Source organism: Kosakonia sp. (assembly GCF_032052965.1).
Lineage (GTDB): Bacteria > Pseudomonadota > Gammaproteobacteria > Enterobacterales > Enterobacteriaceae > Kosakonia.
In genome coordinates this window covers 166660-220463 of the sequence record NZ_DAMBVN010000007.1, presented here as the reverse complement: position 1 = coordinate 220463, position 53804 = coordinate 166660, and the positions used below count along the sequence as shown (strand labels likewise).

Below are 53804 nucleotides of genomic sequence, written 5' to 3'. Positions count from 1 at the left end.
AAGAAAAGTATGGATATTAATGGGACTTATCATCCACCAGTAGTTTTCAATGAAAGCAGCCCCTATTACAATCCATCAGTAATAAACGATGTTCATATCCCCATTGTTAAACCCACTGTTTTTCCAGGAGTTGAATAATGTCATTGGAAAATGATTCATTTTTGAGAGATAAGTCTCGTAAAATAGATGCGGCATTAGAGTCTGGATGTGTGAATATGTTTGAGTTAATTGGTTCTGTCAATGATATGTTCTCTTCCGCATACATTACAAAAGAGGTGGCAGAACCAGACGTTGTTAGGTTGGTTTGGTCATCGTTAATAAACGTATTCTTTTTTAGCAATGAATATAATAATAGATTTGACTCAATTGTTACAATGAGCGAAATTTCTCGCTATGCTAAAAAATTTAACATTATACTTCCATTTGATGAATTAATAAAATGGAGAAGTAAACATGATGATTCTAATTCAACGTCTGAAATTTTAGAATGCCTTGACGATATTTTGATATGAATATTAAAAATATTTTATAAATTGCAGGCGAGCGCAGCGACAGCGACCCGGACGCAGCCGTGCAGTATGTCTATACGGGAAACAGCTACGAGCCGCTGGCCCGTATCGACAGCCGCCAGCAGCACGCGGAGATGTACGGGTACCACACGGAAATCAACGGCCTGCCGGAGAAAGTGACCGACAGCCACGGCGAAATCGTGTGGCGCGGCACCTCCACCGCCTGGGGCCGCAGCCAGCACGAAAGCGTGTATGCGGAGTGGGATGTGCCGCAGAACCTGCGCTTCCAGGGCCAGTACCTGGCCGAACGACTACACTTTTTCGCAGCGCATGGTAAATTATTAATACCTGTTTATAATAAAAATACGGCATTATTGATTTAAATACATTTCAGAAAGTAATGGGTGTTTAAAAATGCCTATTATCAAAGGTTCTGATTCAGTACATCATGTGGCCTTGATTTATATGAAAATAGTATTCGGAAATATCATTCCGTAATTGAGGCTTGTATGTTAGAAATTATTAAAAAAGAGATAATGACAAATAGCTTTGTAGATGATGTCTGCATAAAAATGGATTTCAATGAGTCAGAATATAGAAAACTGATTTTAAATTTAAAAGAAGCTGCTATTGCTTTGAAAAAAGAAGTTGTCATAGATAAGGAATTAGCCTTGTATTTATATACCATTCCTCAGATGATACGAAATGCTTGTGCCAGCTTTGATGGAAAGGATATTAAACCTAAAATATCAATTATATTAGAGGATGCATGGATTGAATTAGATGCTCTGGTAGTTGATTGCTTGACTTAAGGTGTTTTACCAGGAAACTTTTTATTTATTCAGTGTTCGGCTTTACAAAGGTGTTTATGCATGAAAGTATTTTCAGTCTGAATGGTGTCTTATTTCGGTTGAGGCGTCTTATTATTCCAGTATGCAATTGTGAATTACGAATGAAATATATACGTCGTGGTGTTTATAGAATAGGTAGCTTCTTCCTTTGGTAACGCGAGTTGGTAGAGTGAACGCATAAGATGAACGAAAACGAAAAATTACAAGATGGTTTAGTTTTTGTAAGTGCCGACAACCCGGATGAATTTGTCATCGTTAATTTCGCCACATGGGTTTCTCTTATTAGAGGGATTATGATTTTTTATGGCGGAAAAAGTGAAAAAGAGGCGCAGGAAATAATAAATAATACACCACTGTTTACCCTTCCACCGCAAAATTACCTTGCAGCATGTTTGTTAGGCCATGAGGAAGAGTATTATTGGGCCATGGTGATGTCTCATGGCGATCGTTATTTTGATAAAGGATACAGTCACACAGCGCCTGAGGGTTATCTTGCCTGGGAGGATAACTATATAAAAGAGCATAACCTTGCTAACGCATCGTTAATTTTTAATGATTGATTGGCTATGTTTATTTTAAGGTTTCTACTATGCTGCTGCCTCCTCATCACGCTTCGGCAACAGCTTACGTCCGCCCGTCAAAGCAGATGCAGGGTGGCCTGGAAATGTTTATGAAATACAGAAAGAGTTCAATTAGGTGAAACCATGAATATCTCACAATTAGCAGTAGATCGTTTGCTGAACATCAACTGGTTTACCAATATTGGAAAACCAACTGCTTTAGAACATGTAACGCAAGTTGCCAATGACAAGGATTTTATTAAAGCGATAACTGGTGATGATTGGGAAGATATCACCCTTGAGGCACGGAATGAAATAACAGGCTATTTAGCAAAAAAGCACAGTAATGATTATCAAAACTGGAATACCTGTGCAAGAGACGCCCAGAAAATAGTGGGTGCTGAAATCATTCTATTAGTAAAAAAGGCAGGGATCGCTGAAAATGCCGTTCTGGATAGTATTAAATGGGATTTGGTGAGTTTTTTGATGGAAGATGTTTATAAAAATCATCTCAAGGGTAAACTCTTCTTCGAATTCCTAATCGATGTTTATGAGAATGGGCATGTCCCCTGTGGCTGGGAGGGGGAATGGCCAGTGGGCAGGTTAGTAATTTACTGACGTAATTAATGGAATGCCAAAAGGCAGAGAAATTTTGTGGTTTCCAACCCGGATGTGATACGCGGGAGTTATGCTGTTTTAGCTGTCTGTGAGGGTAACGCTATACTGAGGCCTGGCAGGCACCGTCAACCGATAGCAATGGCGATATTATTGGGGAAGAACAGACCTTACACATTAACGAGTCCATTTAAAATTAACAATACAGGATGCCTGAATGCCTATGCCAGAATCGTTATCTGTTAACACTGCTCTTCCTGCTGTTGAGTATCGCAAATCAGCTGCGGAGTTTATTGCAGGAGAGGGGGTTTTATATACTGAATTTATGGGTGAAATTGCGACAAGGCAAATCAGCGTCCTGGACGGGGTCTATCATGCTTCGGCCTCTTTAAAAGAGCGTAACGATAAAATTGGTTATCTACTTTATGATGGTCAGAAAAGTGAGTTAGACCTTTCTGCTTCACCGATTATCACCAGGCGTGAATTTGAAGAGGTCTGGTCGGTAGCATTGGGTTATTGTCAGGAGAAGCATAAAATTCAGTATGTTACTGGCAATGCCGCTGTGCCTGTTGGCGCGTCGACAATTATCGCACATATCGTGAATACTCAGGGAGAATGGGATAAAGGCTTCGTTTTATCTTTATCTGAAAATTACCCATCAGCAAGGGAAGCGTATTCAAAGTGCTACGCTGAAGAGAAAAGCCTGTCCTTAGGGGACACGCAGTTTATAAATGCTGATGCCGAAAACAGCATTTTTGTGGCGAATATGATTTGTCAGGATGGGAGCAAAAATAGCGATCGCGACCAAAAACAGTCTGTGTCTTATCCTGCGCTGGAAAAATGCCTCTCCCTATTATCGGATTTTGCGTTAGCACATCGCCTGTCTGTACAAATGCCTCTTATCGCACCGGAGCCAGAGGGTGGAGACGGGAAAGAAATTGAGCGGTTAATAGAGAAACATGTTTGCTACAAACGCATTGAGTGTCGGGTCTTCACAGGGGAATGAATCCCAGGCAGACTGCGAACAACCATGCAATATTTGTCGATATGCATCTTCACGCGTGTATCCGCTGATGTTGTCATGCATAACAATCGAAGAAGAGCATTTTCGCTATTGGTGCTGCGTTTAAGTAAAGGAGTATAGGGTTTGTCTACGAGGCGATATGACGAGCAATAAACGGTGGTTGAGTTTTGTCCTGGCGGAAGAGGGGACGTTCGACGAGCTACTTTGCAAGTTCGAGCGTGCTTTTCAACAGCCACTCATCTGTCATGATGATAAAGGGCGCTATATTGCCTGTGCGGTCTGTCAGGGCTTTGAAATAAAGGTGATTGATAAAGAGGACCGACTGAGTGAATTATTGTGCGACGAACACTATGTTCTGGATGTGATTATCTCTTCTGATGACCACTTCAATGAAGCGTTTGAGGCACGGATTAAAGCCCTGTTATCTGATCACGCACTACAGTGGACGAGACGACGTTGGGCTCCACATCCTTTGCCTTAATCTCCAGTTGGTCGGGATTAACGTGGTGAAAATCATCATCCACACTGCACTGTATTGTTGTTATTCTGCGCTTCAGGTTTTACCAATACCTATTTTTATCAGGCGTGCCTATGGTTGATATCAGTGAAGAAATAGAGAGAATGGCGCAGTCGCGCTTCTTCTCCAGCATGGGTGTGAACGATTGTAATGACGAAAATATTATTCTCATTACGGATGTCAAAAAAGTCTTTGTTGAACCGTCTGATAGTGATTTTCAGGGTTTATACAAACGCACTGACTGGCTACCTACCTCACCTGCGCAGGACGATCCCTTCTATAAAAAGCAAGCCAACCCGCAAGAACTGATGGTGTTGCGTAAGGCCATTAACCAGTGTGCGATGGCTGCAACGCGAAATATGGATAAAAGCCGCTTTATGACTGGCCCGCACGACTTTAGCGCTGCCGCCAGAAATTCCCTCTGTTTTGCCTTCCGGCAATTGATCACCGAACGCTACTTTTCACTTGGGCATCGCTGGGAATTTATCACCCATATTTATTGCGCCGGGCACTGGCCTGTCGGTTATGCGCAACACAAGATCATCGCGATTTAATACAGTGGGTAAGCGCATAAGGAGCCTGAATGACGCACGATTTTTTTAAACTTCATCGTCTATATCGACTGGTGGAACATGCTGCCCCGGATAATGCTGAAGCAATATATTCATTGAAAGCGTTATTTAGCGATTCGCCTGTTCCAGATGAGTATCTGTGTTTTATCTCGCAAATGACCGAAGCGGAAATTCTCGTTAACAATGCCGTTTATTTACGGGTATGGGGCGCTGCTGGCTGCGCGGAGATGAATGAGGCGTATCTTATTCAACATTATATGCCTCGTGCTCTGGCTATTGGCGACAATGAAGAGGGTGAGGTCATTTTCTATGCGCCGGGTAAAAACGGGTTTGGCCTTTACAAAGTCGGTTTTGGCAATCTGGACATGGCGGATGCGCAGTTTATTGCGCCATCGCTGGAAGCCTTACTGATCGAGGGCGCCGGTGCGGAAAATCTGTTGCGATAAAATCGGGGGTACGATAGAGGGACGTTTTGGTGCCAACATCGTAGAGAACGGATAAGGAGCACAGCATGTGTGAAGAACATTTCCCGGTAAATAACCGGGAGGAACTGCTAACCCTGATACAGGCATTAGCAACCGATGCCCGACACTCACCTGAAGCGTGGCAAAATAAAAGCGTTGCGGATTATCTTGAGGCCATGGCGTCGTGGATTGAAGATATGGACGGTTATTACGAAAACAGGCAGTTGCCGCTTCCCCAGAATATTAGCTGGGGCGTTTTTGCCGATGTATTAATGGCTGCTAAAAGCTATGAATAACCCTCCGTTAGCGTTTTATAGCTGCGCCTTCACCTCAAAGGATGCCTGATGGAGACGACGTTTACTTTTGTCACCGGGACGGCGACGTTGGTTATTTTTGACCTGGCGTGTTTGCAACACCGGGTCGGTGACGATGCTGACTGGTGGAGCATTCCTGAGGATGAAATAGCAGAAATTAATCTGGGAAATGCGCTGTTTCTTAATCTGGGCGAGGATGGCGAATACCGCGTGATAATCAGTGATAATTTCGATGAAACCTGCGCCTCGCTGTTTCTGCGTGTTCCTTCCGGCAGGGTGTTTATTGGCGCAGGCGAAGATACCAGCGGCGGCGATCTTGAGCCAGACGGCTCCGCGGCGATGGCTGGCCTATTTCTGTCACTCCCGGTGGGCTGCTATAAGGTCCGTTACAGCAAATCACAGTCGCAGATATCTCTGTCTTTCACGCCCGACGAGAAAGCATCGAATGACATTCAGGATCTACTGAGAATATAAATACCCGGCTTGTGCCGCTGTGGAAAAATAGAAACCCTTAGGTTTGTGTAAATAACAGGCAGGAAAAACATGGCACAACTTTTAACGGCCAGTGAATTACCCGCATGGTTTAGCTATCCCCTGGATTTTTTGCGGCTCTGTGCGCAAGGGACGGTGGATTTCGACCCGTGGATTATTCTGCAGGGCGACAGGCTGAAAGCACGCTATGAGGGTGTTAAAACGCGCTATCCGGGGCGGGCTCTGCTGCCTTTCGCCCGCCGGGAAGATAACGACGATATAGCCTGTTGGGAACGGGACCAGGGCGAGCGTGTCATTATCATTCACGACTTTGCGAGCGACGGATATGAGAACGTAACGGTGTTCGACACCTTCGCCGACTGGTTGAGGGAGGTAATTGATGCTGCCGGAGATTATCAGGGGGCGCTGTTTTTTACCGATAGTCTGCCACCCGCAACGGAAAATGACATTGCGCGCCTGGCCGCACTCACGTCTGTGCCCTTGCCTGCCAGCATGATTGCGTTATATCAGACATTCAATGGCGGTCAGCCGCTGCCTTCGTATGTTCATGACGAAGCCTATATTTATCCCATCAATGCGTTTTTTACTGTCGATGAGATGTGTGATTGTTTCCACCAGTTCGATGAAGAGGGCCTGCCGGAAGGCTTTAAAAAAGGCGAGTTACTCCCTTTTGCTTACGATCCAGGTTCGGGCATCTATGCGGTATCGTTAAGAGAAAACGACCCCGGCCAGGTCTATTTTTATATTTTGCATGAGCAGGCGGAAATCTTCGGCATCTGGCCAGACTTTGCTGCATTTCTTGCCTCTTTTACCCGCTATACCAGGGATTAATTAACCCGGCCCTGAGGATTTCCTTAGTATGACTGAACACGGTGTTTACCATGATTGAGGTGCAGAGTTTTATTAAGTCTGAGCAGGGCTTTGTCGATGTTTTTGCCTATGATGGCACCATTACAGATTCGGACTATATTGATGGCGCTCTGCTGTTACGGATAAACGGTGTGGAACTGATCAATCAGTCCATGTGGGATTATGTCGATCAGCTGTGGGCCTATTTCACGTCGGGTTTGCTGGCGCTTGCGAAAGGAGACGTTTTTGAAACTTGTTTCCCGGACCAGCCTGTTACTGTGCGGTTTACACCGTTGCGGGAGCAGGTTCTGGTCAGCGTTGATTGCCACGGCGAAGTGAAGGCGGTGGTCGATAAGGCCGAATTTATTGGTGAGATGGCAACACAGGCGCATCGATTTTTTGCACGGATGGCCACGTTAAAAGGTATCGATCGGCACGCGTATGATCACGAAATTCGCCAGCTGGCTGCGCTTCCGGCCTTATATTTTAAGGCGGCAAGATATGGCGAATAAGAATGTTGGTTTGCAGCCGCTACGTGTCCCAGCGGGGTGGTTTATTGAGCTTAATAATTTTTATGAAGTTGAGCCAGTGACGGAAAATACCGATTACTTTTTCAGCGCGGTGCTGATCAGCGGTGAAAATAAACGTCTGGGCGTAAGTTTTGACTCCCGGTACGAACCCGAAGGAATGCCCGGCGGGGAATTCGTGCTGGTTTTACAAAAGCAGGATTATGACAGGAAGGGACATATCACTCATGTCAGCGTACTGGATGTGAAGCGCACAAAGCAAAAAGCGCACTTTATCCTGCAACTCGAAGAGTTTATGCAAACCGGTACGGTTTAACAGATGCACTAATAAGAAGGCGGACTCGCCTGAAAGATCGATTTTTACCCTGGCAGGCTGAACATGACGCAACATGCTGATCTCGACACAGAACTGGAAAATCGCATCACAATGCTGGTTGAAGCCGGCAATATCCATCACGAGAGGGCGAACATTGCCGAGGCACTGGCCGCTTATCAACAGGCCTGGGCGCTATTGCCCGAGCCCAGAATGAGCTGGAGCATAACGAGCTGGGTTGCGGCATGTCTGTACAGCGCCTGTTTCGATTTGCAGAACTTCACGGCAGCCAAAACGTGGGGCGAAATTGCCCTGGCAGCGAACAATTCTGCGATAGATACCGCGCCGTTAATTGACCTGGGAATGGTCTGCTATGAACTGAAGGCCTACGACGAGGCGTTGAACTATTTTGCGCAAGCCTGGCAATATGGCCAGCGCCGCGCATTTCAGGGGCGGCCACAAAAGTATCTCGATTATTTTTTGCAGAATCGTACCGACTCTTCCTCCGGCTGACTGTTCTGCCGGGCCGCTACGGTATGTCTCCTTATTAAACGGAGTAAATCTTCTCTTCCGGCAGCAGTCGGAGGGCTTCGTCAATTTTACCGGCATTCATCAGCGTGTGGATTTCAGTAGCACGCGCGGTGACGTCGGTGATATTGACGATCCATTTCTGGCAATAATCCGCCACGGCCTCGTTGCGTAAGCCAATCTGAATCGTGCGCCAGGGCAGTTTATTCATGTGAATATCCCGCTCCGGATCCCACTGAATAACAACATCGGACGCAGCGATTTTACTTTTCCATTCGGTCTGATCTTCGCAAACGGCATTGTGGTGACTGCTTAAAATGCCCTGGCTAAGGATCTGCTTAAATCCATCATGGCTGAGATCGATAGCCAGTACCCGTTGCTGGTTGGGATCTTTCTTGCCCCAGCCACAGCGGTACATCATCCACAGAAAAGAGGGCTTAATCCACGTCATACGGGTCATGCTAAAGGGCGGTGAAACAAAGGTGCCGTGTGACAACGCGCTGTCGGCAATGGTGTCGGAATAGGCCTGATAAAGGCGGATAAAGTCGTTAGTATAAAACGCTCTTATTTCCCGTTCCGCGACGGGTGTATTTTCATTTATTTGTATCATCTTTTACTCATCCTAAGTGAATAGCGGAATTTTACCGCGCAATTGGCGTGGTAACGCGCCGCGATGAGAATGTACTGTAAGAGATAACGGGATACTATGGAAAACAGTGTTGCGCATGTAAATGCGTTGATTCTCGATATTGTTGAGAATGTCCGCCTGGCGAATACACCAGGGGAGGGCACCGTGGACGAACTGTATCGGGTATTGGATGCATTCGCTGCCGTGTATAAAGATAACGCGCTGATCCCAAAATCCGTTGCCTGGGCGCTGTTTTTCCTGCGTGATAATCTGGAGGGCGCCCTGAAATATGCTTCAGGTGAAGATGCCCGCATACTCGCCGGGATGAGCTCAGCGGTTAACCGCTATATAGAACGGATCTTTCTGGAGTGAAGACAAATATAGCCGCGCCTGTGGAGATTATATGAAAGCAGAAAACGAACAAATCCAGCTCACCGGTGAAGAGGCGTTAGCGATTTTGAGTGAGGTTGAGTACATCCTGATTTCTCTGCGCGATATTGCCCGCCACTATTATCATGGCGAAACAACACAGGATACAGCGGAGAATACGCTGGCGTATTGCCGGGAAACTACCGGTTTTATCGACCGTAACCGGGTAACGCACCGTCTGGCGAAGGTGCGCGCTATATTATCTGCAAAGTTTAATGATGAACTGGGCGATGACGATATGGGCGATCTGGAGCGTGAAATGGACAAAATTCGCTACTGGGAAAAACCCGGCGATTGATTCGCCACATCCCTTAAACCAGGGGCGGGAAATAACCGGAAAACAGGGTGAGGTATGTACTCAGGCATTGCACTGTACGGCACGGAACAGGTTTCACCCGCTACGGCGCTGGCGCTGGGCATTATGCTTTTCAAACACGCTGCGCTGGACGTCACATCCTGTGGCTGGAACCAGGACCTGCAGCAGGGCGATCACCCAGGCGATCACGATCTGATCGAGGCCACGCTGGACGAATTGCAGGAAAAAGTGGCGTCGCAGCAGGTCAGCGCATTCAGATTGTATAGCGAGAAGCCCGGCGCGCTGCCCTGGTATGCTTCTTTCGGTGTTTCCACCGCCGGGTTCGGCCAGTTTCACCATATCGATATGCAACTGCCTGCGCATGGGGACAGGGCGGCTCTGCTCAGAATGATGGCCTGCGAGATGCATTTCGATTACGGGATTGCGTATCACTGCGACACGATCAGCAAAGCTTACTATTATGCGGCTGGCGAAAATCTGGTGTCTGTTTTCGGCTGCGAAAATCCCGGGTTGTTTAAGCGGGAAACGCCGGGCAGGTTCTGCGGGGCGGAGCGCTACAGGCGCAGCATGCTTCGGATGGTTTACCCCGTTAACGTTGTTAATCGCCATCATCTTGCGCAGCCGGTAATGGGCATGCCGCTACAAACCTGGATCGCGACAACCGGCGCCGGTGACATTGAACAATTGCAGGACGATTTATGGCTCTGGACGGTCAGCGATGCGCGCATCGCTGAAGTCAATCAGACGCTGGGAGAAGCCGGATTACTGATTGCCTGGAAAGGCGAAAATGCCACAAAAAAACGGAAGCACCTGCCATGATAACTGACAAACGGGCGCTGGTTTTATCGGTGCTCGACAACCGCCCGCTGCGCGAGGGGAAAATCAGCGATGCGGCGTTTTTCCTTCTCTACCCGGCCAGCAAAGAAACGGTCGGCACCCTCATTCATGATGAGTTGCGCCATGCAGTAGAAACGGAAGATGCGCTGGCGCTGGAGTTAACCTTATACCTTGGTTTTCATTTTCACTTTTCACCGCCGGACAGCCAGGCACTTATTCCGGCGTTAACGGCATCCTGGCATCAACGGCATGCCGAAGTTGTCAGAGCGCTGTTAACACTCAAGCCTCGCAGCGAAAGCGCGGTGGCGGCCATTTATCGTTGCGCTGCAACCGATCATGACTACCTTTGCGACGATCGCGAGGACGGAATATTTAGCCTGGCGACGGACTGTATTTATGCGCTGGCGAAAATAGCTACGCCGTCTGCCATTGCAGGATTACAGGCATTAACAGAAAGTCCGTGGCAGCCGGTAGCCGCAAAAGCATGTCATGTGATGAATAAATACGGATTAACGTCTCCGGCTGCGCACAACAAGCCAGCGGAATAAGCATCAGGAGCCGATATGCTATTAACCCCCGAGGCTGTTAGTTTTCGTATTTCTACCACCGATCTACAGGCTGTTTATACCGAATCCGGCGGCGTTAACGTTCGCCTTGATGTACAGACGCTGGCTGATTACCACCATGACACTTATCGCGAGATTGAACTGCATTTCCGCCCGGTTGCTGAGCTAAGGTGCACCACGTTAAACTTTTTTGAGGCTCATCATAATGATTTTCTGATACAGCCGGACGTAGAGAACGTTATTGCCTGTTGGCAGGAAAAACATCTACACCCACAGTCGGGCTTTTATCAGGTGATGGACTCGCCTCTTCTTCAACAGAAAGGGCGTTTATACGATCCGCTGCAACGGCTAAATCTTAAGCATTATCTGCTGGTCGGCTACGACAGCTACATTGAAATTATCGCAACAGGCTACGACATGGCAGGTCTTTAACGCTCTTCATGGCTCTGTTATTTATTGGGAAGGCACTCACTGGCCTTATATGAACCGGGCCAGCTGGATGAGGCTTATCACTATGTCGACGAGATCTATCGCTATGGCAAGAGCCGGCCTTTTAAAAAACATCCTCATAAGTACCTGAAATTTTATCGTGCATGGCAGCGAAACATTGCTGGTGCCGTTGGCGGGAATTAAAGGCCGGGATGATTCAGTTCAACGTGACGGAAACCTTATAAACGAGGATGTAATGCTATTAACGCTTGCGGATATTGAACAGCAACTGGCCGAAAAATTTTCACCTTTTGATGGCGAGATGGACGAGCTCCTGCTCATAAAACGGCGCGGGCCGGTAGGCGATATACGTGCGCTTGAGCAAAGCCTTAATGTCAGGCTGAGCGGTGACTTTCTGGCGTTTCTTTCCCGCTATGATCTGGACCATTTCTCCCTTGGCAATATCGCTTTCGGCACAGGGCAGGATTACCTTGCGCAGGTCATTGCGCTCAATCAGGGCGATGCGTTTAACCGCTGGTGGCCCGGCGTCCGCCGCCCTGAGGGGATCATTGTGATTGCGCTTTCCGATCCTTATACCTTGCTGCTTAATACCCTGGATCAACGCGTTTACGCCATGACCAGCGAACCGACAGCGGCGGATGACGGCCCGGTTGCCGACAGTTTCGCGCTGTTTATCCGTGGCGTTGGATCGCTGTTTTTACAGGCAGCCAGCCCGCAAGAGGTTGCCGGCGCGGTCGGCGCGGTTAATCTCGCTTTCTGGCAGGAAATAGCATAAGGCCACGTTTTATGCATGTGCACCGGACCTCAGGGTGTCGCGGCATAAGCGGTAACCACATTGCAGGAGAACATAATGGAGCGTGATGAACAGGTGGTGCAGGCGGTTGCCCGCGCGTTGTTTGACGACAATGCTATACGTTACCAGCAGGCGCTGACCAAACCGGTGAACAGCGACGCCGACGTCTACGGCAGGGCCAGAAATGCGCTGGCATCGCTTACTAAAGCGCAGCAGCAGGATGTGTTGCGCTTTATACAGCTGGCGATGGCCGACAGCGCTTCGGTTATCTTCGGCATGCTGGATGGCAGTCATTTTCCGCAGGGGATTGATGGCGATTTTGCCGTGCATTATCAGGATGACGAGATCCAGGGGAGCCTTCAGGACATCTGGATTGAGCAGGCAGAACAGCGTGGGATCTATCGCTAAGCGCTGGCCGTCTCCCTATTCGCGCATCAACGGAGCAAGCAACAAGATGATAAATCCTGCCTTAAGCGAACTGGATAACCGCTTATCCGCCAACGGATTTTTTGATTTTCTGGCATCGCTGGACGCCGACGCCGCCCTGGATTTGCGCGATGAAGCCGCATTTGATGAGGCCTGGATGCAGGCATATCGCGAACTTCAGGCCCAGGCATTCCCGGCGCAGGTGCTGACGTTTATCGATACATTACGCGAAAAAGCATTCAAACATGCTTTTCGCATCAACAGCAATGCAGAGATCGCGGCGCGTATTGCTGACGATGTCGATCTGATTGCGAAAAGTCTGGCTGCCGGAAAGGCGGGCGGCTGGGCTGTCACGCAACTGTGGTCTGCGTATCTTCACGGCCGGTTTCCGGCAACGCAGGAGGAAGGATGATTGATCTGAATGCGGACATCATCAGTAATCACTCGCTAGGCAATATCTGCCTTGGCCAGTCGATTGATGTCTATCTGGAAGAGTTGCTTGAGCGCTTCACGGTGGAAACGAAAATCTACCCGCCCGCGCACCCGCAGGCAGAGACAATGCACGGTTATTTTATTAATAACGGTACGATGGCCATCTTCACCAATTCTCTGGATATCATCGTGTCGGTGGGCTGTAATCAGGCCTACGGCGGCAAATACCGGCAGACGATCTACCCGGGCATCACCATGGAGACGCTTTCCGTGCTTGTGAAAGAGGTACGCATTCTTCACGGCGCACTGATTGTCGATAACGATTATGGACTGTCGTTTCCTCTGCCTTCGCCGCATGACGAACTCGCCGATCACCTCTACCAGATACCGCCTGAGCTGACGCTGAACGAAATCTACGTTTACGATCACTCGCCGCTGGCACCCAATGTGAAGAAGAAACGAAAATGAGTGAGCTGCTGCCACCTCCGCTGCAACACCTTGAACGCGTGCTGGGCATGACATTGCCGCCGCGCTATCGCCGCTATTTATTACAAACGATCCGGGAAAACGCATGTTGGGAAATCACCACCCTGAACGGCGACGCTCTGGTGTTGTTCAATTACCATGATCTGCTGGAGCGCAACCAGACCTATGCTATCCAACAGGTGGAGCCGGAATACCTGTTGATAGGTCAGGATGGTGACAGGGGTTATTTCATTCACGCGCGTGCGGGCCAGGAAACCCTCTACACACAGGACCTGGGCGCGCTGGGCAGCCTGCAAATGGAGCCCTTCGCGCAAGATATCGACCAGCTCTGCGCCTGAGATCGGCGCAGCGGTATCAATCGCGGCGTGGACAGGCCCCGCATGTGCGGGGCGCTGTTTGTCAGGGTGAGCAGGAACCGTCAATGGTTTGCTGCGCCTGGTTAATCATGTCATAACCCTGATCTTCCAGTTGCTGCCAGGTCGGGCGGACTTTACAGGCCTGCGCAACGCGAACCGTAATTTCTCCCAGCAGTTTGGCGCCTTTGCCGGAGGAACAAATCCCCGCATCTGACGACTGCGCCTGTGCGCCTATTCTCTCTGCCGCTTGAGTGCCTTTGCGCTCGGCGGTATCACAATCGCCACTCAAGTCGATAGCCATCGCTTCGGCGGAGAGCGCCGGGCGGGCACCACCAGAACCGCCACCGCTGCTGCCTGCAGAAGAAGCACCGGCGCCGGACGACGCAGAGGGCGAATAACTGCTCTCACTGCTGCTGTTAGCGGCCAGCGCGGCCTGGTTGAGCGAGTTACCGACGGCCTGAGACACACTGCCGCCAGAGGCGTGCGCAATGATGGCGCTGCTGGCGACACCCGTCACCGCATTGACCAGCGTATCGACCTGCGATGGCTGCTGCGCCTCTTGCTGTGCGGCCTGTGCTCGCTCTGCGTCTGCCTGCGCCTGAGCTTGCGCCTGCTGTGCGGCATACTGCTGGTTGCTGATTTCAGTATTATGGCGCGAGCCGGCCAGTGCGCCGGTGGTTTCCGCCAGTTGCGTAAATCCTTTTTTCTTCAGCACGGCCGCCACTTCGCTAAGCTTGCCGCTTTGCGGCATTAAACGATTGGCCTCATTAACGCTGCCCCATGCGCTGTTCAGTGCTGTCCATTGGCTGTTCAGACGGCTGGCGATTTTGGCGTTTTTATTATCGCGTGCCAGATTCATTGCAGCGGTATACATGTCGCCGTTGGCCAGTGGCGTGAGGTTTAACGCGGTGACGAATTTCTCCAGCAGCGCTTTCGATCTGTCCCCGGTTTCGCTTCGGGTTTTATAGGCATCGGCATACAGATAATTTGCATAAGCAACGCCTAATTCACGTGCATAACGGGTGATCTGTGTTTCAAAGCTGGAAATTGTGCTAAGCGCTTGAGCCGGATTGCTTTTTGCCTGTTGCTTCGCCAGCCCGTCATAATATTGATATTGCATCAGCAGATGGGGGAAATAGCGTTTTGGATTACTATTAGCGAAATCCTGATCGGTGAATTTAATTAAATTCTCATAGTCTTTATTCGCATACCACTGTTTAAATAAATTAGTATCATAATCCATGACTTGCGAAGTCACTTTATAATCGGTGTTACTGGAATAACAGAGTTGCATCATGGTTTGTCTGTTATTCAGGTAGGTGTCGTAATTTTTATTATTAATAGCGTTTTGCGCAGCGGAAAACGCGTTGTTACAAGCGGTATTGTCATAGGAAGCACAGCCTGTCATCAGCAGGGCGCAGCCTATCACCGCCATCGGTGCCTTAAGTGCTATCATGAGGTTAATCTCGGTGGTTAATTATTTATTTTTAATATTTCGCTAATTATTGCTGTGATCAGGAATAGGTGAATTGCGGTTGCAGGTGGGCCTTCTTAAAAATAGAGATTTGCTGATCATACCTGTAATCTACACATTTGTTATATTGTTGAAATATTTTGTTACGAATATTGTAACGAAGAGTTATATTTACCTAATGAAACTATAAACTTAGCGAGGCAAAAGTTCTTTCCGGCGTCAGAAAAAACAAAAATGCACGACACTCTCCGCAATGGGAGACTGACGGCGCGGTGACTCCCCCATATACTGAGAAAAACAAGACGTTAAATGAGCTTTCATTTCGACTAACAGGGTTACGGATGGAAACGGCTGAATTTTTCGCGCAACTCGCGCAGCAACTGCTGCTCTCTGCGCCACTCTTTTTATTGATTGCACTGGGGTACGGTTTAGGTCGCTTTGCTGGCTGGCCTGAATCGGTCAACGAGGGGTTAAATCGCTTCTGCTTTAATGTGGCGATACCCTGCATGCTTTTTAAAGTAATGAGCAAGTTTTACCAAAGCCCGGCAGTGGACATGAGGCTACTGATTGCGTATTTCGGTACCTGCCTGGTGATTTACATCATTGGGCGCATTGTTGCAAAACGTCTGTTTCGCCTGGACGCAATTTCCGGGTCGGTTTTCGGTCTGGCGGGTATTTTCTCTAACAACGTCATGCTCGGTATTCCGGTTGCGATTATTCTGCTTGGCCCGGCGAGCCTCGCTTCTGTCGCGCTGGTGCTGGTGTTTAACAGCCTGATTTTGTGGACGCTGGTCACCGTGTCGGTTGAATGGGCGCAAAACGGCAGTTTCTCGGTGCGCGGCATCGGCAAAACGCTGGTAAATGTGCTGCGCAACCCGATAATCATCGGTATTTTCAGTGGGTTTATCTGGAGTTTTGCGCTGCACAGCCCGCTGCCGCAGATCCTTGATAGCCCGGTTAGCATGGTGGCGCAGGTTGCTGCCCCGCTAACGCTCATCACGTTGGGTATGAGCTTGTCGCGCTACCAAATTCGCAAAGGGCTGCGCGAGAGCATGGCGATTTGTCTGTTTAAGCTGCTGCTAATGCCGGGGATGATTTGGGGGCTTGCCTTGTTATTGCATTTACCGCGGGCAGAGAGCCAGGTCGTGGTGTTGCTGGGTTCAATGGCGGTCGGGATCAATGTCTATTTAATGGCGCAAAAGTTCCAGGTGCTGCAGGGCGCGACCGCAACCAGTATGCTGCTTTCTACCATTTTCTCTACGGTCACGACCCCGCTGTTGATGATCCTGATGAGCCACTTTTATCCTGACTGGCCGTAGGCCGGTATCAGCTTACGCCAGCGGGGAGATGCGCCAGCGCGTGATGTCGCTGGCGCATCTCTTTTTATCGATTCAGACGATATCGTCTACCACGCCACCATCGACACGCAGTGCCGCGCCAGAGGTTGCCGAGGCCTGTCTGGAACAGACATACACCACCATATTCGCGACTTCTTCCACCGAGGCAGCACGCTGGATCACCGAGCTGGGACGGTTCGCCATCACAAACTCTTTTGCCAGGGTTTCCAGCGACTTGCCCGTTTTTTCCATTTCATCTTTCATCATGTCGGCAAAGCCATCAGAAAGGGTCGGCCCCGGCAAGACACTGTTCACCGTCACACCGCTTCCGGCCACAAACTTGGCTAAACCGCGCGCCAGCGACAGTTGCGCCGTTTTGGTCACACCATAGTGGATCATCTCCGCCGGGATATTCAGCGCCGACTCCGACGAGATAAATACCACCCGTCCCCAGCCTTTTTTCACCATGGCTGGCAACAGTGCGCGTGAAAGCCGTACGCCAGACATCACATTGGTTTGCCAGTAGCTTTCCCAGGTGTCGTCGTCGGTGGCGTAAAAGTCCTGCGGGCCATAAATACCGGCGTTGTTCACCAGAATATCGGCCTCGCCAGCGGCGGCCAGCAGCGTTTCCACCCCTTTTGCCGAACTCAGATCGGCAATAGCAGTCCGCAGCGTTGAGCCCGGCACCTGTTTTAACAACGCGGTTTTCGCCTTACTGGTCGATGCCTCGCTGCGCCCGTTAAGGATCACTTCGGCACCGCTTTCCGCCAGCCCTTTGGCGATCGCAAAACCAATACCGCCCGTTGATGCTGTCACCAGCGCCACTTTCCCGCCGAGATCAATCTTCATCGTTTACTCCTTTATCTGGATTTAACAAATGATTTAAGGCTAGCACTTGGGCAGGCACGCGCATTGCCAATTGTTGCCTGATTACGCGTACGCACTGGCTTATGCAATTTGCAGCATTGCTTTTCTGGTTTAATTGCTTCCCTCGTTTTCAGTGCTCTAACAGAATGGAATTCACACAATATATTTGGCAGTTATTTTCTTTTTCAGGGGACAGACCACAATATGAATAAATACGGCGTATTCTCCATTCTCCTCGCAATAAGTGGTGTGCAACAGGTCAATGCCGCTGAACAAAGCGTTCCGGCGCAAACCACGTTTACTATTACGGCAGACGCGTCGCTAAAAGCGAAATTACCGCAGGAGGTTATCCAGCGCGGTTATATTATTGCGGGCACCAACCCAAATACGCCGCCGACAACATTTTATCAGGAAGATAATAAAACGCTGGCCGGGCGTGAAATTGATATTATGACCGCGGTTGCCGAACGCCTCGGCGTAAAAGTGCAGTGGCATGATACCGGCGGTTTCGACAATATTATTCCAGGGCTGAAATCAGGCCGCTACGATGTGGCGCTGGCGAATATTAATGCCACCAAAAAGCGCCTGGAACAGGTGGATTTCGTCAGCTATTACGATGCATCCCGCCTCGGCATTATCTCCCGTCAGGATGCGAACATTCCCGCCTTTACCGAACTGACACAGGTGTGCGGCAAAGAGATTGGTGCAGGTGCGGGCACCACGCAAATCAACCGTTTGAACGAAGGCAGTAAAGCGTGTGAAGCACAGGGTAAAGCACCGATAAAAGTCGCCGTCTTCCCGGACCGTCCGGCAGGCGTACAGGCGGTGGTCAGCGGGCGCGTACCCATGTTCTTTGGCCCCTACGAAGGGCTGACCTGGCAGGTCAGCAAAGTGAAACCGCTGACCATGAGTGGGCAAATCAGCGTTAACGACGCCCCGGTGTCTATTGCGTTCCCGAAAGGCTCCGGGCTGGAGGAGGCCGTACAGGCAGCCCTCAACTCCCTCATCAAAGATGGCTCTTACCAGAAGATCCTCGACCACTGGTCGATTGGCTTCGGCGCGGTAAAAGAGTCCAAACGTAACGAAGAGATTTTCTAATGGCGCACACCACACCTTCACCGTCGCAGGACGCTTTGCGCATTGTCGGTAAACGCTACTACGGGCGCTGGTTCAGCGCCCTGTTCGTTTTACTGCTGCTGGCAGGGCTGCTGCACTCCATTTTCAACAATCCGCGTTTTGAGTGGGGCGTGGTGGCACAAAGCTTCACCGAAGACTCCATCATCAGCGGCGTGTTGATGACCTTGCAACTGACCGCCATTTCCGTCGTGCTGGGCTTTGCCGGCGGCACCGTACTGGCGCTGATGCGCCTGTCATCAAATCCGGTGCTGGTGGCGGTAAGTTGGGGATATACGTGGTTTTTCCGCGGCGTGCCGATGCTGGTGCAGCTTTTCCTCTGGTACAACGTGGCCGCGCTTTATCCGACTCTCTCTGTGAGTTTGCCGGGGCTTGGCGAACTCTATAGTGCGCCAGCCAACGCGGTAATAAGCCCCTTTAGCGCAGCGGTAATCGCGCTGGTGATGCATCAGTCCGCCTATGCGGCGGAGATTATTCGTGCGGGTATCCAGAGCGTTGGGAATGGTCAACTGGAAGCGGCGCGGGCGCTCGGTTATTCGCGCGGGCAGATTTTCCGCCATACCGTTTTGCCACAGGCGATGCGCGCCATCCTGCCGCCCGCCGGCAATGAGGTGATTGGTCAGTTAAAAACCACCGCTGTGGTTTCCGTGATTTCTCTGCAGGATGTGCTCTACTCAGCGCAAATTATCTATCAACGCACCTATGAAGTGATCCCCCTGCTGCTGGTCGCCACGCTGTGGTACCTGCTGCTGACGTCCGTGCTGTCGGTCGGACAGTTCTACGTCGAACGTTACTTCTCCCGTGGCGTAAAGCGCGTTGAAGCCAACGTCTGGTTTGCCCGCAGACTGCCGGTGTATCTGTTTAACGCCAGGAGAGTGAGTAATGGCTGAGACAATTGAATTACGCAATATCACCAAGCGTTTCTCCGGGCAGACGGTGGTCGATAGCGTCGATCTGGATGTGGACGCCGGGTCGGTAACGGTGATCCTCGGCCCATCGGGTTCGGGGAAATCAACACTGTTGCGCTGCATTAACCACCTGGAAAAACTGGATGCCGGGACAATCCGCATCGGCGGCGAACTGGTGGGGTATGAGCAAAAAGGCCAGGCGCTGTTTGAAGTGAGCGACAGCAAAATCGCCCGACAGCGCAGCCGTATTGGCATGGTTTTCCAGCAATTTAATCTCTTCCCGCACCGGACCGTGCTGCAAAATATTATCGATGCGCCTGTCCGTGTGAAAAAGCAGCCCAGGGCGCAGGCGGTGGCGAAAGCGCGCCAGCTTCTGCAACAGGTTGGGCTTTCCGGGCGCGAAAATGACTGGCCGCAGCAGCTTTCCGGCGGTCAGCAGCAGCGCGTAGCGATTGCCCGCGCGCTGGCAATGGATCCTGAAGTCATGCTGTTTGATGAGCCGACCTCGGCACTGGACCCGGAGCTGGTGGGTGAAGTGTTACAGGTCATCAAAGCGCTGGCGCACTCCGGCATCACCATGGTGATCGTCACCCATGAAATCGGGTTTGCCCGCGAAGTGGCGGACAACATTGTGTTTATGGAAGCGGGAAAAGTGATCGCTTCCGGTCCGGCGCGCCAGGTACTGGAAAATAACGCCAACGCCCGCGTCAGCCACTTTCTTTCCACGGTGCTTTAACTATGCCGCCTGTGACGCACAGCTCCCACTGGGGGGCGTTTACTGCCTCCCCGGCGGGTGATGAACTGCACATTACCCCCTTTGCTGGCGATCCCGATCCCAGCCCGTTGCTGGACAATTTTACCGATGTGCTGCGTCACCCGGCGCGCGTGACCAGGCCGATGGTCCGCAAAGGCTGGCTGGAGCAGGGTCCTGGTCCGGACGCGAAGCGGGGAGCTGATGAGTACATTGCGATTAGCTGGGCGCAAGCGTTGGATCTGGCGGCGAGGGAGTTGCAACGGGTGGCGGATAACTTCGGCCCGCAGGCGGTGTTTGGTGGTTCATATGGTTGGTCCAGCGCCGGGCGTTTTCACCATGCTCAGAGCCAGGTGCACCGGTTTCTGAACACCACCATCGGCGGTTATGTTCGCTCGGTATGGTCCTACAGTTCTGCGGCGGCCTGCGTTGTCTTGCCGCACATAGTTGCCTCGCAGGATGAGATTTCCCGGCGCGGTGTGAGCTGGCGTGAGATTGCTGAACACAGCGAGGTCGTGCTCTCTTTTGGTGGTCTGGCGCTGAAAAATTCCCAGGTTGCCAGCGGCGGCATGAGCGAGCATACCGAACGCGGATACCTGCGTCAGGCTGCTGAACGCGGCGCGCAATTTATCTCCATCAGCCCATTGCGCCATGACTTGCCGGACGAAGCCGCCGGGGAGTGGATAGCGGTACGTCCGGGTACCGATGCGGCGTTAATGCTGGCGCTCCTGCATACCTTATGGCTTAACGGGCTGAGCGATGAAGATTTTCTGGGGCGTTACTGTACCGGCTGGCCAACGCTGGTCGCCTCCCTCAATGGTACGCAGGATGGCACGGTGCGGGATGCCGCCTGGGCAGAAGCCATTTGTGGTGTGCCCGCCGCAGACATTGTTGCGTTGGCGCAGCGCCTGCACGGTAAGCGCGTGGTGATCACGGTCGCCCATTCGTTACAACGTGCGCAGCACGGCGAACAGCCGGTATGGCTGGGCATGGTGCTGGCTGCGGCGTTGGGGCAACCCGGTCTGCCCGGCGGCGGCTATGCCTATGCGCTGGGGGCGTTGGGTCACTACGGAAAAGCGTTTAACCGCGTCTCTTTCCCCTCGCTGCCGCAGGGCAACAACGGCGTTGACGATTTTATTCCGGTAGCACGTATCGCTGATATGCTGCTCAACCCTGGCGCCCCCTTTGATTTTAACGGCCAGCGGCGCCGTTACCCGTCCATTAAGCTGGCGTGGTGGGCGGGGGGTAACCCCTTCCATCATCACCAGGACCTGGCGCGTCTGCGTAATGCGTTTTGTCAGTTGGATACGCTGATCGTCCATGAACACAGCCTGACGGCGACCGCGCGCCATGCGGATCTGATCTTACCCGCCACCATGACGCTGGAGCGCGAAGACGTAGGCGGCGCGCCAACCGACAGACATTTGTTCGCCATGCATCCAGTGGCTGAGCCCTGGGGTGAAGCGCGGGATGATTTCGCCATTTTCCGGGAGATTGCTGCCCGGCTGGGGCGTGAAGAGGCGTTTACCGAAGGGCGCACGGTGCGTGAGTGGTTACACCATCTGTACGGGCAGATGCAGGAAAAATTAGCGCAGGAAGGGGTGAATACACCCGATTTCGACCGCTTCTGGCAGGAGGGCGTGTTAACGTTGCCGCAGGTGGACGATGGTGGGGGCATGATGCGCCGTTTTCGTGCCGATCCCGACGTGTATCCATTACCGACGCCGGATGGCAAAATCCAGATCTATTCAGCGACCATCGCCAGTTTCAACTATCCCGATTGCCCCGGTCACCCGGCGTGGCTGACACCGGACGAACAACCCGACGCGCAACATCCGCTGTGGCTGATTGCCAATCAACCCGCCACCCGCCTGCACAGCCAGCTCGACTACGGGCGACACAGCGCACGGCATAAACAGCAGGGTAAAGAGGTATGCATGATGCACCCGACCGATGCCGCTGCACGCGGTATTACCGAAGGGGCGATTATTATGCTGTATAACCTGCGTGGCGCTGTGCTGGCGGCGGCGACCTTGTCGGAGAATATTATGCCTGGTGTGGTGCAACTGCCGACGGGTGCCTGGTACGACCCGGTGGACCCGCTTGCAGCGCGCCCGCTGTGTCGTCATGGTAACCCTAACGTTCTGACGCGCGACATCGGTACCTCTTCGCTGGGGCAAGGGTGCAGCGGGCAGATCACTGTCGTTCAGGTGTCTCTGTTTACCGGCGATGTTGGAGACGTGCAGGCTTTTGCGCCCCTAAACCAGCAATAGCGCCTGTAGGGTACGCAGCGCCTGGACGCTCTCCAGACGGGTCAAGGTAAGCCAGCCATCGCGGGTGACGTCATCCGCTTGCGGCAGGCAGCGGCGCAGTTTCTCCGCTAAATCCACGCCTTTCGCCAGCAGCATCTGGCGTGTGGCTTCGGTTTCCAGTATCACTCCGTCGCGAGTGGTTAAGCGAAGGCGATGAAAACGCGCCGCCGGGTTGAGTGCGTCCGGTGGTGCGTTGTGATCCGGCGTACGCACGACGCGGGCCGCCAGCGCGGCGGTAGCCGGTTTCACATCGCCGGGCGCGAAACTGCTCAGCGGCAGATCATTGTCCAGTAAGCATTCGGCAATCACATACTCAAGGCTAAAGCGGGCTTCAACCCCACTGGCGGGAGTATGAATAAATGCCGCCACATCGCCGCCGGGCGGAAACGCCACCTCAATTCGCTCCACATCGTGGTGTAACTGCGCAGTGGAAAACCCTGTCGCAAGCCATTTCTCACGTAGCGTCAGTGCAGCCAGCGCTGCACCGTGCGTGCCGCTACAGGTCGGCCAGGGTTTAAACTCCAGCCCCGGCGTAACAATGCGCCACGGTGCGCCCCAGCGTTCAGTAAGCAATGCCGGGCGGGCAGTCGAGGGGCTATAAGCGGTGAGAAAACGCTCCAGCGCGCCGATTGTTTGCGCAATGACGGCATGCTGCGTCAGTTGTACGGCAGTGACCGCCGCCCGGGCCGCCAGCCCGGCATGCAGCGGTTTGATATCCGAACCAAACTGCACGCGTAATCCGGCAGACTGAGTGGCGGCAATGGCGAGGATATTCGCGGTTTGCTCAGGATCCGCCTTCACCAGACGGGCGCAGGCCGCTGCCGCTGCCAGCACGCCGAGGGTGCTGGTGTTGTGAAAGCCCTGCATATAATGCCCACTGCCGACTGCCAGACCCAGGCGGCCCGCCATTTCTACCCCCAGCACAAAGGCATCGAGAAACTGCGCCGGTTCGATACTGGCGCACTCTGCCGACAGCGCCAGCAACGCCGGGAGGATAACGGTTCCGACATGCCCACGAAAGTCCGGGTGAAAATCATCGAAATCCAGCGCATGCCCGCTGTAGCCAAGACGCAACGCGCGGGATTGCGCGTCCTGCCCCGGCCAGATCTGGCGCAATGACGCTAAGGTGGCGTCAGGTAATACGCCGTTAACCACCGGCAAGGCAACGGCGAAAAAGTCGAGCACACCGCACCGTGCCTGTTCACGGGCGGTGTCATTCGGCTGTGCGTCGACAATCAACCGGGCAATGGCCAGGGTGATATCACTCATGCCGCTGCCTTTTTCAGCGCCTGTACTGCCAGCGTCGCCAGCCATTGCGCGGTGGGAAACAGGGCGGCGTCATCCACGCGGAACTGGGGATGGTGCAGGGCATACGGGCCACCGGAGCCAATCATGATAAAAGCGCCGGGCAAACGTTGCTGGTAAAACGCGAAGTCTTCGCCAATCGGATTCGCGGCGATACGGCGGACGTCAAAACCCGTTTCGTGACCGGTTTCCAGCGCCAGTGCAACCCACTCTTCGCTGTTCACCACCGACGGGGGGCCGGGTTGCCAGTCAAGGGTAATTTGCGCGTTAAACGCGGCGGCCATCCCGGCCAGCACATCACGCATGCGCTGCTCAATCTGTTCGCGCACCGTCTGGCTAAAGGTACGCACGGTGCCTTCCAGCCAGGCGCTATCCGGGATGACGTTCCACGTGCTGCCGCTGTGCACCTGCGTCAGGGAGAGCACGGCATTTTCATCGGACGGAACATTACGGCTAATCAGGGTTTGCAGCGTAGAGATCAGTTGCCCGGCGATCACCACTGGATCATTGCCTTCATGCGGGCGCGCAGCATGGCTGCCGGTGCCGGTAATATCAATACGGAAACGGTCAACGCCTGCAGTCAGCGCGCCGGCTTTACTGCCCATGACGCCCACCGGTAGTGCCGGATCGTTATGGATACCAAAAATCGCCGTTGCTCCCTCCAGCGCGCCCGCGGCAATCACCGCCGGTGCGCCTTGCCCGGTCTCTTCTGCAGGCTGAAAGAGAATGCGCACCCGCCCGGGCAGGCTGCTCTCCTGCTGTTTGAGTAAAATCGCCGCGCCCAGCGCTGAGGCACTGTGGAAATCATGGCCGCAGGCATGCATTACGCCGGGGTGCGCTGAGCTGAACGGCACGCCGGATTTTTCCTCAATCGGCAGTGCGTCGATATCCGCGCGCAGGACGATCAACGGGCCAGGGTGTTGCCCGCCCAGTTCAACGACCAGCCCGGTCGGCAGATCTAACGGCAGAATACGGATCTGGTAGGTTTCCAACGCAGCACGAAGACGGGTGGTGGTGGCGAACTCCTGGTTAGAGAGTTCAGGAAAACGATGCAATTCGTGGCGAAAATCGGTCAGCCAGGCCGGTAATTCAGCAATGTCGGTCATAGCGTTACTCATCAGGGTGAACGACGCGCCAGCCACGCGGTGTGGTCAGCGTCATCAAGGATTTTTTTCATAAACAGGGTGATATGGCCTTTGCCCAGATCCGCCTCATGCGCAGGCACAAAGCCATACTGCTGATAAAAGGGGATCAGCCACGGATGGCTGATGGCGGTGCCGAGCGACACCGCAGGTGCGCGCAATACACCGCGCAGAATATGGGTCTCCACCCAGTCGTAGATTTGCCGCCCGCGCTGCTCCCCACGATGGCGCGGATGCGCGGCAAACCAGCCGATATGCGGCAGGCCAAACGGCCCCGGCAGCGGCCCCCAGGGGTAGCGCAGCGTAATGGAGGCGGCTAACGCATCATCGACAAACAGCCCCCAGACACCGTGCTGTTGCAGGTGTTGCGTTACCTGCGCGACGGTGGTGGTGGCCGCATCAAAATGAATGCCCATCTCACGCACCTGTGCGTAGGCTTCCAGCATCAGCGTTAGATAGATGTCGCGGTCAGCGGTCGTTAGCTGGCGATAGTGCTCGCTCATACCCTCTCCAGCAACTGTGAGTCGTCTGCGGCGCGCAAGACATCACTGACTTTTTCCAGCGCGCTGCCTAAGTAGCGCGCTGGATCCAGCCAGCCATCGAGATCGGCATCGCTGATAGCCCCGGCGATTTCCGGTTGTTCTGCCAGCACGCTTTTAAAATCGCGCCCGCTCTCAAACGCCGTCATCGCACAGGTGTACACGAGGTGGTGTGCTGTCTGTTTACCGAGGGTTTTCCCGGCTTCAAACATGACTCGCTCCGACAGCAGCAGCCCGGCCTGGATATCCAGATTGGCGCGCATTTTGTCGCTATTCACCGTTAGGCCGTTAAGGATCCCCTGTGCGTTTTGCAGTTGTGCAGAGAGATAAAGACAAATTTCCGGTAGCGCCAGCCACTCTGCGCGCCAGCTCATGGCATCGCGTTCGTGTTCGACATGCATGGACTCAAAAATCAGACCGGCGCTGTGGCGCACGGGCGCAGTCAGGCTTGCCAGTCCTTCAATAGCAGCAGGGTTGCGCTTGTGCGGCATGGTGGTAGAACCGATTTTCCCGGCGCTGAAAGGCTCTTCCACTTCGCCGATTTCGGTACGCATCAGGTTATAGAGTTCATTGCCGATTTTGCCCAACGAGCCGCTGATCAGTACCGCCAGCGAGGCGAATTCGCTTAAGCGATCGCGGGCAGATTGCCAGCCAATAGTCGGGCAGGCGAGCCCGAGTAGCGCCAGCGTGCGACGCTCTACCTCAGGACCCAGATCGCCCAGTGCCGCATTGGTGCCGATAGCGCCGTTGATGTTGCCTGTCAGCAGGCGCGGGCTGATTTCGTTGATGCGTGTTAAATGGCGTAAAAACTCATCCAGCCAGACGGCGACCTTAAACCCAAAGGTCGTGGGCAACGCCTGCATGCCGTGAGTGCGACCAACCATTAGCGTGTGCTGGTGACGTTCGGCAAGCTGGCGCAGGGCGCGGGCTACGCCAACGGTATCGCGGCGGATAATGTCCAGTGCATCGCGCAGTTGCAAAATGGTGGCAGTATCGACGATATCCTGTGTGGTGGCACCATAGTGCAGGTATTCCCCCGCCGGGCCGCACTGCTGTTGCAGCGCCGTCAGCGTGGGCATAAAGGAGTGCTTCATCTGTGCGGCAAGTTGGGCGATATCGCTCAGTTGCAGCGCCTGCGGCTGTGCACGGTCGGCAATCTCCTGCGCTGCTTTTGGTGGAATGACGCCCAGTTCACCTTGCGCACGTGCCAGCGCCACTTCCACGGCGGCCTGCTGGCGCAGGCGATTTTCTTCCGACCAGATGGCGCGCATTTCCGGCGTGGCGAAGTTATTGCCGATGATCAAAAAATCGATGGGATGCGATGACATATTATGTGCCTGTCGTAAATTTAAAAAATGCCGATAATTTTATTTTCTGTTCAGCATCTTCATTCATGAATATACCGGCGGCAAGGCATTTGTCGCCTTATCTAATATTCTTCTATCGATATGAAAATACAGGAAATGAGAAAGATTGTTTTTTGTTTTTATTTTTGTAGCATGAGCCGATAATGCGATTTAATTACATGGAAAACTCAATGCTTGCGATAAAAACGCCGCAAACCTGGTTTCACCTGTCAGGTATTCGCCATGACGCAGGGAAATATATTTCACCGCTGTCACAGCATATTTTAATTATTACCAGTGCGCGGGCCTGGGCACGAGTGAACCCGGCGCTGGAAGGCAGTTTGCGCGCCAGCGGCGTGAAATGGCAGACCGAAATCATGACTGGCTACTGTACCGACGAGCGGGTGGCACATTACGCCCGGCGCGCGCGAAAACTGGGGGTGCAGTGGATTGTCGGCGTGGGTGGTGGTCGCGTACTGGATACCGCGAAAGCCGTAGCGGATGCGCTTGAAGGCGGCGAGTCTGTCACCATCCCGACGGTTGCCTCTACCTGCGCGGCCTGGTCGCCGCTGTCGGTCTTTTATACTGAAGAAGGCGGGCAGATCCGCAGTCAACCGTTGAAAACATTGCCGCGACTGGTGCTGGTGGACAGTGAAATTATTGCACAGAGCGATGTGCGTTATTTAAAAGCGGGTATTGTGGATGCACTGGCGAAATGGTACGAGTTCCGTCCCTATTTAGAACATTCGCCGGATAATCTGGCGTTGCAGTTAAAAGTGCAGACCGCCCGACTGGCTGTGGATATTTACGAAAAACACGGTGTGCAGGCGGTACAGGATAATAAAGCGCAGGTTGTCAGTGAAGCGTTAATCAATGTTATTGATGCCAATATTGCCATTGCCGGGTTGGCCAACAGCATTCGCGGCGAGATCCCCACGCCTGGCGTCGCTCACGCTATTCATAACCGTCTAACCTACGAACCGGCGTTGCGCGACTGGTTGCATGGTGAGCGAGTGGGTTACAGCTTGCTGGTGCAGTCGTTCCTCGAAGGCGACGGTGAAACACCGGACGCCGCATTGCTGAGCTTATTGCGTCAGTACGAGATGCCACTGACGCTGGCGCCGCTGAAAGAGATCCGCCTGGCGGTGATCCAGGCGGTGGCGCGCAGTATTCATTTTCCTCGCGCGGCGGCAGAGCATTTACCGTTTTCGCTGGAACCCGCACGGATTGAACGAGCGCTACGCCTGACGGAGCAATTTTTTACACCCCGCTATGCGGTATAGCATTACTCTTCTGCCGCCAGGCATTGTAAATGGCCGTGGCGCACGCCGCGCTGGGCGATAACGTCGTCGGCAAAATGTTGAACGTCACCCATTTTGCCTTTCAGCACCGCAATCTCTAAACAGTCGTCGTGGCTGATGTGCACATGCAAGGTGGCGACAGATAAATCGTGATGATGATGCTGCGTGGCGACTATGCGGCTCGCCAGATCGCGTTTCTCATGTTCATACACATACGAAAGCACGGCGTAGCCCTGCTTTTCATTGTCCTGCGCGGACTCCTGCGCCAGCGTGCTGCGCAGAATATCCCGCAGCGCTTCCGAGCGGTTGTTGTAGCCCCGTCGCTGGCTCAGGTTATCCAGCGTTTCGAGCAGGTCATCATCCAGCGTGATGGTCACACGTTGCATGGTTGTCTCCTTTGTAATGAGCGCGGCAGAGCGGGCAATACCGCCTGTTGCAGGGTTTGCCCCGCCTGTGAGTGAAAATGCAGCGGCGTAGCGACAGTGACAGTTTCCACCATTGCGCCGTTGTCCATGACGATAACCCGCTGGCAAAAACGTTCTACCAGGCGTAAGTCGTGAGTAATGAACAGGCAGGCGACACCGGACTGCTGTTGCAGGCGTTTCAGCAGGGCGATCATGCCGGCCTGCAACACCAGGTCGAGGCTGGACACTGCCTCGTCAAGGATCAGTAGCGTGGGTTCTACCGCCAGCGCCCGCGCAAGGCACACGCGTTGCAACTGGCCGCCGCTCAGTTGCGGCGGGCGCTTGTCCAACAAGGCATGATCCAGTTCGACTTCATCCATTAAGCGCGTGATGCGTAGCTGTTGCTCCGTTTTTGACAGCGTCAGCAGGTGGCGTAGCGGCTCACGCAAGATATCCCGCACGGTATGCCGTGGGTTCACGGCGCTTATTGGGTCCTGAAAAACCATTTGTATGTCGCGGCGAAAGGCGTTGCGGGCGCGGGCATTGAGCCGGGAAAGCGGCGTTCCCCGCCAGATCACTTCACCCTCATCGGGGGACTCCAGCCCCACCAGCAGCCGCGCCAGCGTACTTTTGCCGCAGCCGCTACGCCCCAGTAAGGCCACGGTTTCGCCGCTCCCGAGCTGTAGCGAGATATTATTCAGTACTCGCTGGTGGCGGTAAGTATGGGAAAGACCCCGCACGTCAAGCAGGTTCATTGTGTTAACTCCATGCCATACAACGCCAGATGCGCGGCCACTAACTGGCGCGTGACGGGGTGCTGCGGCGCGCGAAACAGCGCCTCTGCCGTGCCGATTTCGATAATCCGCCCGTTATCCATTACCGCCACCTCATCAGCCAGCCGCGCCACCACGCCCATATCATGCGTGACCAGTAACACGCCGGGCTGGCGTTCACGCACAATGCGATCCAGTAAATCGAGGATCCGTGCCTGTGCCACGGCGTCCAGGTCAGTGGTGGGTTCGTCGGCAACGATATACGCTGCTTCGCTCAGCAGTGCCATCGCCATCATCATGCGTTGCAGCATGCCGCCGCTCATCTCGAACGGATAAAGCGTAAGGACCCGTTCTGCGTCTTCCAGCCCGACATCCTGCAGCGCAGCGACCAGCGTGGCGTGGTCGGCAGGCTTCCCTAATGCCTGGCAGGTTTCACGCGCATGCCCGGCCATCGTACGTAGCGGGTTAAAGGCGCTGCGAGGGTTTTGCATTACCGTGGCGACGATCACGCCGCGAAGCGACTGGGGCGTGACGGGCTTATTGTCGGCCAGCAGCCGGCCAGAGGTCTGCCGCACGCCAGCGGGCAGTACGCCCAGCGCTGCTGCGCAGGTTAGCGACTTGCCGCTGCCGCTGCCGCCGACCAGCGCCAGCACGCGCCCACGCTTGAGGGTGAGCGAGACATCGTCCACCAGCGGTTTTTCGGCGTGCAGCGAAATATTCTGCAAACTCAGTTGTGCGGGCATCAGTGGACGTGCTCCGTTTCCAGATGGGGATCGAGGTGGTCGCGCAGCGCGTCACCCACCAGGTTAAACGCCATAACGCTGATAAACAGCGCCAGGCCTGGCCACAGCATTTGCAACGGCTGCGTCCAGATATATTGCCGGGCGTCATTGATCATTACGCCCCATTCCGCCGTCGGGGCGGTTACGCCCAGGCCGAGGAATGACATGCCCGCCACGTGCAGCATCATGTGGCCAATATCCAGGGTAGCCAGCACCAACAGGGAGGGAACGACGGCACCCGCCAGATGATCGCGAAACATCTGCGGGTAACTGGCGCCGCTTAAGCGCGCAGCCAGCACATACTCGCGGCTGCGCAGAGAAATCACAAGGCTGCGTACCATGCGGGCGTACCACGCCCAGTGGGAGAGGGCGATGGCGATAATCACATTCGTCAACCCGGTTCCGAGCACGCCAACCATAAAAAACGACAGGATCGAAGTGGGAAAGGTCATGAAGATATCCGCCACGCGCATAATCGCCTGGTCGATCCGCCCGCCCAGCAGCCCGGCGCAGCCTCCGGCGGTTAAACCGATCGCCAGCACCAGAAGCAGACAGAGGATCACCGATCCCAGCGAAACGCGGGTCGCGGCCATCAGGCGTGAAAAAATATCGCGTCCGAGATGATCGGTGCCGAGCCAGTGCTGGCTGCCTGGCGGCAGCAGGCGGGCAGGTAAATCAATGCCTTGCGGATCAAAAGGCACCCACCACTGGCAGGTCAGGGCAATACCCAGAAGTAACAGCAGGAGCAGTAACGCAACACGCACTGGCCAGCGGGTGGTGTGAAGAAAGTGCATCAGTGTGCTCCTTCATGATGGCGGATACGCGGATCCAGCGCGGCGTTGAGCAGATCCACCAGCAGGTTGCACACGACGAAAACCACCACCATCACCAGCGTAAAACATTGGATCACCGGATAGTCGCGGTTAAAAATGGCAGACACCGCATAACGTCCGATGCCGGGCCAGGCGAAGATGCTTTCGATAATCATTGTGCCGCCAATGAGCTCGCCAATGTGCATCCCCAGCGCGGTGATCACCGGTAATCCGGCATTGCGCAGTATATGCCGCCGCTCCGTCTGCTTTTCGCTTAAACCACGCAGACGCGCCCAGGTAACGTGGCGCTGCCCGGCGACGTCCAGCATGCTGGCGCGCAGCAAACGCGCATTAATCGCCAACGACATGAATGCAATCGACACCGCAGGCAGGATCAGGTGTTGCCATCCACCGTAGCCCATCGCGGGGAGCCACTGGAGATGCACCGAAAAGAACATTACTAAGAGGAAAGCCAGCCAGAAGTTCGGCATTGAAACCCCGAGAAATGCCACAGCGCGGACGGCAAAATCAGGCAGGCCATCACGGTGGCGCGCAGCCCAGATACCGAGCGGTACCGAGATGAGCAAAATCAGCACCAGCGCCGCGCCCGCCAGTTGCAGCGTAGCGGGCAGAAAGTGCAGCACATCGTCCAGTACCGGGCGCTGGGTAGCATAAGAGAGGCCGAAATCCAGATGCAGCGCGCGCCACAGCCAGTGGAAATATTGATCGACCAGCGGCTGATCCAGCCCCAATTGCAGGCGGGTCGAGGCAATCATCTCCGGCGTGGGCGGCAGATTCGACAGCCGCAAATAATCCATGGCCGGATCCCCTGTGCCCAGGCGCAGCAACAGGAAAATCACTACTGACGCGGCAACGATCATCGGGATCAACAACAGCAGGCGCTGGCATAAATAGCGGCTCATTTCGTGGCGTCCGGGACGATCTGATCAAAAGGGATCTCAGAGGCAACAGGGGCAAAAGGAATTGGCCCCAGGCCCGGTTTTGCCACGACCATCATGGAGATATAGCTAATGGGCAGGTACACCGCGTCGTTATGCAGCCGGGTAAGGATATCGCGGTACAGCGCCTGACGCGCCGTCTCATCCTGAGTGGTCAGCACCTCACCAATCTCGTGATCGATGAGCGCTTTATCGGGCAGACCGCGTTGCGCCTGGTAATCCGCATGAGACGGCACGCGCATGGAACTCATAAACGCATGGGGATCGTAAGGCGCGCCCCAGGTGCGGTTGAAAATCATGCCGAATCGGCCATCGCGCTGGCGCGCGTAAATGCTGCTCTCCTCTTCGCCAACCAGCGCCACGTCGACGCCGACCGCGCGCATATTAGCCTGCAGGATCTCAGCCATTGATTTACTCAGGGCATCGGTGCCGATATAGGCCAGCTCAAGATGTAAAGGCTGACCGGCTTTCTCCCGGATGCTTTTCCCGGCGGGTAATTGCCAGCCGGCTTTTTCCAGCAGTGCGCGCGCCTGCGCCGGATCGTACTGGCGTGCCTTCAGGCCAATATTGGCATACGGCACTGACGGGGCAAACAGCGTGTCGGCAATCTGCTGTGTACCGTACAGCGCCCCCTCAACCAGCGTTTTTTTATCGACCGCATAGTTTAGTGCTTCGCGCACCGCCAGTTCATCGGTGGGCGCACGCGCTGAGTTCAGCGCCAGCATCACCGTTTCCATGGGGGCGGAAAGTTGGGTACGCCACGCTGGGTTCTGGCTGAAGCGGGCAAACGTATCCAGCGGCAGTAACCCTTCATTGCCGTAAAGCATGTCGATATCGCCAGTTTCAAAGGCTACGGCGCGACTGGTTGGGTCCGGGATAACTTTCACGATGATTTTGCCTGCTGCGGGTTTCTCCCCCCAGTAGTGCTCGTTACGCACCAGCACGTCGTACTGGTTAAGGCGTGACTCCTGCAAAATCCATGGCCCGGTGCCAATCGGTGCGTTAATGCCGTGCAGGGTTTCGTGATTTTTAAACTGCGACGGGGCGATAAAGCGAAACGGGCGGGGAAGGGCGAGTTCTTGCAGGAAAGGATAATAGGCACTTTTCAGGGTGATTTGTAACTGGCTGGGGTTGAGGGCTTTCACATCGGTGATTTGATTTGCCAGCTCCAGCCATGCGTGGCGCGGGCGGTTATCCAGCACTGCGCGGAAGTTTTCTGCTGCGGCCTGGGCGGTAAACGGCTCGCCGTTCGAAAACTGTACCCCCTCGCGCAGCGTGAAAATCCAGGTTTTGCCATCATCGGAGTGGGTCCAGCGTGTGGCGAGCCAGGGTTTGACGCTGCCGTCGGCCTGGTACTTCACCAGCGGTTCGTAGACCATGCTCTGGGCGAACATTTGGTTTGGGGTGTAGAGATGCGGGTTTAGCGGCCCGACATTCACCGGCCAGGCGGTGGTCAGTGTGGGTAGCGCTGCAGAAGCAGCAAAGGATGCGCAGAGCAGCAGCAGAGCGCCAGCGTGGCGATAGAAAGACACGGTCGATTCCCTGTCGAAAAGAGTGGCGAAGAAGTATGACGATTTTAGATATTCATCATACGAATGGTATGTTCTGGATCAAAAACCTTTCTTCTAAAAGGGTTTTACCGCACAACCTGCAGAGTTAGCATGCAGGCAGTCTCTTAAGGGGAAGCCAATCACGATGACAGTAACGCTCAATTTCCTGGCGGCCGGCAGCCTGAAGCGGGCATTCACCCCGCTACTGGCCGCCTTCAGCGAACAGTACGGTGTCGCGGTTGAGGCGAGCTTTGGCCCGGCGGGGTTGCTGCGGGAACGTATTGAGGCGGGCGAACCCTGCGCCAGGCTGCTTTTTCCAGCTACTGAGCACACCCACCACATCGTCGGCGGCATTGAGCTGCACCAGCAGGTTCAGGGTCTGGTGCTGTAAAACCACCACGCGGGTGACGCGGTCAGGAAGGGTGACCTGGCGGCCAGGCTGGTCGGTAAGGGTGCGTTCTGCATGCGCAAACACGCTGGCGCAGGCCAGCGTTGCGCCCAGCAGGAGAGGCAGGATTTTCGATATGGTATCGCTCTGGAAGGGAAATTTCGGTATGTATTGGATTATATAGCAGTCCTTCCTGCAAACGATTCATACCGGAAATTCAGAGGTATGCCGGGTCGCCAGACACTTAGCGTTCATTTTTAAACAGGTGCAACAGCATCCCGACCTGCTCATCCAGCGGTGCGAGATCCTTTTTCACAATCAGATGCAACGGTGTAGCGCGTCGCGCGCCGTGGCTTAATGGCAGGCGTTGCAGCACCCCGCTTTCCAGCAGAGGCTGGATCCGTTCTTCTGGCAGCCAGCCGTAACCGACCTGATATTGCACCGCTTCGACGGCGGCATCGATGGTGGAAAAGGTCCAGGAGGCTTGCGTTGCCGGGCCTTGCCCATCGTCACTTTCGGCAATGCGGATCTGCGGCCATGCAGCAAGCTGGGTTTCGCTCACCTGCCCGGCCGCGCACAGTGGATGATCGCGGTGCGCCACGGCAACAAAATCGATATTCATCAGCCATTCGCCGCGCCCGGTCATGTCCTGGCGGCGGGTTAAAATCAGCACATCTGCCTGCGCGTAGATCGGCAGTTCGCTGGAGGCTGTTTCCAGCACCTCGGTCAGGCGAATCCGCGTTTGCGGGTAACGTTGCCGGAACTGGCGCAGAATGGCGAATAACCGCGCGCGGGGGAAAATGCTATCCACTACCAGGTCCAGCCGCGTGCGCATGCCATTACGCAGCGTGGCGGCATGCGTTTCCACCCACTCAAAGGCTTTAAGCAGGGGTTTAACCTGATTCAATAGCAGTTCACCTGCTGGTGTCAGCACCGCGCGGCGTCCTTCCTGCATCAGCAATGCCACCCCCAAACGCTCCTGCAACAGCGCCAGGTTATAACTTACTGAGGACTGGCTGCGGTGTGTCTCTTCTGCGGCTTTCGCAAAGCTGCCTCGTTCCACCACTTTTTGCAGCAGTGCCCATTGTTCGAGGGTTGTCTTGTGCATGAATCATTTAAAATTTGAATGAATTTGATGCAAATATAGCGTTATTCATTGGATTTTTGCAGGCGTAGGATCACCTTATCAACACAGAGGAGACAAAAAATGAGCACCTTTGATAAACATGATTTGAGCGGTTTCGTCGGCAAACATCTGGTTTATACCTACGATAATGGCTGGAATTACGAGCTTTACGTGAAAAATGACACCACCCTTGATTACCGCATTCATAGTGGGATCGTGGCGAACCGGTGGGTGAAAGATCAGCGAGTGTTTATCGTTCGTGTGGGCGAAAGTATCTATAAAATTTCCTGGACAGAACCGACCGGTACCGATGTCAGCCTGATTGTGAACCTTGGCGATCGCCTGTTCCACGGCACGATTTTCTTCCCGCGGTGGGTCATCAATAACCCTGAAAAAACTGTCTGTTTCCAGAACGATCATATTCCGCTAATGGAGTCTTATCGTGCGGCTGGCCCGGCTTACCCAACCGAAGTAATTGATGAATTCGCCAACATTACCTTTGTGCGCGACTGCGGTGCTAACAATGAGAGCGTGATTGCCTGCGCGGCCAGCGAGTTGCCTGCCGGTTTTCCAAAGAACCTTCAGTAATTGCTTAACGCTATTTAATATATTTCAACCGTTACAATTGAAATAATTTATTGCATAACAGTATTCTCTCTTTTTGCTTTGTTGCAGTGCCGTTTAAAATAAATGAGACAACGCTCATGTATACAATACATGAGCGTTTTGCATGACACTTTTATGACAACAATCACATTTAACTCCCGTTTAAGTTTATTCTAACCATCTGTTTTATATCAATATTAAAAGTAATGTACATTACTTTCTCGCCGTTTTTCTTAATCTTGTCCTAATATTCTTTTGATAATATTAAAAAATCAGCTGTCATTAATGATATTCGCTACAACCGGACGTTTATTATATTTCGGTTTAACCTTCATCTGCCATTTTACTCGAGATCCGCAAAGTTTCTTTGTGGGGTTCTTTAACGCGTTTGTGACGCAGGGAAAAAATGATGAGTGATTTTTTACCGTTCTCCCGCCCCGCAATGGGAGAGGAAGAGCTTGCCGCGATTCAGCAAGTGCTGGCATCTGGCTGGATCACGACTGGCCCCAAAAATCAGGCTCTGGAAGAGGCGTTCTGTGCTTTAACCGGCAACCGCCACGCCATTGCCGTCAGCTCGGCAACCGCCGGCATGCACGTGACGTTAATGGCGCTGGGTATTGGCGCGGACGATGAAGTCATTACGCCTTCCATGACCTGGGTTTCCACACTCAATATGATTGTGTTACTGGGGGCGACCCCGGTGATGATCGACGTCGATAAAGAGACGCTGATGGTGACGCCAGAGGCCATTGAGGCAGCGATCACCCCACGCACCCGGGCGATTATTCCGGTGCATTACGCGGGTGCACCGGCAGACATCGACGCCATCCGCGCGGTTGGCGAGAAACACGGCATTCCGGTCATTGAAGATGCCGCCCATGCCGCCGGGACGTTGTACAAAGGCCACCACGTAGGCGGTCAGGGCACGGCGATTTTCTCCTTCCACGCCATCAAGAATATGACCTGCGCCGAAGGCGGGCTGGTGGTGACGGACGACGAGCAGCTGGCTAACCGCATTCGCAGTCTGAAGTTCCACGGTCTGGGCGTTGATGCTTACGATCGTCAGACACACGGCCGTGCCCCGCAGGCCGAAGTCATTTCCCCCGGTTTCAAATACAACCTTGCTGATATTAATGCGGCGATTGCACTGGTGCAGTTAGGCAAGCTGCAGAACGCGAATGCACGTCGGCAGGAGATTGCTCAGCGCTATTTGCGCGAGCTGGCGGATACGCCGTTCCAGCCGCTGGCGCTGCCAGACTGGCCTCACCAGCACGCGTGGCACCTGTTTATTCTTCGCGTTGATGAACAGCGTTGCGGCATTACCCGTGATGCGCTGATGGAAACGCTGAAAGCGCAGGGCATTGGCACCGGGCTGCATTTCCGTGCGGCGCATACGCAAAAGTATTACCGCGAACACTATCCTGTCTCGTTGCCCAATACCGAGTGGAACAGTGCGCGCATTTGCTCTATCCCCTTGTTTCCGGACATGACTCATGACGACACAACCCGCGTCATTGACGCGCTCCATCACATCGCAGGGCGCTGATATGTTTACTCTGCCGCTTGTAGAAAAAGTCTCCGTGGTGATCCCCGTTTTTAACGAAGAAGAGAGCTTACCGGAGCTGATTCGTCGTACCACGACCAGCTGCGACACGCTGGGTATTGATTACGAAATTCTGCTGGTGGATGACGGCAGTAGCGATAACTCCGCGCAAATGCTGACCGCAGCGGCGGAAGAACCGGGCAGCCATGTCGTGGCCGTATTGCTGAACCGCAACTACGGGCAACATTCGGCAATCATGGCCGGTTTCAGCCATGTGACAGGCGATTTAATTATCACGCTGGATGCCGACCTGCAAAACCCGCCGGAGGAGATCCCGCGCCTCGTGGCGAAGGCCAATGAAGGCTACGACGTGGTGGGTACGGTGCGCCAGCATCGGCAGGACAGTCTGTTTCGCAAAATGGCCTCACGCACCGTTAACCGCCTTATTCAGCGCACCACCGGGAAAGCGATGGGCGATTACGGCTGCATGCTGCGCGCTTACCGCCGCCATATTGTCGATGCCATGCTGCACTGCCACGAACGCAGCACGTTTATTCCGATCCTGGCCAATACCTTTGCCCGCAAGGCCGTGGAAATCCCCGTGCAGCACGCCGAGCGGGAGTTTGGTGATTCGAAATACAGCTTTCTGCGCCTGATCAATCTGATGTACGACCTGGTGACGTGCCTGACCACCACGCCGCTGCGCCTGCTCAGTGTTTTTGGCAGCGTGATTGCGCTGGCCGGTTTCTCGCTGGCGATGCTGCTGGTGGTGCTGCGCCTGGCATTCGGCCCGCAATGGGCGGGCGAAGGGATGTTCATTCTGTTTGCCATCCTGTTCACCTTCATCGGCGCTCAGTTTATCGGGATGGGGCTGCTTGGCGAGTATATCGGCCGTATTTATAACGATGTCCGCGCGCGTCCTCGCTACTTTATTCAACGTGTTGTTCGTCAGGAGCATGACGCTCCGCAAGAGGAAAAAAACCAATGAAAGCTGTTGTCTTTGCTTACCATGATATGGGATGTGTTGGTGTCCAGGCGCTGATTGATGCCGGTTTTGAGATTGCGGCGATTTTTACCCACCCGGACAACGCCAGTGAAAATCACTTTTTTGGTTCGGTTGCCCGTATCGCTGCCGAACGCGGCATTCCGGTGTATGCGCCGGAAGAGGTTAACCATCCGCTATGGGTCGATCGCATTCGCGGCATGAACCCGGATGTCATTTTCTCGTTCTATTACCGCAACCTGCTTTGCAGCGACATTCTTAACAGCGCACGCATTGGCGCGTTTAATCTGCATGGCTCGCTGCTGCCTGCCTATCGTGGCCGTGCCCCGCTGAACTGGGTACTGGTCAACGGCGAAACAGAAACCGGTGTGACGCTGCACCGTATGGTCGAACGTGCAGACGCGGGCGGCATTGTGGCCCAGCAGCACGTGACGATTGCCGACAGTGATGAAGCGCTTACGCTGCACCGCAAACTGAGCGAAGCCGCGCAAAGCCTGCTGCGCAGCGCGCTGCCCGCTATTAAGAGCGGCACATTTAGCGAAACCGCGCAGGATGACAGCAAAGCGAGCTATTACGGCCGCCGTACGCCGGAAGATGGCCGCCTCGACTGGGAAAAACCGGCGCAAACGCTGCATAACCTGGTGCGCGCCGTTTCCGATCCGTGGCCGGGTGCGTACAGTTTTGCGGGCACGCACAAATTTATCGTCTGGAAGTCCCGCGTGCGTAATGACCTGGCACCGGCCAGACCGGGTACCGTGCTCTCTGTTGCGCCGCTGGTGGTGGCCTGTACGGATGGCGCGCTGGAAATCCTGACCGGTCAGGCGGATAACGGCGTTTATATGCAGGGTGCGCAACTGGCGCAGTCGCTGGGTCTGGTCGCCGGTGCGTTGCTGACCAGTAAACCGGTGGTGGCGGTGAAACGCCGTACCCGCGTTCTGATCCTCGGTGTGAACGGTTTTATCGGTAATCATCTGACCGAGCGTTTGCTGCGCGATGATAACTACGAGATTTACGGTCTGGATATTGGCGCCGACGCCATCAGCCGTTTCCTCGACTGCCCGCGCTTCCACTTTGTTGAGGGTGACATCAGCATTCACTCTGAGTGGATCGAGTACCACATTAAGAAATGCGACGTTGTGTTGCCGCTGGTAGCGATCGCGACACCTATCGAATACACCCGTAACCCGCTGCGTGTTTTTGAACTCGATTTCGAAGAAAACCTGAAAATCATCCGCGATTGCGTGAAATACAACAAACGCATCATTTTCCCGTCCACCTCCGAAGTGTATGGCATGTGCACCGATAACGTGTTCGATGAAGACAATTCGAACCTGGTGGTGGGGCCAATCAACAAGCAGCGCTGGATCTATTCGGTTTCGAAACAGCTGCTGGATCGGGTGATTTGGGCCTACGGCGAAAAAGAGAACCTGCGCTTTACGCTGTTCCGTCCGTTTAACTGGATGGGGCCGCGCCTGGACAACCTGAATGCGGCGCGCATTGGCAGCTCGCGTGCGATCACCCAGCTTATTCTCAATCTGGTGGAAGGCTCGCCGATCAAACTGATCGAAGGCGGTAAACAGAAACGCTGCTTTACCGATATCAGCGACGGCATTGAAGCGCTGTTCCGCATTATTGAAAACAAAGATGGGCGTTGCGACGGGCAGATCATCAACATTGGTAACCCGGACAACGAAGCCAGTATTAAAGCGCTGGCGGAAATGCTGCTGGAAAGCTTTGAGAGACACCCGCTGCGCGATCGCTTCCCGCCGTTTGCCGGTTTCCGCGAAGTGGAAAGCAGCAGCTACTATGGCAAAGGCTACCAGGATGTGGAGCACCGTAAGCCCAGCATTCGTAACGCCAAACGCTGCCTGAACTGGGAGCCAAAGGTCGATATGCGCCAGACCATCGATGAGACGCTGGATTTCTTCCTGCGTACTGTCGAACTCACCGATGAGAAAAACGCATGAAGTCAGTCGGCTTACGCATTGATGTCGATACCTTTCGTGGCACCCGAGACGGTGTGCCACGTCTGCTTCAACTTCTGAAAAAGCACAACATTGAGGCGAGCTTTTTCTTTAGCGTCGGGCCGGACAATATGGGGCGCCACATCTGGCGCCTGCTTAAGCCGCAATTTTTATGGAAGATGCTGCGCTCGCGCGCGGCATCGCTCTACGGCTGGGATATCCTGCTGGCTGGCACCGTATGGCCGGGCAAAAAAATCGGCGAAGGCAACGCGGAGATCATTCGTGCAACGGCGCTTGCGCATGAAATCGGGCTTCACGCCTGGGATCATCATGGCTGGCAACGCTGGAGCGGCGTCTGGGATCAGGCGAGGCTGGAGGCGGAAATCGAGCGTGGCCTGTTGGCGCTGGAGATGATTATCGGCCGCGCGGTAACCTGCTCTGCGGTGGCGGGTTGGCGTGCGGATCAGCGTGTCGTGAAGGCCAAATCGGCGTTCAACTTCCGCTACAACAGCGACTGTCGCGGTACGCACCCTTTTCGCCCGCAGCTGACGGCGAATACCTCCGCCGTGCCGCAGATCCCAGTCACGCTTCCCACATGGGACGAAGTGGTGGGAACGCAGGTCGATGCCGCGCACTACAACCGCTTTATCCTCGATTGCATGCACCGGGATAACGGCACGCCGGTTTACACCATTCACGCCGAAGTGGAAGGCATTGTCGGCGCAGAGGGGTTTGACGAACTGTTAACAATGGCCGCGCAAGAAGAGATCGCCTTTTGCCCGCTGAGTCAGCTGTTACCGGCAGATGTCAGTACGCTGCCGGTGGGCAAGGTGGTGCGCGGAGTAGTGGCTGGCCGGGAAGGCTGGCTGGGTTGCCAACAACTGTTGAGTACAGAATGAAATCCATTAACACCTCGATGCTGGCGCTGGTCGCTCTGTTTGCACTCTATTACCTCGTTCCGCTGGAGTATCGCCTGCTCTGGCAGCCGGATGAAACACGCTATGCGGAGATCAGCCGGGAGATGCTGAACAGCGGCGATTGGGTAGTGCCGCATTTTCTCGGCCTGCGCTATTTCGAAAAGCCGATCGCCGGTTACTGGATTAACAGCATCGGCCAGTGGTTGTTTGGTCACTCAAACTTTTCTGTGCGCTTTGGCTCGGTATTCTCCATTACCGTTTCGGCGCTGCTGACAGCGCTGCTGGCGTGGAAAATGTGGCGTGACAAACGCCTTGCCGTGTTGTCGGGTGTGATCTATCTGACGGCATTTCTGGTGTATGGCATCGGCAGTTATGCCGTGCTGGACCCGATGATCACGCTATGGTTGTCGCTGGCAATGTTGAGTTTCTGGCTGGCAGCGCATGCGCAAACTCGTGGCGGCAAATTTGCCAGCTATGCATTGCTTGGCGTGGCATGCGGAATGGGAGTTATGACCAAGGGATTCCTTGCGCTGGCAGTACCGGTAATTGGCGTGCTGCCGTGGGTGTTTACGCAAAAACGCTGGAAAGAGGTGCTGACGTGGGGCTGGCTCGCTATTGCCTGCTGCGTGCTGACGGTGTTGCCCTGGGGGCTGATGATTGCCGCGCGCGAAGCGGATTTCTGGCGCTACTTCTTCTGGGTTGAGCATATTCAGCGTTTTGCCCAGCAGGATGCGCAGCACAAAGCGCCGTTCTGGTATTACATTCCATTCCTCATTGCCGGTAGCATGCCGTGGCTGGCGCTGCTGCCCGGTGCGCTGAAATCCGGCTGGCTTGGGCGCAATGAGCAAGGGCAACCGGCATTTTATCTGCTGGGTTGGGTGGTGATGCCGCTGCTGTTTTTCAGTATCGCCAAAGGCAAATTACCGACCTATATTCTGCCCTGTTTCGCGCCGCTGGCGATCCTGATGGCGCGTTATGCGCTCTCGCTCGCACAGATAAAAGGGCGGACATTGCGAGTGAATGCGTGGATTAACCTCGCGTTTGGCGTCGCGGGGCTGATTGCCGTGGTGGTAGTGGCCCCCTGGGGGCTGCTGAAGCACCCGGTGTGGACGCAGATTGAACTCTATAAAGTGTGGCTGGCAGCTTTCGCTTTCGGCGTCTGGGCGCTGTTTGGCTGGCTCGCCAGCCGTGCCAGCGACCAGCGCTGGACGTTCGCGGCCATCTGCCCGCTGGGACTGGCTCTGGTCGTCGGGGCGGTGATCCCGGACAAAGTCATGAACACTAAACAGCCGCAGTTTTTAATCAATTTTGTCAATGACGCGCTGGCACCCAGCCGCTATGTATTGACGGATAATGTTGGCGTGGCGGCAGGGCTGGCCTGGGAACTAAAACGTTCGGATATCATTTTGTATGGATCGCAGGGTGAGCTGACTTACGGCCTTGCTTTTCCGGACGCAAAAGGGCGCTTTGTTAGCGAGGCTGATTTCAGCAACTGGTTGGCGCAGCATCGCCAGCAAGGTATTGTCTCGCTCATATTGCGTCAATCACAAGCGGATGATTTTACCCGGCTGCCTCTTCCGAAACCGGATAATGTCTATGTTCAGGGGCGTATGGTCTTTATTCAGTACTATCCACAATGACAAGCTGGTTCTTACTTGCGCTGGCAAGCCTGTTGAGCTGCGTCGGGCAGTTATGCCAGAAACAGGCAACACGTCCTGGCAAGGCCGGGGAGCGTGGCAGGCATATCGGCCTGTGGCTGGGGCTTGCGCTGGTTGCGCTTGGCGCGGGCATGGCGCTGTGGCTGCTGGTGCTGCAGCGCATTCCGGTGGGCGTGGCGTACCCGATGCTCAGCCTCAACTTTATTTGGGTGACGCTGGCGGCGCGCTTTATCTGGCGTGAGCGGGTGACTGCCCGCCATGCGGTGGGCGTGACGTTGATCATGGCAGGCATTGTGTTGCTGGGGAGTTCGTTATGAAAGGCGTTTACTGGACGCTGGGAAGCGTTCTGCTGGTTAGCATGGCGCAGTTGTTGCTGCGCTCGGCAATGCAGGCACTGCCGCCGGTGACGTTATCGTGGTCGTTTGTTAGCGCCGTACTGCAACCCCAAAAAGGGACGTTGCTGTTGTTGCTCGGGCTGCTGGGGTATGTTGCGTCGATGGGATGCTGGTTTTTCGCCCTGCACCGCCTGGCGCTGAGCAAAGCCTATGCCCTGCTCAGCCTGAGTTATATTCTGGTATGGGCTGCCGCGATTTGGCTGCCCGGCTGGCACGAAGCGTTTTCATGGCGCGGCGCGCTGGGCGTGCTGGTGATTGTGGCTGGCGTGCTGGTTATTTTTCTGCCGGAAGGATCGCGAGCTGCGCCGCCGAAAGCGTAAACGGGGTGGGCGTACAGACGGACAGACAGACCTCATCGAGTTGGCAATGACTGACGTTCAGGTTGGGCGTGTTGCGGCTGTCGACGCTCACGATTTGCCAGGCGCTGCCGCCGCGCTGTTTGATGATAGCCTCTTTGCGCGTCCAGATCGTCCAGAACGCCTGTAATTGCTGCGACGGGGGCGCCTGGTCAATTTCGGCGTGCTCCGCCTGGCTAAATACCGCGTTGGCCAGGGTTCGCCAGTTTTCGCGCGGGCGGATCACTTCAATATCGCAGCCCACTTCTCCTTCATCGCTTAGCAGCAGCGCAATACGATCGCCACTGTGGCTCAGGTTGAACCACAACGGTACCCCGTCGGCGAATGCCGGCTTCCCTTGTTCACCATACACGATGTCCGGTAGCGGAGAGCATTCACGCGCCAGCAGCACGCGCCCGGCCAGCCAGCTGGCGCGACGCTTGCCTTGCGGTGCCTGTTTGATAAGCGCAGACGGAAGTTCGCCTGTGCTCAGCGTGGAGATCGTGCCCAGTACAACCCGATACATAGGTTTATGCCCAGCGTTTAATAATGATGGAAGTGTTAATCCCGCCAAACGCGAAGTTGTTGCTTTGCAAGTATTCGCAGTCTATCTGGCGCGCTTCGCCCTTGATGTAATCCAGCGCTCCGCACTGATCATCTGGCGTTGTCAGGTTTAGCGTAGGCGCAAACCAGCCTTCACGCATCATTTGCAGACTCATCCACGCTTCCAGCGCACCGCAGGCGCCAAGGGTATGCCCGAAATAGCTCTTCAGTGATGAGATGGGAACATTGTCGCCAAAGATGGCGGCTGTCGCCTGGCTTTCGGCAATATCGCCGCGATCGGTTGCGGTGCCGTGTGCGGAAATATAGCCAATATCCCGCGGGCTGAGTCCGGCAATGTTCAGCGCTTGTTCCATGCAGATTTGCATAGTTTCGCGCTGTGGCTGGGTGATATGCGCCGCGTCGCAGTTGGTGGCGAAACCCACAATCTCGCCATAAATGGTCGCGCCGCGCGCTTTGGCATGCTCCAGTTCTTCCAGAATCAGCGTGCCTGCGCCTTCGCCGATCACCAGTCCATCGCGGCTGGCGTCGAACGGTGACGGGGTCGTTTTGGGTTCATCGTTGCGCTGGCTGGTGGCAAACAGCGTATCGAATACGGCGGCTTCAGACGGGCATAGCTCTTCCGCTCCGCCTGCAACCATCACATCCTGGTAGCCGTGGCGGATTGCTTCCCAGGCATAACCAATGGCCTGGCTGCCAGACGTGCAGGCGCTGGAGGTCGGGATCACCCGCCCGCGCAGGCCGAAAAATAGCCCGGTGTTGACGGCGGTAGTGTGCGGCATCATCTGAACGTAGGTCGTGCCGGTGATGTTATTGGTGTGCTTTTCGGTCAGCATGGTGGCGAATTCGCTCACCGGGCCGGTACTGCCCGTGGAGGAACCATAGGCGATGCCGGTATGACCGCTGGTCAGTACCGGATCGTCAATCAGCCCGGCCTGTTCCAGCGCCAGTTCACTGGCGCGGGTGGAGAGCAGCGAGACACGACCCATGGCGCGGATGCGTTTACGGGTGTAATGCTCCGGCAGGGTAAACTCATCAATTGGCGCGCCAAGCAGAGTGTGCAGGCCAGCATAGATTTGCCACTCCGGCATTTTACGCACGGCGTTTTCGTAAGAAAGCAGACGTTTTGCCACGTCCTGCCAGTTCTGGCCAAAGGCGGTGACGCCGCCCATGCCGGTAATGACGACGCGACGTGTCATAACATTCCCCCGTTGATGGAAATAACCTGGCGGGTGACATAACCCGCAATATCCGACATTAAATAACGGGCAAGCCCGGCGACTTCCTGCGCCTGGCCCATCCGTTTCATGGGAATGATGGCCATTGCTTCTTTCAGTGCCGCCTCTTCCATTTCAATCATGCCGGTATCAATCAACCCCGGTGCGATGCAGTTGACGGTAATTTTTCGTTTTGCCAGCTCAATCGCCAGCGCTTTGGTCGCGCCGATAATACCGGCCTTAGCGGCACTGTAATTCACCTGACCACGGTTACCCATCATGCCGGACACCGACGAGAGCGTAATGATACGACCGCCGTTGCGCAGGCCAATCATAGGCATGATGCATGGCTGGATAACGTTATAAAAACTGTCGAGATTAGTGTGGATCACCGCATCCCAGTCGTCGTCACTCAGCGCCGGGAAGGCCGCATCGCGGGTAATGCCGGCATTACTCACCACGCCGTACCACGCGCCATGCTGCGCGATGTCATCTTCCAGAACGCGACGACATTGCTCGCGGTTGCCCACATCGAAACTCAGTAGGCGGCCTGATCCACCTGCCTGCTCAATGGCGTGTAGCGTTTCACGCGCACCATTTTCATCGCGGTGGTAGTGCACACCAATGGTAAAGCCGTCTGCGGCAAGTTGTTGTGCAATCGCGCGGCCGATGCCTTTACTGGCCCCGGTGACCAGAACAGAACGATTCATGCATTAGCCCCTTGATTAAAAAGCGAAGATAACTCTTCTTTGGTTGGCTGGAAGGTGTTGATACGCCCGCTGGATACGGTCTGTTCGCCAATCTGGATCACACAGTCGAAACTGCCGAAACGGGCATCCTGCATCAGCAGACTGACGTGAATATCCAGCTCGGCTGCGGCGGGCAGAACGCCAGCGGCACAGGTCAGTTCCCGTGCGCCCAGAACCATCCCCAGCGCGCTGCTCTCTTCACCGCGCTGATGGCGGTGCCAGCCGGACCAGACTCCGATGGTCTGCGCCATCAGTTCTAGCGCATACCAGCCGGGCAGGTTGCCTGCGGCATCGAGAAAGGGTGTTAGCACGCCGCCGTTACGCACGGTAACCCGGCAGTGGGCGGTATCGTCTGTGATGTTAAGCACTTCGTCCAGCAGGATCATGGGCGCGTCATGGGGCAACCAGACGCCGGGTGTCAGATACTGGCTCATGTCACTCTCCCCAGCAAAATACTGGCGTTGTTTCCGCCAAAGGCGAAGGAGTTGGATAAGATCACCGGGCGTGCCAGTGGTTGCGGCGCTAATAGCAGGCCGCACGGCGGCAGTGTTGGATCGATCGGTCCACGGCTAAAATCCTGGGCTGGCAGCGGCAGGTCGCGCAGCAGGATCAGCGCACTGAGCGCAGCTTCGGTGATCCCTGCCGCACCCAGCGTATGCCCGGTTAAATGTTTGGTGGAACTGCACGGGACGCGGTCGCCAAACAGCTTATGCACCACTGCTGATTCAATCTGATCGTTGAGCGGCGTCGCGGTGCCATGCAAATTGATGTACCCCACATCGTCAGGGGTTATACCGGCTTGCGCCAGCGCCATATTGATGGCGCGGATTGCCCCTTCCCCCTGCGGGTGCGGGGCTGAAATATGCCAGGCATCGCTGGACTCGCCTGCGCCCAAAAGCGCCAGCGGGTGCGGTTCGCGGGTCAGCACCATCAGGGCTGAGGCTTCACCGATGGTAATGCCGCAGCGATCGCGGCCAAATGGCTGGCATAACGTAGGCGAGAAAGATTCCAGGCTGTTAAAACCGTTTACCGGCATGCGGCTGAGGGTATCCGCACCGCCAACAATTGCCACATCCGCCAGACCGGCGTCGATCAAGCGGCGGCCATTGATAATGGCGCGAGCGCTGGATGAGCAGGCAGTAGACACGGTAAACGCCGGGCCTTCCAGTTGCAGCCAGCGGCTTAAGAAGCGGGATGGATCGCCAAGCTCTTGCTGCGGGTAACGCCACGCCGGGCTCTCTTCGCCACGCAGAGAAAGCTGAACGTGCAAATCGCCTTCATCCAGACCGGAGGTACTGGTGCCGAGGACCACCGCAACGCGGTCGCGGCCATAGCGGGCGATCGCTTCATCTACCGTGGGCTGGATCTGTTCCAGCGCGGCCAGTAGCAGTTGATTGTTGCGGCTGCGGTGGGCATCCATCCGGGGCGGAATGGCGGGTAGCTCGCCCTCAACGCAGGCCAGTACCACTTCGGTTTGACCCTGTAACCAGCCTGCGCGGGTGCGTATTCCGGGTGCGTGGCCGCGCACCAGGTTCGTGGCGATCGCCTCCGGCGAGTCTCCCAGCGCGTTCACCATGCCGATGGCAGAAATGTAGATCATCTCAGTCACCCAGATATTGAATGGTGATGTGGTACTTGAACGCATGCTGCTCAATGCTGATAGGCTCGCGCTGGCCTTTGCGTTGCAGGTAGGTAATTTCGGTCACCAGCTTGCCACGGGCGTTACGCAGTTCGCGTTTGTCGCCTTTGTCGGTCAGCGTCCAGCCTTTCGGCAGTTGCGGTTGCCAGACACTGAGCGGCCAGTGGCTGATCATCACGTCTGCCAGAACCTGGCTGGCGGGCGGCAGTTGCGGCACCACAATGGACTGCTCAGTGTGGATCCCTGTTTCGTCATAGGTGACGAGGAACAAGCGGATGCCCACGGAAGAGAGTCCGGCAAGGGTGATTTTCTTGTCGTCGGCGTTCATCATCACCAATAACGACTGGGTCTGTCCGTTAAAACTGCCAGTCAGTAGCTGTTGCGCATTGACCGCCGGAGAAATACCCGGCGCGGGCAATGTGACGCGGGTGCCTGGCTCCAGCCACGCTTGTGGGCGTGTACCGTCCAGGGAGTGTGTGGAGTGGCTGCATCCCGTAAGCAGCAGGGCAGCGGCGAACGCGACGCCAGTCCAGAGGGTGCGAATCATCGTTTTCTCTCTTTTTTACCCGGCATTGCGAGGGGGGAGAGCAGGAAGGCGGTAAAAATCCCGCTCACCAGCACAATGCCGAAACTGCTGATAGCCTGAGTGGCGCTGAACACCAGCATCCCCAGGGTGAGTAAAGTGGTTGCCATTGCCAGTGTGACGGCCAGCAATGAGGTGAGCGGCGTGCCGCGCGGATTGCTGAAAAACAGGGTGTAATTTACGCCAATGCCCAACACCAGCACCAACGCCAGCAGTGAAAACAGATTCACCGCATGGCCGCTGAGTGACAGAACTGCCAGTCCGCATCCGAGCGACAAAAGTGAAGGTACCAGACTAATGAGTCCCTTTTTCCAGCCCAGGCGTAGCATGGCCCCGGCGGCAATCACTGCCAGCGCGACGAACAGCAGCCCGGTTAATACCAGGCGATAGAGGGCAAAGAGTTCATCGAAGGCGCTTTTACGGTCAACCCACGCCACGCCAGGCTGTGCCTGCGCCAGTGCTTTGAGTGCTTCGCTCTTTGTTACGCCATCAACCGGAGCCAGCACGCCGCTTTGCCCGTCGGGCAGGGTCAGCCATAGCAAACGCCAGCCTTCGCTGGCCGGGCTGGCAAGCCACTGTTCGACGGTCACGTTCATCGGGCTGAGATCCGGGGACACCGTGCTCATGCCGGCAGCCTGCAAGGTGCGGGCGACGGCAGGGGCGGCGCTTTTCAGTAAGACCAGATCTTGCTGTTGCCGCGCGAGCGAGTTAAGGGGCAGCGTACGAAAGCCGCCAATCAGGCCGTTGTCGCGGGCCTGCTCCAGCTGCGGAACAAATGCTTCCAGGCGCTCCAGCGTCTGTTGCGGCGTGTCGCCATACACCACAAACCACTTCTGATCGACACTTTGCCCGGTTAATGCAGTGATGGCTTTCTCCTGCGCCAGAATGCCCTGCGGCAGTGCCTGCAACTGGCTGATATCGTCATTAATACGCAGCGTTGCCAGCCCGGCAAGGGAAAACAGCGCCAGCACGACTGGCAGACCCACGGCGAGTTTTTTATTGCGTCGCCATGCCGCCAGCCAGCGCAACATCAGCGCCATTGCTGGCACCGGCCGTACCGGTAAACCGCGACACAACCACGGGTGCCAGAAAAGCACCGTCAGGCAGGAGGCGCTCAGGCCGACGGCGGCGAAAACCGCCATCTGGCGAATACCGGGGAAGGGTGCCAGCATCATAATCAGGTAGGCGGCGACGGTGGTCGCCAGCGCCAGTAGCAGCGCATTACGCACTTTGGCGAGGCTCTGCCAGGGCGAGGCAACCTCGCCGTGAACCATGCGTTCGGTCAGGTAGTAGAGGCTGTAATCCGCCGAAATACCGATGATGCTCATGCTCATCACCAGCGTCATCAGGTGCAATTCACCAAACAGCAGCAGCGTAGCGACGGTGCCAGCCAGCGCGCCTACGGCAATCGAAATCAGGCACAGCAGCAGCGGCCGCAGGGAGCGGAACACTGCAACAATTAACAGGATCACCCCGAGAACCGTGGCGACACCTAACGTTGATACGTCACGCTTTGCCTGCTGGCTGGCATAATCGCTGTAGAACACCGTCCCGCGCGACAGCAGTTGCGCGTGCGGGAACTGCGCTTTCAGTTGCGCTTCCAGCGATGCCAGCGTGTTAACAAACTGGTGCGTTTGACGCATATCGAATGAGGAACCCGCCAGTTCGCCATGCAGCAGATACCAGTAGTTGCCTTGCTCATCCTGAGTAACCAGCCAGCCATCCATCAGGCGTAACTGCTGACTGTTTTGCGCCATCGCCAGTTGCTCGCCGCGCATCAGCATAAGTGGATCGTTTTGCAGCTCTTTGCCGCTCACGCCGGAAAACGCCGAATAGAGCTGAGTCAGTACCCATTGTGCCTGCGCTTCGCCGCCATTTTGCAGGCGAGCGCGGGTGGCGCGGTCGAGCAGTGCGTTGCGGTGTTGCCAGAAAAAAGTGCCCCATTGCTGCTGGCTTTGCGCGTCCATTGCGCCTTTCAGGTTATTGACGGCCTGCGACTGGTTCAGCAGCGACAGCCACTGTTTTGCCACCTGCGGATCGGCTTGTTTACCCGGGCTCACCAGCCACACCAGTTGTTTGTCGAGGCGCTGCATAAAACCGTCGTTCAGCGCTGGCGGCAGGGAACCCATCGCCTGTGCAGGCAGCATCGCCAGCACACTGCTGTTCATGCGCGCTTTCGGCAGCAGCATCAGCAAAACGCCCAGCAACGCCAGGCAGAGCAGACCCCAGAGCAGCGCCGGACGCGGGGAGTTAGTGCGCGGCAAAGCGTTGCTGTTCGTCATCGGTCAGGGTTGCTGGTGTAAGTTGGTGCCCGGAAAAGGCGATATCGGTCAAATCGCCCTGCTTATCGTTCAGACGAATGCTCTCCAGATAATGCTGCCCGGCGAGATCGATAGAACGAAATATCTTGTCCAGCGGCGTCGTTACTGGCGTCAGTTTCAGTGTCCAGCGCCCTTCGCCTTGATCGTGAAAGTCGATACGGAAGTTCTGCTCCAGCACGGCGCGATCGGCCTGAAACAAGGCACGCAGCAGATGGTTAAACTGGAACATCTGCGGGTTGTTTTGTGCGGTGATCACCTGCGGTGGCTGGCCATTGATGATTTGCACCATCCGCGAATCATCCAGCATCAGCATCATCGGAAAGGGGGCTTTCTGATCCCACAGCAGCCCTTTATCGCGGGCAATAAGCATGTCACCCTGCGAGCGCAGCGGCTGCGGCAAGTCTTTAATTGTCCGTGTTTGGGTGAAATGCGCACGGATCAGTGGCTGCCCGGTAAAACGCTGTTGCAGCTCGTCCAGCGTGATGGCGTTAACAAATGGGCTAAGCAGCAGGGCTAACAAAGGCCAATATTTCACGGTGTGACTCCCATGCGTTCAAACAGGATAGCCGGGCTGACAAAGCACATTTCACGGCTTTTTTCTTCGACCGCCACCTGGATGGTATAACCGGTGGTGGTACGTTTGCCGCTGGCGGCATCGAAAATGTCGTATGCGATTTTCAGCCGGTTTTCAAACTCTTCCAGCCTGGCGCGAACGCGAAAATGCTGCTCGAACGTCAGGACATCGCGATATTTCACGCGGGTATCTACCACCGGCCAGACATAACCGGAGGCCTTCATCTGGCGGTAGCCGTAGTCAAACTGATTCAGTAGCGCCTCGCGGGCGATTTCAAAATAGCGAAAGTAGTTACCATGCCAGACCACGCCCATCATATCGACGTCGTGAAAAGGTACGCTCAGCGCTACCTCGGCGGTAAACCGCGGATCGTCTAACATTTGTTACTCCTTATCCGTGGACTTCGGCGCGGCGTCGGGCAACCGCCAGAAATCAAAAAAGTTAAACCAGTCGAGTGGCGATTGCAGCGCATAGTGCTCCAGGCGCGCAGCGTATTGATCTACCGCGTCACGCAGTGCTGCCTGCCGTGAGGCGCGTGGCATAGGCAGCGGGTCGGCAAACTGTTCGCAGTGCAGGCGCAATTTTCCCTGCTGGCGCAATGCAAACATCAGCAACACCGGGCAGCGCAGTGCGGCGGCAAGAATAAACGGCCCCTGCGGGAAAGGTGCGGGATGGCCCATAAAGGTGCTCCAGTTGACCCGCCAGTCACCGCCACGTTGCGGGTTCACCGCGAGGCGATCGCCGACGATCGCCACCCAGTCTCCGCGATCGAGAATCTCTTGCAGCATCATGGCGGTTTCCGGCCCGATGTGGGAAACCGGGATCAGGTTGATCGCCGCTTCCGGTGCCATCTCTTGCATGATTTGCTTAAAACGCCGGGCGTTATCATGGAACACCAGCGCATGGATTATTTTGCGCTCGTTGATTTGCGCCAGTGCGCGGCTGGCTTCGACGTCGCCCAGGTGCGAGGCCAGCAGCAGTTTGCCTTTGCCATCATGCAGTCCCAGCGCTTCTTCGGCACCGGGGGCAAGCTCCACATCGCGACCAAGATGCAGCTCGCCTCGCCAGCCTGCGACTTTATCCAGCATGGCTTCACCGAAGCGTAAAAAGTGGCGGTAGCTGTTTAGCCCTTCAGGAACAGGCTTTCCACGCGCCACCAGTGTGGTGCGCACCCGTGCCAGCCAGTTTTTCGATGCCCGGCGTGCGTCGCGGGCTGTTAGCCAGTAAACCGCAATCACCGGGTAGAGCAACAGTGAGAAGGCCCGGCGTCCAAGCAGCCGCCAGACCAGCAGCATAAAACGCATGCCCCACAGGCCTTTCACCTCTTTTTGCTGCGCCCAATGTGAACCGGAGCGGCGAAACAGCAGGCCGGGCATGCGCGGTAACATGCCGAAGAACAGGCGGGTATGCATCAGCGAAATACGGACGTTGTCTTTCAGGGCGTCGAAATGCGACAGGCCATCCAGCGGATAGGTCACTCGTGTCGGCACAAAATAGCTGTCGTTGCCCTGCCAGTAGAGGCGCACCATCACTTCGGTATCGAAATCCATCCGTTTGCCGAGCCTGACCCGACTGGCGAGTTGCAGCGTCGGGGCAATCGGGTAGACGCGAAAGCCGCACATACTGTCTTTCAGTTGCAGCGACAGCGTCTCGATCCATACCCAGATATGGGTTATCCAGCGACCGTAGAGACGCGAGCGTGGGATGGTGTCGTCATACAGCGGCTGGCCGGAAATCAGCGCTTGCGGGTGTTGTTCCGCCAGAGCCAGCAGTTTGGGAATGTCTTCTATGGCATGCTGCCCATCGGCATCGACCTGCACGGCATGGGTAAAACCGGCATCGGCGGCGGCTTGCAAACCGCAGAGCACTGCTTCGCCTTTCCCGGCGTTCTGCGGCAGGCGGATCAGCGTCAGGTTGCTGTCGCCGCGCGCCAGCACATCCAAAATGATTGGCGTATCGTCAGTGCTGCCATCATCCACTACGAAAACCTTCAGGCCCGCAGGCTGTAAGCGGGTCAATACGCTGGACATGGTTGCGCCGTGGTTATAACAGGGGATAACCACGCAAGGATTAAAGGTTAGCGACATAGGCGAATCTTTCCGCTGCTGCAGGGATGGCGCATTTCGCCATCGTGACGTTGATAGCTGAACGCCAGCTGCTGTTTATCGGCATCCCAGTCGAGCACCAGGGTGACGACGTTGTCCGGCAGTAGCGGCGCCTGAAATTTAACATGTTGAAGACTGTGAAAGCGGTACTCTGGCGCCAACAAGGTTGTGGCGTAGTGCATGACCCAGTCGAGTTGCGCGACACCGGGCAGCAAAGGCTGGACGGCAAAATGACCGCTGAACCAGAACAGTTCCGGCTCGAGGTGGATCACGATTTCTGCATGCTGTTTTTGCGCCTGGTGGCGTTCAATTTCATGGGGTTTCATGAAATAACTCCTGTAGTTGCGCATAAACACGCTTGTTCATACTGTTGACCGGGATCTCGTCAAGAATGCGCCAGTAACGCGGCACGGCAACAGGCTCAAGCCACGGGATGAGCGCCCGCCGCCACGCCAGTTCCAGCGCCTTGCTGTCGCTCGCTTGCCACTGGCTGCGCGTTTCCTCTTCCAGCACCAGCAGCACACCAATGCCCTGTCGACCGCCGCGGAAGACGGGCAGCGCTGCGGCTTC

Annotated in this window: 66 protein-coding genes and 2 pseudogenes (2 of these 68 only partly in view); 41 read left to right on the top strand and 27 right to left on the bottom strand. The window is 55.1% G+C overall.

Features of this window, described 5'->3' with window-relative positions; genetic code table 11:
- The 16 genes and pseudogenes from RTX30_RS11700 to RTX30_RS11625 all read left to right on the top strand — a co-directional run.
- Positions 1–138: pseudogene (locus RTX30_RS11700) on the top strand (polymorphic toxin type 30 domain-containing protein) (its annotated part extends 417 nt beyond the left edge of the window); the annotation flags it as partial.
- Positions 138–512, top strand: coding sequence for a hypothetical protein (locus tag RTX30_RS11695; RefSeq protein WP_312689908.1), 375 nt, complete (start codon positions 138–140; stop codon positions 510–512). The pseudogene RTX30_RS11700 and the gene RTX30_RS11695, both read left to right, overlap by 1 nt.
- A gap of 59 nt (positions 513–571) precedes the next feature.
- Positions 572–892: an RHS domain-containing protein gene (locus tag RTX30_RS11690; RefSeq protein WP_312689906.1), complete on the top strand. Its 321-nt coding sequence runs from the start codon at positions 572–574 to the stop codon at positions 890–892.
- Between the two features lie 126 nt (positions 893–1018).
- Positions 1019–1321, top strand: coding sequence for a hypothetical protein (locus RTX30_RS11685; RefSeq protein ID WP_312689904.1), 303 nt, complete (start codon positions 1019–1021; stop codon positions 1319–1321).
- A 221-nt stretch (positions 1322–1542) separates the two neighbouring features.
- Complete coding sequence (locus tag RTX30_RS11680) at positions 1543–1920, top strand: hypothetical protein (protein ID WP_312689902.1); 378 nt, start codon at positions 1543–1545, stop codon at positions 1918–1920.
- A gap of 144 nt (positions 1921–2064) precedes the next feature.
- Positions 2065–2538 (top strand): hypothetical protein, encoded by a 474-nt coding sequence (locus RTX30_RS11675; protein WP_312689900.1) that lies wholly within the window; start codon positions 2065–2067, stop codon positions 2536–2538.
- Positions 2539–2752: 214 nt separating this feature from the next.
- Positions 2753–3541 carry an Appr-1-p processing protein gene (locus RTX30_RS11670; protein WP_312689898.1) on the top strand — a complete coding sequence of 263 codons (789 nt, stop codon included), beginning with the start codon at positions 2753–2755 and terminating at the stop codon, positions 3539–3541.
- A 157-nt stretch (positions 3542–3698) separates the two neighbouring features.
- Positions 3699–4040, top strand: coding sequence for a hypothetical protein (locus RTX30_RS11665; protein ID WP_312689896.1), 342 nt, complete (start codon positions 3699–3701; stop codon positions 4038–4040).
- Positions 4041–4150: 110 nt separating this feature from the next.
- Positions 4151–4630, top strand: coding sequence for a hypothetical protein (locus tag RTX30_RS11660; RefSeq protein ID WP_312689894.1), 480 nt, complete (start codon positions 4151–4153; stop codon positions 4628–4630).
- A 29-nt stretch (positions 4631–4659) separates the two neighbouring features.
- A complete protein-coding gene (locus RTX30_RS11655) occupies positions 4660–5094 on the top strand; it encodes an SMI1/KNR4 family protein (protein WP_312689893.1) in 435 nt (144 codons plus the stop codon).
- 65 nt (positions 5095–5159) lie between these two features.
- Positions 5160–5408: a hypothetical protein gene (locus tag RTX30_RS11650; protein WP_312689892.1), complete on the top strand. Its 249-nt coding sequence runs from the start codon at positions 5160–5162 to the stop codon at positions 5406–5408.
- A gap of 48 nt (positions 5409–5456) precedes the next feature.
- Positions 5457–5900, top strand: coding sequence for a DUF6386 family protein (locus tag RTX30_RS11645; protein ID WP_312689890.1), 444 nt, complete (start codon positions 5457–5459; stop codon positions 5898–5900).
- A 69-nt stretch (positions 5901–5969) separates the two neighbouring features.
- Complete coding sequence (locus RTX30_RS11640) at positions 5970–6749, top strand: SMI1/KNR4 family protein (protein ID WP_312689888.1); 780 nt, start codon at positions 5970–5972, stop codon at positions 6747–6749.
- A gap of 50 nt (positions 6750–6799) precedes the next feature.
- Positions 6800–7279: a hypothetical protein gene (locus RTX30_RS11635; RefSeq protein WP_312689886.1), complete on the top strand. Its 480-nt coding sequence runs from the start codon at positions 6800–6802 to the stop codon at positions 7277–7279.
- Positions 7269–7610 carry a hypothetical protein gene (locus tag RTX30_RS11630; RefSeq protein ID WP_312689884.1) on the top strand — a complete coding sequence of 114 codons (342 nt, stop codon included), beginning with the start codon at positions 7269–7271 and terminating at the stop codon, positions 7608–7610. The genes RTX30_RS11635 and RTX30_RS11630 overlap by 11 nt, the downstream gene beginning before the upstream one ends.
- A 63-nt stretch (positions 7611–7673) precedes the next feature.
- Positions 7674–8120 (top strand): hypothetical protein, encoded by a 447-nt coding sequence (locus tag RTX30_RS11625; protein WP_312689882.1) that lies wholly within the window; start codon positions 7674–7676, stop codon positions 8118–8120.
- A gap of 34 nt (positions 8121–8154) precedes the next feature.
- Here the strand turns inward: RTX30_RS11625 and RTX30_RS11620 are convergent, their stop codons facing one another.
- Entirely contained in the window at positions 8155–8745 is a 591-nt protein-coding gene (locus RTX30_RS11620; protein ID WP_312689881.1) for a DUF4291 domain-containing protein, read from the bottom strand.
- A gap of 96 nt (positions 8746–8841) precedes the next feature.
- Here RTX30_RS11620 and RTX30_RS11615 point away from each other — a divergent pair, with 96 nt between their 5' ends.
- From RTX30_RS11615 to RTX30_RS11570, 10 genes are all read left to right on the top strand, one after another.
- Positions 8842–9135 (top strand): hypothetical protein, encoded by a 294-nt coding sequence (locus RTX30_RS11615; RefSeq protein ID WP_312689880.1) that lies wholly within the window; start codon positions 8842–8844, stop codon positions 9133–9135.
- Between the two features lie 31 nt (positions 9136–9166).
- Positions 9167–9490 (top strand): hypothetical protein, encoded by a 324-nt coding sequence (locus RTX30_RS11610; RefSeq protein WP_312689878.1) that lies wholly within the window; start codon positions 9167–9169, stop codon positions 9488–9490.
- Between the two features lie 54 nt (positions 9491–9544).
- Positions 9545–10327, top strand: a complete 783-nt coding sequence (locus RTX30_RS11605; RefSeq protein ID WP_312689876.1) for a hypothetical protein — start codon at positions 9545–9547, stop codon at positions 10325–10327.
- Complete coding sequence (locus RTX30_RS11600; protein WP_312689875.1) at positions 10324–10893, top strand: hypothetical protein; 570 nt, start codon at positions 10324–10326, stop codon at positions 10891–10893. The genes RTX30_RS11605 and RTX30_RS11600 overlap by 4 nt, the downstream gene beginning before the upstream one ends.
- Positions 10894–10908: 15 nt before the next feature.
- A complete protein-coding gene (locus RTX30_RS11595) occupies positions 10909–11343 on the top strand; it encodes a hypothetical protein (RefSeq protein ID WP_312689874.1) in 435 nt (144 codons plus the stop codon).
- 253 nt (positions 11344–11596) lie between these two features.
- Positions 11597–12136, top strand: coding sequence for a nuclease (locus RTX30_RS11590; protein ID WP_312689872.1), 540 nt, complete (start codon positions 11597–11599; stop codon positions 12134–12136).
- Between the two features lie 75 nt (positions 12137–12211).
- On the top strand, positions 12212–12562 hold the full coding sequence (locus RTX30_RS11585) for a hypothetical protein (protein ID WP_312689870.1): 351 nt from the start codon (positions 12212–12214) through the stop codon (positions 12560–12562).
- A 46-nt stretch (positions 12563–12608) separates the two neighbouring features.
- A complete protein-coding gene (locus tag RTX30_RS11580) occupies positions 12609–12992 on the top strand; it encodes a hypothetical protein (protein ID WP_312689868.1) in 384 nt (127 codons plus the stop codon).
- The gene (locus tag RTX30_RS11575) at positions 12989–13480 is read left to right on the top strand and encodes a hypothetical protein (protein WP_312689866.1); all 492 of its coding nucleotides are present in this window, start codon (positions 12989–12991) and stop codon (positions 13478–13480) included. Before RTX30_RS11580 ends, RTX30_RS11575 begins: the two co-directional genes overlap by 4 nt.
- Positions 13477–13836, top strand: a complete 360-nt coding sequence (locus tag RTX30_RS11570; protein WP_312689864.1) for an SMI1/KNR4 family protein — start codon at positions 13477–13479, stop codon at positions 13834–13836. The genes RTX30_RS11575 and RTX30_RS11570 overlap by 4 nt, the downstream gene beginning before the upstream one ends.
- A 61-nt stretch (positions 13837–13897) precedes the next feature.
- On the opposite strand, the gene RTX30_RS11565 is transcribed toward RTX30_RS11570, so the two are convergent.
- Positions 13898–15310 (bottom strand): hypothetical protein, encoded by a 1413-nt coding sequence (locus RTX30_RS11565; RefSeq protein ID WP_312689861.1) that lies wholly within the window; start codon positions 15308–15310, stop codon positions 13898–13900.
- Positions 15311–15669: 359 nt separating this feature from the next.
- On the opposite strand from RTX30_RS11565, the gene RTX30_RS11560 reads away from it, so the two are divergent.
- On the top strand, positions 15670–16647 hold the full coding sequence (locus RTX30_RS11560) for an AEC family transporter (RefSeq protein WP_312689859.1): 978 nt from the start codon (positions 15670–15672) through the stop codon (positions 16645–16647).
- A gap of 72 nt (positions 16648–16719) precedes the next feature.
- Here the strand turns inward: RTX30_RS11560 and RTX30_RS11555 are convergent, their stop codons facing one another.
- Positions 16720–17514: an SDR family oxidoreductase gene (locus RTX30_RS11555; RefSeq protein ID WP_312689857.1), complete on the bottom strand. Its 795-nt coding sequence runs from the start codon at positions 17512–17514 to the stop codon at positions 16720–16722.
- Between the two features lie 222 nt (positions 17515–17736).
- Between RTX30_RS11555 and RTX30_RS11550 the strand changes: the two genes are divergently transcribed.
- Genes RTX30_RS11550 through RTX30_RS11535 form a run of 4 tightly spaced genes read left to right on the top strand, consistent with a single transcriptional unit; the run spans position 17737 to position 22598 of the window.
- Complete coding sequence (locus RTX30_RS11550) at positions 17737–18630, top strand: ABC transporter substrate-binding protein (protein ID WP_312689855.1); 894 nt, start codon at positions 17737–17739, stop codon at positions 18628–18630.
- A complete protein-coding gene (locus RTX30_RS11545; RefSeq protein ID WP_312689854.1) occupies positions 18630–19556 on the top strand; it encodes an amino acid ABC transporter permease in 927 nt (308 codons plus the stop codon). Before RTX30_RS11550 ends, RTX30_RS11545 begins: the two co-directional genes overlap by 1 nt.
- The gene (locus RTX30_RS11540; RefSeq protein ID WP_312689852.1) at positions 19549–20310 is read left to right on the top strand and encodes an amino acid ABC transporter ATP-binding protein; all 762 of its coding nucleotides are present in this window, start codon (positions 19549–19551) and stop codon (positions 20308–20310) included. The genes RTX30_RS11545 and RTX30_RS11540 overlap by 8 nt, the downstream gene beginning before the upstream one ends.
- 2 nt (positions 20311–20312) lie before the next feature.
- Entirely contained in the window at positions 20313–22598 is a 2286-nt protein-coding gene (locus RTX30_RS11535; protein ID WP_312689851.1) for a molybdopterin-dependent oxidoreductase, read from the top strand.
- Here the strand turns inward: RTX30_RS11535 and RTX30_RS11530 are convergent.
- The 4 genes from RTX30_RS11530 to purB are packed head-to-tail and all read right to left on the bottom strand — an operon-like array spanning position 22584 to position 26951.
- Positions 22584–23906: an MmgE/PrpD family protein gene (locus RTX30_RS11530; protein ID WP_312689849.1), complete on the bottom strand. Its 1323-nt coding sequence runs from the start codon at positions 23904–23906 to the stop codon at positions 22584–22586. The genes RTX30_RS11535 and RTX30_RS11530 overlap by 15 nt on opposite strands.
- Positions 23903–25048, bottom strand: coding sequence for an amidohydrolase (locus RTX30_RS11525; protein WP_312689847.1), 1146 nt, complete (start codon positions 25046–25048; stop codon positions 23903–23905). The genes RTX30_RS11530 and RTX30_RS11525 overlap by 4 nt, the downstream gene beginning before the upstream one ends.
- 11 nt (positions 25049–25059) lie before the next feature.
- Entirely contained in the window at positions 25060–25587 is a 528-nt protein-coding gene (locus RTX30_RS11520) for a GNAT family N-acetyltransferase (protein WP_312689845.1), read from the bottom strand.
- Positions 25584–26951 carry an adenylosuccinate lyase gene (purB, locus tag RTX30_RS11515; RefSeq protein WP_312689843.1) on the bottom strand — a complete coding sequence of 456 codons (1368 nt, stop codon included), beginning with the start codon at positions 26949–26951 and terminating at the stop codon, positions 25584–25586. The genes RTX30_RS11520 and purB overlap by 4 nt, the downstream gene beginning before the upstream one ends.
- A gap of 209 nt (positions 26952–27160) precedes the next feature.
- Between purB and RTX30_RS11510 the strand changes: the two genes are divergently transcribed.
- Positions 27161–28252: an iron-containing alcohol dehydrogenase family protein gene (locus RTX30_RS11510; RefSeq protein WP_312689841.1), complete on the top strand. Its 1092-nt coding sequence runs from the start codon at positions 27161–27163 to the stop codon at positions 28250–28252.
- Positions 28253–28254: 2 nt separating this feature from the next.
- Here the strand turns inward: RTX30_RS11510 and nikR are convergent, their stop codons facing one another.
- From nikR to nikA, 6 genes are read right to left on the bottom strand one after another with little or no spacing between them, the layout of a single operon-like run.
- Entirely contained in the window at positions 28255–28656 is a 402-nt protein-coding gene (gene nikR / locus RTX30_RS11505; protein WP_312689839.1) for a nickel-responsive transcriptional regulator NikR, read from the bottom strand.
- Positions 28644–29429 carry a nickel import ATP-binding protein NikE gene (gene nikE, locus RTX30_RS11500; protein WP_312689837.1) on the bottom strand — a complete coding sequence of 262 codons (786 nt, stop codon included), beginning with the start codon at positions 29427–29429 and terminating at the stop codon, positions 28644–28646. Before nikE ends, nikR begins: the two co-directional genes overlap by 13 nt.
- Positions 29426–30190, bottom strand: coding sequence for a nickel import ATP-binding protein NikD (nikD, locus tag RTX30_RS11495; RefSeq protein ID WP_312689835.1), 765 nt, complete (start codon positions 30188–30190; stop codon positions 29426–29428). Before nikD ends, nikE begins: the two co-directional genes overlap by 4 nt.
- The gene (gene nikC / locus RTX30_RS11490) at positions 30190–31023 is read right to left on the bottom strand and encodes a nickel ABC transporter permease subunit NikC (protein WP_312689833.1); all 834 of its coding nucleotides are present in this window, start codon (positions 31021–31023) and stop codon (positions 30190–30192) included. Before nikC ends, nikD begins: the two co-directional genes overlap by 1 nt.
- Entirely contained in the window at positions 31023–31964 is a 942-nt protein-coding gene (nikB, locus tag RTX30_RS11485; protein ID WP_312689831.1) for a nickel ABC transporter permease subunit NikB, read from the bottom strand. Before nikB ends, nikC begins: the two co-directional genes overlap by 1 nt.
- On the bottom strand, positions 31961–33532 hold the full coding sequence (gene nikA / locus RTX30_RS11480) for a nickel ABC transporter substrate-binding protein (protein ID WP_312689829.1): 1572 nt from the start codon (positions 33530–33532) through the stop codon (positions 31961–31963). The genes nikB and nikA overlap by 4 nt, the downstream gene beginning before the upstream one ends.
- Before the next feature lie 163 nt (positions 33533–33695).
- Here nikA and RTX30_RS22380 point away from each other — a divergent pair, with 163 nt between their 5' ends.
- Positions 33696–33941 carry a substrate-binding domain-containing protein gene (locus RTX30_RS22380; RefSeq protein ID WP_409429813.1) on the top strand — a complete coding sequence of 82 codons (246 nt, stop codon included), beginning with the start codon at positions 33696–33698 and terminating at the stop codon, positions 33939–33941.
- On the opposite strand, the pseudogene RTX30_RS11470 reads toward RTX30_RS22380, so the two are convergent.
- Together RTX30_RS11470 and RTX30_RS11465 are read right to left on the bottom strand one after the other, a co-directional pair.
- A pseudogene (locus RTX30_RS11470) lies at positions 33837–34067 on the bottom strand (hypothetical protein); the annotation flags it as partial. The gene RTX30_RS22380 and the pseudogene RTX30_RS11470 overlap by 105 nt on opposite strands.
- A gap of 115 nt (positions 34068–34182) precedes the next feature.
- Positions 34183–35046, bottom strand: a complete 864-nt coding sequence (locus RTX30_RS11465) for a LysR family transcriptional regulator (protein WP_312689827.1) — start codon at positions 35044–35046, stop codon at positions 34183–34185.
- Positions 35047–35145: 99 nt separating this feature from the next.
- Here RTX30_RS11465 and RTX30_RS11460 point away from each other — a divergent pair, with 99 nt between their 5' ends.
- The 8 genes from RTX30_RS11460 (at position 35146) to arnF (ending at position 43470) form a co-directional block, all read left to right on the top strand.
- Positions 35146–35652 (top strand): phenolic acid decarboxylase, encoded by a 507-nt coding sequence (locus RTX30_RS11460; RefSeq protein WP_312689825.1) that lies wholly within the window; start codon positions 35146–35148, stop codon positions 35650–35652.
- A 427-nt stretch (positions 35653–36079) separates the two neighbouring features.
- A complete protein-coding gene (gene arnB, locus RTX30_RS11455; protein WP_312689934.1) occupies positions 36080–37216 on the top strand; it encodes a UDP-4-amino-4-deoxy-L-arabinose aminotransferase in 1137 nt (378 codons plus the stop codon).
- A gap of 1 nt (position 37217) precedes the next feature.
- The gene (gene arnC / locus RTX30_RS11450; RefSeq protein WP_312689932.1) at positions 37218–38201 is read left to right on the top strand and encodes an undecaprenyl-phosphate 4-deoxy-4-formamido-L-arabinose transferase; all 984 of its coding nucleotides are present in this window, start codon (positions 37218–37220) and stop codon (positions 38199–38201) included.
- Positions 38198–40183: a bifunctional UDP-4-amino-4-deoxy-L-arabinose formyltransferase/UDP-glucuronic acid oxidase ArnA gene (gene arnA, locus RTX30_RS11445; RefSeq protein ID WP_312689823.1), complete on the top strand. Its 1986-nt coding sequence runs from the start codon at positions 38198–38200 to the stop codon at positions 40181–40183. Before arnC ends, arnA begins: the two co-directional genes overlap by 4 nt.
- Entirely contained in the window at positions 40180–41079 is a 900-nt protein-coding gene (gene arnD / locus RTX30_RS11440) for a 4-deoxy-4-formamido-L-arabinose-phosphoundecaprenol deformylase (RefSeq protein WP_312689821.1), read from the top strand. The genes arnA and arnD overlap by 4 nt, the downstream gene beginning before the upstream one ends.
- Positions 41076–42737, top strand: a complete 1662-nt coding sequence (gene arnT, locus RTX30_RS11435) for a lipid IV(A) 4-amino-4-deoxy-L-arabinosyltransferase (protein WP_312689819.1) — start codon at positions 41076–41078, stop codon at positions 42735–42737. The genes arnD and arnT overlap by 4 nt, the downstream gene beginning before the upstream one ends.
- Positions 42734–43072 (top strand): 4-amino-4-deoxy-L-arabinose-phosphoundecaprenol flippase subunit ArnE, encoded by a 339-nt coding sequence (gene arnE / locus RTX30_RS11430; protein ID WP_312689818.1) that lies wholly within the window; start codon positions 42734–42736, stop codon positions 43070–43072. Before arnT ends, arnE begins: the two co-directional genes overlap by 4 nt.
- Positions 43069–43470: a 4-amino-4-deoxy-L-arabinose-phosphoundecaprenol flippase subunit ArnF gene (gene arnF, locus RTX30_RS11425; RefSeq protein ID WP_312689816.1), complete on the top strand. Its 402-nt coding sequence runs from the start codon at positions 43069–43071 to the stop codon at positions 43468–43470. The genes arnE and arnF overlap by 4 nt, the downstream gene beginning before the upstream one ends.
- On the opposite strand, the gene acpT is transcribed toward arnF, so the two are convergent.
- The 12 genes in view from acpT to RTX30_RS11365 are tightly spaced (at most 4 nt apart) and all read right to left on the bottom strand, a layout consistent with a single transcriptional unit that may run on beyond the window.
- Positions 43424–44011: a 4'-phosphopantetheinyl transferase AcpT gene (gene acpT / locus RTX30_RS11420; RefSeq protein WP_312689814.1), complete on the bottom strand. Its 588-nt coding sequence runs from the start codon at positions 44009–44011 to the stop codon at positions 43424–43426. The two genes, arnF and acpT, sit on opposite strands and share 47 nt — an antisense overlap.
- A 4-nt stretch (positions 44012–44015) precedes the next feature.
- The gene (locus RTX30_RS11415; protein WP_312689812.1) at positions 44016–45245 is read right to left on the bottom strand and encodes a beta-ketoacyl-ACP synthase; all 1230 of its coding nucleotides are present in this window, start codon (positions 45243–45245) and stop codon (positions 44016–44018) included.
- A complete protein-coding gene (locus tag RTX30_RS11410) occupies positions 45242–45973 on the bottom strand; it encodes a 3-ketoacyl-ACP reductase FabG2 (protein ID WP_312689810.1) in 732 nt (243 codons plus the stop codon). Before RTX30_RS11410 ends, RTX30_RS11415 begins: the two co-directional genes overlap by 4 nt.
- On the bottom strand, positions 45970–46446 hold the full coding sequence (locus RTX30_RS11405) for a 3-hydroxy-fatty acyl-ACP dehydratase (protein ID WP_312689808.1): 477 nt from the start codon (positions 46444–46446) through the stop codon (positions 45970–45972). Before RTX30_RS11405 ends, RTX30_RS11410 begins: the two co-directional genes overlap by 4 nt.
- Complete coding sequence (locus RTX30_RS11400) at positions 46443–47612, bottom strand: beta-ketoacyl-[acyl-carrier-protein] synthase family protein (protein ID WP_312689806.1); 1170 nt, start codon at positions 47610–47612, stop codon at positions 46443–46445. Before RTX30_RS11400 ends, RTX30_RS11405 begins: the two co-directional genes overlap by 4 nt.
- Position 47613: 1 nt before the next feature.
- Positions 47614–48198, bottom strand: coding sequence for a DUF3261 domain-containing protein (locus tag RTX30_RS11395; RefSeq protein WP_312689805.1), 585 nt, complete (start codon positions 48196–48198; stop codon positions 47614–47616).
- Positions 48195–50516 carry an MMPL family transporter gene (locus RTX30_RS11390; protein ID WP_312689804.1) on the bottom strand — a complete coding sequence of 774 codons (2322 nt, stop codon included), beginning with the start codon at positions 50514–50516 and terminating at the stop codon, positions 48195–48197. The genes RTX30_RS11395 and RTX30_RS11390 overlap by 4 nt, the downstream gene beginning before the upstream one ends.
- Complete coding sequence (locus RTX30_RS11385; RefSeq protein ID WP_312689803.1) at positions 50485–51090, bottom strand: outer membrane lipoprotein carrier protein LolA; 606 nt, start codon at positions 51088–51090, stop codon at positions 50485–50487. Before RTX30_RS11385 ends, RTX30_RS11390 begins: the two co-directional genes overlap by 32 nt.
- Positions 51087–51509 (bottom strand): thioesterase family protein, encoded by a 423-nt coding sequence (locus RTX30_RS11380; RefSeq protein ID WP_312689801.1) that lies wholly within the window; start codon positions 51507–51509, stop codon positions 51087–51089. The genes RTX30_RS11385 and RTX30_RS11380 overlap by 4 nt, the downstream gene beginning before the upstream one ends.
- A 3-nt stretch (positions 51510–51512) precedes the next feature.
- Positions 51513–53216, bottom strand: a complete 1704-nt coding sequence (locus RTX30_RS11375; RefSeq protein WP_312689799.1) for a glycosyltransferase — start codon at positions 53214–53216, stop codon at positions 51513–51515.
- Positions 53207–53560, bottom strand: a complete 354-nt coding sequence (locus RTX30_RS11370) for a hydroxymyristoyl-ACP dehydratase (RefSeq protein WP_312689798.1) — start codon at positions 53558–53560, stop codon at positions 53207–53209. Before RTX30_RS11370 ends, RTX30_RS11375 begins: the two co-directional genes overlap by 10 nt.
- On the bottom strand, positions 53547–53804 hold the 3' portion of the coding sequence (locus RTX30_RS11365) for an AMP-binding protein (RefSeq protein ID WP_312689796.1). It continues 1101 nt past the right edge of the window; only the last 258 of its 1359 coding nucleotides appear in the window; its start codon lies beyond the right edge, outside the window; it ends in the stop codon at positions 53547–53549. The genes RTX30_RS11370 and RTX30_RS11365 overlap by 14 nt, the downstream gene beginning before the upstream one ends.

What these genes read in the sequence shown, in the direction of transcription:
- RTX30_RS11695 (WP_312689908.1), top strand. Translation starts at nt 138, where the DNA reads ATGTCATTGGAAAATGATTCATTTTTGAGAGATAAGTCTCGTAAAATA.
- RTX30_RS11685 (WP_312689904.1), top strand. Translation starts at nt 1,019, where the DNA reads ATGTTAGAAATTATTAAAAAAGAGATAATGACAAATAGCTTTGTAGAT.
- RTX30_RS11680 (WP_312689902.1), top strand. Translation starts at nt 1,543, where the DNA reads ATGAACGAAAACGAAAAATTACAAGATGGTTTAGTTTTTGTAAGTGCC.
- RTX30_RS11675 (WP_312689900.1), top strand. Translation starts at nt 2,065, where the DNA reads ATGAATATCTCACAATTAGCAGTAGATCGTTTGCTGAACATCAACTGG.
- RTX30_RS11670 (WP_312689898.1), top strand. Translation starts at nt 2,753, where the DNA reads ATGCCTATGCCAGAATCGTTATCTGTTAACACTGCTCTTCCTGCTGTT.
- RTX30_RS11665 (WP_312689896.1), top strand. Translation starts at nt 3,699, where the DNA reads ATGACGAGCAATAAACGGTGGTTGAGTTTTGTCCTGGCGGAAGAGGGG.
- RTX30_RS11660 (WP_312689894.1), top strand. Translation starts at nt 4,151, where the DNA reads ATGGTTGATATCAGTGAAGAAATAGAGAGAATGGCGCAGTCGCGCTTC.
- RTX30_RS11655 (WP_312689893.1), top strand. Translation starts at nt 4,660, where the DNA reads ATGACGCACGATTTTTTTAAACTTCATCGTCTATATCGACTGGTGGAA.
- RTX30_RS11650 (WP_312689892.1), top strand. Translation starts at nt 5,160, where the DNA reads ATGTGTGAAGAACATTTCCCGGTAAATAACCGGGAGGAACTGCTAACC.
- RTX30_RS11645 (WP_312689890.1), top strand. Translation starts at nt 5,457, where the DNA reads ATGGAGACGACGTTTACTTTTGTCACCGGGACGGCGACGTTGGTTATT.
- RTX30_RS11640 (WP_312689888.1), top strand. Translation starts at nt 5,970, where the DNA reads ATGGCACAACTTTTAACGGCCAGTGAATTACCCGCATGGTTTAGCTAT.
- RTX30_RS11635 (WP_312689886.1), top strand. Translation starts at nt 6,800, where the DNA reads ATGATTGAGGTGCAGAGTTTTATTAAGTCTGAGCAGGGCTTTGTCGAT.
- RTX30_RS11630 (WP_312689884.1), top strand. Translation starts at nt 7,269, where the DNA reads ATGGCGAATAAGAATGTTGGTTTGCAGCCGCTACGTGTCCCAGCGGGG.
- RTX30_RS11625 (WP_312689882.1), top strand. Translation starts at nt 7,674, where the DNA reads ATGACGCAACATGCTGATCTCGACACAGAACTGGAAAATCGCATCACA.
- RTX30_RS11620 (WP_312689881.1), bottom strand. Translation starts at nt 8,745, where the DNA reads ATGATACAAATAAATGAAAATACACCCGTCGCGGAACGGGAAATAAGA.
- RTX30_RS11615 (WP_312689880.1), top strand. Translation starts at nt 8,842, where the DNA reads ATGGAAAACAGTGTTGCGCATGTAAATGCGTTGATTCTCGATATTGTT.
- RTX30_RS11610 (WP_312689878.1), top strand. Translation starts at nt 9,167, where the DNA reads ATGAAAGCAGAAAACGAACAAATCCAGCTCACCGGTGAAGAGGCGTTA.
- RTX30_RS11605 (WP_312689876.1), top strand. Translation starts at nt 9,545, where the DNA reads ATGTACTCAGGCATTGCACTGTACGGCACGGAACAGGTTTCACCCGCT.
- RTX30_RS11600 (WP_312689875.1), top strand. Translation starts at nt 10,324, where the DNA reads ATGATAACTGACAAACGGGCGCTGGTTTTATCGGTGCTCGACAACCGC.
- RTX30_RS11595 (WP_312689874.1), top strand. Translation starts at nt 10,909, where the DNA reads ATGCTATTAACCCCCGAGGCTGTTAGTTTTCGTATTTCTACCACCGAT.
- RTX30_RS11590 (WP_312689872.1), top strand. Translation starts at nt 11,597, where the DNA reads ATGCTATTAACGCTTGCGGATATTGAACAGCAACTGGCCGAAAAATTT.
- RTX30_RS11585 (WP_312689870.1), top strand. Translation starts at nt 12,212, where the DNA reads ATGGAGCGTGATGAACAGGTGGTGCAGGCGGTTGCCCGCGCGTTGTTT.
- RTX30_RS11580 (WP_312689868.1), top strand. Translation starts at nt 12,609, where the DNA reads ATGATAAATCCTGCCTTAAGCGAACTGGATAACCGCTTATCCGCCAAC.
- RTX30_RS11575 (WP_312689866.1), top strand. Translation starts at nt 12,989, where the DNA reads ATGATTGATCTGAATGCGGACATCATCAGTAATCACTCGCTAGGCAAT.
- RTX30_RS11570 (WP_312689864.1), top strand. Translation starts at nt 13,477, where the DNA reads ATGAGTGAGCTGCTGCCACCTCCGCTGCAACACCTTGAACGCGTGCTG.
- RTX30_RS11565 (WP_312689861.1), bottom strand. Translation starts at nt 15,310, where the DNA reads ATGATAGCACTTAAGGCACCGATGGCGGTGATAGGCTGCGCCCTGCTG.
- RTX30_RS11560 (WP_312689859.1), top strand. Translation starts at nt 15,670, where the DNA reads ATGGAAACGGCTGAATTTTTCGCGCAACTCGCGCAGCAACTGCTGCTC.
- RTX30_RS11555 (WP_312689857.1), bottom strand. Translation starts at nt 17,514, where the DNA reads ATGAAGATTGATCTCGGCGGGAAAGTGGCGCTGGTGACAGCATCAACG.
- RTX30_RS11550 (WP_312689855.1), top strand. Translation starts at nt 17,737, where the DNA reads ATGAATAAATACGGCGTATTCTCCATTCTCCTCGCAATAAGTGGTGTG.
- RTX30_RS11545 (WP_312689854.1), top strand. Translation starts at nt 18,630, where the DNA reads ATGGCGCACACCACACCTTCACCGTCGCAGGACGCTTTGCGCATTGTC.
- RTX30_RS11540 (WP_312689852.1), top strand. Translation starts at nt 19,549, where the DNA reads ATGGCTGAGACAATTGAATTACGCAATATCACCAAGCGTTTCTCCGGG.
- RTX30_RS11535 (WP_312689851.1), top strand. Translation starts at nt 20,313, where the DNA reads ATGCCGCCTGTGACGCACAGCTCCCACTGGGGGGCGTTTACTGCCTCC.
- RTX30_RS11530 (WP_312689849.1), bottom strand. Translation starts at nt 23,906, where the DNA reads ATGAGTGATATCACCCTGGCCATTGCCCGGTTGATTGTCGACGCACAG.
- RTX30_RS11525 (WP_312689847.1), bottom strand. Translation starts at nt 25,048, where the DNA reads ATGACCGACATTGCTGAATTACCGGCCTGGCTGACCGATTTTCGCCAC.
- RTX30_RS11520 (WP_312689845.1), bottom strand. Translation starts at nt 25,587, where the DNA reads ATGAGCGAGCACTATCGCCAGCTAACGACCGCTGACCGCGACATCTAT.
- purB (WP_312689843.1), bottom strand. Translation starts at nt 26,951, where the DNA reads ATGTCATCGCATCCCATCGATTTTTTGATCATCGGCAATAACTTCGCC.
- RTX30_RS11510 (WP_312689841.1), top strand. Translation starts at nt 27,161, where the DNA reads ATGCTTGCGATAAAAACGCCGCAAACCTGGTTTCACCTGTCAGGTATT.
- nikR (WP_312689839.1), bottom strand. Translation starts at nt 28,656, where the DNA reads ATGCAACGTGTGACCATCACGCTGGATGATGACCTGCTCGAAACGCTG.
- nikE (WP_312689837.1), bottom strand. Translation starts at nt 29,429, where the DNA reads ATGAACCTGCTTGACGTGCGGGGTCTTTCCCATACTTACCGCCACCAG.
- nikD (WP_312689835.1), bottom strand. Translation starts at nt 30,190, where the DNA reads ATGCCCGCACAACTGAGTTTGCAGAATATTTCGCTGCACGCCGAAAAA.
- nikC (WP_312689833.1), bottom strand. Translation starts at nt 31,023, where the DNA reads ATGCACTTTCTTCACACCACCCGCTGGCCAGTGCGTGTTGCGTTACTG.
- nikB (WP_312689831.1), bottom strand. Translation starts at nt 31,964, where the DNA reads ATGAGCCGCTATTTATGCCAGCGCCTGCTGTTGTTGATCCCGATGATC.
- RTX30_RS22380 (WP_409429813.1), top strand. Translation starts at nt 33,696, where the DNA reads ATGACAGTAACGCTCAATTTCCTGGCGGCCGGCAGCCTGAAGCGGGCA.
- RTX30_RS11465 (WP_312689827.1), bottom strand. Translation starts at nt 35,046, where the DNA reads ATGCACAAGACAACCCTCGAACAATGGGCACTGCTGCAAAAAGTGGTG.
- RTX30_RS11460 (WP_312689825.1), top strand. Translation starts at nt 35,146, where the DNA reads ATGAGCACCTTTGATAAACATGATTTGAGCGGTTTCGTCGGCAAACAT.
- arnB (WP_312689934.1), top strand. Translation starts at nt 36,080, where the DNA reads ATGAGTGATTTTTTACCGTTCTCCCGCCCCGCAATGGGAGAGGAAGAG.
- arnC (WP_312689932.1), top strand. Translation starts at nt 37,218, where the DNA reads ATGTTTACTCTGCCGCTTGTAGAAAAAGTCTCCGTGGTGATCCCCGTT.
- arnA (WP_312689823.1), top strand. Translation starts at nt 38,198, where the DNA reads ATGAAAGCTGTTGTCTTTGCTTACCATGATATGGGATGTGTTGGTGTC.
- arnD (WP_312689821.1), top strand. Translation starts at nt 40,180, where the DNA reads ATGAAGTCAGTCGGCTTACGCATTGATGTCGATACCTTTCGTGGCACC.
- arnT (WP_312689819.1), top strand. Translation starts at nt 41,076, where the DNA reads ATGAAATCCATTAACACCTCGATGCTGGCGCTGGTCGCTCTGTTTGCA.
- arnE (WP_312689818.1), top strand. Translation starts at nt 42,734, where the DNA reads ATGACAAGCTGGTTCTTACTTGCGCTGGCAAGCCTGTTGAGCTGCGTC.
- arnF (WP_312689816.1), top strand. Translation starts at nt 43,069, where the DNA reads ATGAAAGGCGTTTACTGGACGCTGGGAAGCGTTCTGCTGGTTAGCATG.
- acpT (WP_312689814.1), bottom strand. Translation starts at nt 44,011, where the DNA reads ATGTATCGGGTTGTACTGGGCACGATCTCCACGCTGAGCACAGGCGAA.
- RTX30_RS11415 (WP_312689812.1), bottom strand. Translation starts at nt 45,245, where the DNA reads ATGACACGTCGCGTCGTCATTACCGGCATGGGCGGCGTCACCGCCTTT.
- RTX30_RS11410 (WP_312689810.1), bottom strand. Translation starts at nt 45,973, where the DNA reads ATGAATCGTTCTGTTCTGGTCACCGGGGCCAGTAAAGGCATCGGCCGC.
- RTX30_RS11405 (WP_312689808.1), bottom strand. Translation starts at nt 46,446, where the DNA reads ATGAGCCAGTATCTGACACCCGGCGTCTGGTTGCCCCATGACGCGCCC.
- RTX30_RS11400 (WP_312689806.1), bottom strand. Translation starts at nt 47,612, where the DNA reads ATGATCTACATTTCTGCCATCGGCATGGTGAACGCGCTGGGAGACTCG.
- RTX30_RS11395 (WP_312689805.1), bottom strand. Translation starts at nt 48,198, where the DNA reads ATGATTCGCACCCTCTGGACTGGCGTCGCGTTCGCCGCTGCCCTGCTG.
- RTX30_RS11390 (WP_312689804.1), bottom strand. Translation starts at nt 50,516, where the DNA reads ATGACGAACAGCAACGCTTTGCCGCGCACTAACTCCCCGCGTCCGGCG.
- RTX30_RS11380 (WP_312689801.1), bottom strand. Translation starts at nt 51,509, where the DNA reads ATGTTAGACGATCCGCGGTTTACCGCCGAGGTAGCGCTGAGCGTACCT.
- RTX30_RS11375 (WP_312689799.1), bottom strand. Translation starts at nt 53,216, where the DNA reads ATGTCGCTAACCTTTAATCCTTGCGTGGTTATCCCCTGTTATAACCAC.
- RTX30_RS11370 (WP_312689798.1), bottom strand. Translation starts at nt 53,560, where the DNA reads ATGAAACCCCATGAAATTGAACGCCACCAGGCGCAAAAACAGCATGCA.